At 62.8% G+C, this 55,451-nt stretch carries 55 protein-coding genes and 2 tRNA genes (1 of these 57 running past the window's edge); 26 read left to right on the forward strand and 31 right to left on the reverse strand.

Features of this window, described 5'->3' with window-relative positions:
- The 6 genes from AC2FNY_RS00005 to AC2FNY_RS00030 form a co-directional block, all read right to left on the reverse strand.
- Positions 1 to 851: alcohol dehydrogenase catalytic domain-containing protein (locus AC2FNY_RS00005; RefSeq protein WP_496801260.1), on the reverse strand; the 851-nt coding region annotated here is incomplete at its 3' end.
- Positions 852 to 881: 30 nt separating this feature from the next.
- On the reverse strand, positions 882 to 2,096 hold the full coding sequence (locus AC2FNY_RS00010; protein ID WP_496801261.1) for a cytochrome-c peroxidase: 1,215 nt from the start codon (positions 2,094 to 2,096) through the stop codon (positions 882 to 884).
- Positions 2,093 to 2,806, reverse strand: a complete 714-nt coding sequence (locus AC2FNY_RS00015; protein ID WP_234166746.1) for an SCO family protein — start codon at positions 2,804 to 2,806, stop codon at positions 2,093 to 2,095. Before AC2FNY_RS00015 ends, AC2FNY_RS00010 begins: the two co-directional genes overlap by 4 nt.
- Positions 2,807 to 2,875: 69 nt before the next feature.
- Positions 2,876 to 4,186: a methanethiol oxidase gene (mtoX, locus tag AC2FNY_RS00020; RefSeq protein ID WP_234171587.1), complete on the reverse strand. Its 1,311-nt coding sequence runs from the start codon at positions 4,184 to 4,186 to the stop codon at positions 2,876 to 2,878.
- A 22-nt stretch (positions 4,187 to 4,208) separates the two neighbouring features.
- On the reverse strand, positions 4,209 to 5,021 hold the full coding sequence (locus AC2FNY_RS00025) for an IclR family transcriptional regulator (protein WP_238906178.1): 813 nt from the start codon (positions 5,019 to 5,021) through the stop codon (positions 4,209 to 4,211).
- A 176-nt stretch (positions 5,022 to 5,197) separates the two neighbouring features.
- Positions 5,198 to 6,022 (reverse strand): LytTR family DNA-binding domain-containing protein, encoded by an 825-nt coding sequence (locus AC2FNY_RS00030; RefSeq protein WP_234237919.1) that lies wholly within the window; start codon positions 6,020 to 6,022, stop codon positions 5,198 to 5,200.
- Positions 6,023 to 6,535: 513 nt separating this feature from the next.
- Between AC2FNY_RS00030 and AC2FNY_RS00035 the strand changes: the two genes are divergently transcribed.
- Entirely contained in the window at positions 6,536 to 9,097 is a 2,562-nt protein-coding gene (locus AC2FNY_RS00035) for a Hint domain-containing protein (RefSeq protein WP_496801262.1), read from the forward strand.
- A gap of 935 nt (positions 9,098 to 10,032) precedes the next feature.
- Here AC2FNY_RS00035 and AC2FNY_RS00040 read toward each other — a convergent pair.
- Positions 10,033 to 10,107 (reverse strand) — tRNA-Glu (locus AC2FNY_RS00040).
- Positions 10,108 to 10,616: 509 nt separating this feature from the next.
- Positions 10,617 to 13,307 carry an aconitate hydratase AcnA gene (acnA, locus tag AC2FNY_RS00045; RefSeq protein ID WP_234217511.1) on the reverse strand — a complete coding sequence of 897 codons (2,691 nt, stop codon included), beginning with the start codon at positions 13,305 to 13,307 and terminating at the stop codon, positions 10,617 to 10,619.
- A 251-nt stretch (positions 13,308 to 13,558) separates the two neighbouring features.
- Between acnA and AC2FNY_RS00050 the strand changes: the two genes are divergently transcribed.
- The gene (locus AC2FNY_RS00050) at positions 13,559 to 14,257 is read left to right on the forward strand and encodes a DUF1223 domain-containing protein (RefSeq protein ID WP_496801263.1); all 699 of its coding nucleotides are present in this window, start codon (positions 13,559 to 13,561) and stop codon (positions 14,255 to 14,257) included.
- On the opposite strand, the gene AC2FNY_RS00055 is transcribed toward AC2FNY_RS00050, so the two are convergent.
- The 6 genes from AC2FNY_RS00055 to purB all read right to left on the reverse strand — a co-directional run bounded on the left by AC2FNY_RS00055 (position 14,258) and on the right by purB (position 19,634).
- Complete coding sequence (locus AC2FNY_RS00055; RefSeq protein ID WP_234143860.1) at positions 14,258 to 15,184, reverse strand: lysophospholipid acyltransferase family protein; 927 nt, start codon at positions 15,182 to 15,184, stop codon at positions 14,258 to 14,260.
- A gap of 9 nt (positions 15,185 to 15,193) precedes the next feature.
- Positions 15,194 to 16,015 (reverse strand): DMT family transporter, encoded by an 822-nt coding sequence (locus AC2FNY_RS00060; protein WP_234140673.1) that lies wholly within the window; start codon positions 16,013 to 16,015, stop codon positions 15,194 to 15,196.
- 204 nt (positions 16,016 to 16,219) lie between these two features.
- Entirely contained in the window at positions 16,220 to 17,269 is a 1,050-nt protein-coding gene (locus AC2FNY_RS00065; RefSeq protein ID WP_496801691.1) for a flagellar motor switch protein FliG, read from the reverse strand.
- Between the two features lie 142 nt (positions 17,270 to 17,411).
- A complete protein-coding gene (locus AC2FNY_RS00070) occupies positions 17,412 to 17,966 on the reverse strand; it encodes a tetratricopeptide repeat protein (protein WP_234183319.1) in 555 nt (184 codons plus the stop codon).
- A 94-nt stretch (positions 17,967 to 18,060) separates the two neighbouring features.
- Positions 18,061 to 18,225: a hypothetical protein gene (locus AC2FNY_RS00075; RefSeq protein ID WP_234140676.1), complete on the reverse strand. Its 165-nt coding sequence runs from the start codon at positions 18,223 to 18,225 to the stop codon at positions 18,061 to 18,063.
- 104 nt (positions 18,226 to 18,329) lie between these two features.
- On the reverse strand, positions 18,330 to 19,634 hold the full coding sequence (gene purB, locus AC2FNY_RS00080) for an adenylosuccinate lyase (RefSeq protein WP_496801264.1): 1,305 nt from the start codon (positions 19,632 to 19,634) through the stop codon (positions 18,330 to 18,332).
- An 88-nt stretch (positions 19,635 to 19,722) separates the two neighbouring features.
- On the opposite strand from purB, the gene AC2FNY_RS00085 reads away from it, so the two are divergent.
- The 5 genes from AC2FNY_RS00085 (at position 19,723) to AC2FNY_RS00105 (ending at position 22,113) form a co-directional block, all read left to right on the forward strand.
- Complete coding sequence (locus AC2FNY_RS00085; RefSeq protein ID WP_496801265.1) at positions 19,723 to 20,055, forward strand: hypothetical protein; 333 nt, start codon at positions 19,723 to 19,725, stop codon at positions 20,053 to 20,055.
- Positions 20,052 to 20,474 (forward strand): DUF6314 family protein, encoded by a 423-nt coding sequence (locus AC2FNY_RS00090; RefSeq protein ID WP_496801266.1) that lies wholly within the window; start codon positions 20,052 to 20,054, stop codon positions 20,472 to 20,474. The genes AC2FNY_RS00085 and AC2FNY_RS00090 overlap by 4 nt, the downstream gene beginning before the upstream one ends.
- Positions 20,475 to 20,550: 76 nt before the next feature.
- Entirely contained in the window at positions 20,551 to 21,138 is a 588-nt protein-coding gene (locus tag AC2FNY_RS00095; protein ID WP_496801267.1) for a biotin transporter BioY, read from the forward strand.
- Positions 21,139 to 21,251: 113 nt separating this feature from the next.
- Positions 21,252 to 21,815: a hypothetical protein gene (locus tag AC2FNY_RS00100; protein ID WP_496801268.1), complete on the forward strand. Its 564-nt coding sequence runs from the start codon at positions 21,252 to 21,254 to the stop codon at positions 21,813 to 21,815.
- Positions 21,816 to 21,825: 10 nt separating this feature from the next.
- Positions 21,826 to 22,113 carry a hypothetical protein gene (locus tag AC2FNY_RS00105; RefSeq protein WP_234183321.1) on the forward strand — a complete coding sequence of 96 codons (288 nt, stop codon included), beginning with the start codon at positions 21,826 to 21,828 and terminating at the stop codon, positions 22,111 to 22,113.
- A 9-nt stretch (positions 22,114 to 22,122) separates the two neighbouring features.
- Here the strand turns inward: AC2FNY_RS00105 and AC2FNY_RS00110 are convergent, their stop codons facing one another.
- Together AC2FNY_RS00110 and dddP are read right to left on the reverse strand one after the other, a co-directional pair.
- Entirely contained in the window at positions 22,123 to 23,343 is a 1,221-nt protein-coding gene (locus AC2FNY_RS00110) for a bifunctional alpha/beta hydrolase/OsmC family protein (protein WP_234140688.1), read from the reverse strand.
- Positions 23,344 to 23,532: 189 nt separating this feature from the next.
- Positions 23,533 to 24,876, reverse strand: coding sequence for a dimethylsulfonioproprionate lyase DddP (gene dddP, locus AC2FNY_RS00115; protein ID WP_496801269.1), 1,344 nt, complete (start codon positions 24,874 to 24,876; stop codon positions 23,533 to 23,535).
- A gap of 129 nt (positions 24,877 to 25,005) precedes the next feature.
- On the opposite strand from dddP, the gene AC2FNY_RS00120 reads away from it, so the two are divergent.
- Positions 25,006 to 25,740 (forward strand): heme-dependent oxidative N-demethylase family protein, encoded by a 735-nt coding sequence (locus AC2FNY_RS00120; protein ID WP_496801270.1) that lies wholly within the window; start codon positions 25,006 to 25,008, stop codon positions 25,738 to 25,740.
- A 55-nt stretch (positions 25,741 to 25,795) separates the two neighbouring features.
- Here the strand turns inward: AC2FNY_RS00120 and AC2FNY_RS00125 are convergent, their stop codons facing one another.
- From AC2FNY_RS00125 to AC2FNY_RS00145, 5 genes are all read right to left on the reverse strand, one after another.
- The gene (locus AC2FNY_RS00125; RefSeq protein ID WP_234166387.1) at positions 25,796 to 26,707 is read right to left on the reverse strand and encodes a hypothetical protein; all 912 of its coding nucleotides are present in this window, start codon (positions 26,705 to 26,707) and stop codon (positions 25,796 to 25,798) included.
- Between the two features lie 207 nt (positions 26,708 to 26,914).
- Positions 26,915 to 27,718: a lytic murein transglycosylase gene (locus AC2FNY_RS00130; RefSeq protein WP_439653303.1), complete on the reverse strand. Its 804-nt coding sequence runs from the start codon at positions 27,716 to 27,718 to the stop codon at positions 26,915 to 26,917.
- 19 nt (positions 27,719 to 27,737) lie between these two features.
- Positions 27,738 to 28,574, reverse strand: a complete 837-nt coding sequence (locus AC2FNY_RS00135) for an amino acid ABC transporter substrate-binding protein (RefSeq protein ID WP_234166388.1) — start codon at positions 28,572 to 28,574, stop codon at positions 27,738 to 27,740.
- Between the two features lie 177 nt (positions 28,575 to 28,751).
- On the reverse strand, positions 28,752 to 30,158 hold the full coding sequence (gene glnA, locus AC2FNY_RS00140) for a type I glutamate--ammonia ligase (protein ID WP_234140698.1): 1,407 nt from the start codon (positions 30,156 to 30,158) through the stop codon (positions 28,752 to 28,754).
- A gap of 32 nt (positions 30,159 to 30,190) precedes the next feature.
- Positions 30,191 to 30,529: a P-II family nitrogen regulator gene (locus AC2FNY_RS00145; RefSeq protein WP_234140699.1), complete on the reverse strand. Its 339-nt coding sequence runs from the start codon at positions 30,527 to 30,529 to the stop codon at positions 30,191 to 30,193.
- A gap of 170 nt (positions 30,530 to 30,699) precedes the next feature.
- Here AC2FNY_RS00145 and AC2FNY_RS00150 point away from each other — a divergent pair, with 170 nt between their 5' ends.
- Positions 30,700 to 32,343: an NAD(P)H-hydrate dehydratase gene (locus AC2FNY_RS00150; protein WP_496801271.1), complete on the forward strand. Its 1,644-nt coding sequence runs from the start codon at positions 30,700 to 30,702 to the stop codon at positions 32,341 to 32,343.
- Here AC2FNY_RS00150 and AC2FNY_RS00155 read toward each other — a convergent pair.
- Positions 32,340 to 32,849, reverse strand: a complete 510-nt coding sequence (locus AC2FNY_RS00155) for a Hint domain-containing protein (protein WP_234166390.1) — start codon at positions 32,847 to 32,849, stop codon at positions 32,340 to 32,342. The two genes, AC2FNY_RS00150 and AC2FNY_RS00155, sit on opposite strands and share 4 nt — an antisense overlap.
- A 209-nt stretch (positions 32,850 to 33,058) precedes the next feature.
- Here AC2FNY_RS00155 and AC2FNY_RS00160 point away from each other — a divergent pair.
- The 4 genes from AC2FNY_RS00160 (at position 33,059) to tig (ending at position 37,549) form a co-directional block, all read left to right on the forward strand.
- Positions 33,059 to 33,143, forward strand: a tRNA-Leu gene (locus AC2FNY_RS00160).
- 328 nt (positions 33,144 to 33,471) lie between these two features.
- On the forward strand, positions 33,472 to 34,578 hold the full coding sequence (locus AC2FNY_RS00165) for a porin (RefSeq protein WP_496801272.1): 1,107 nt from the start codon (positions 33,472 to 33,474) through the stop codon (positions 34,576 to 34,578).
- Positions 34,579 to 34,905: 327 nt separating this feature from the next.
- Positions 34,906 to 36,027, forward strand: coding sequence for a porin (locus tag AC2FNY_RS00170; RefSeq protein ID WP_496801273.1), 1,122 nt, complete (start codon positions 34,906 to 34,908; stop codon positions 36,025 to 36,027).
- Between the two features lie 190 nt (positions 36,028 to 36,217).
- Entirely contained in the window at positions 36,218 to 37,549 is a 1,332-nt protein-coding gene (tig, locus tag AC2FNY_RS00175) for a trigger factor (RefSeq protein WP_496801274.1), read from the forward strand.
- A gap of 94 nt (positions 37,550 to 37,643) precedes the next feature.
- Here tig and AC2FNY_RS00180 read toward each other — a convergent pair whose 3' ends face one another.
- The 7 genes from AC2FNY_RS00180 to rpsF form a co-directional block, all read right to left on the reverse strand.
- On the reverse strand, positions 37,644 to 38,501 hold the full coding sequence (locus tag AC2FNY_RS00180) for an acyl-homoserine-lactone synthase (RefSeq protein WP_496801275.1): 858 nt from the start codon (positions 38,499 to 38,501) through the stop codon (positions 37,644 to 37,646).
- A gap of 106 nt (positions 38,502 to 38,607) precedes the next feature.
- The gene (locus AC2FNY_RS00185; protein ID WP_234140721.1) at positions 38,608 to 39,309 is read right to left on the reverse strand and encodes a LuxR family transcriptional regulator; all 702 of its coding nucleotides are present in this window, start codon (positions 39,307 to 39,309) and stop codon (positions 38,608 to 38,610) included.
- Between the two features lie 39 nt (positions 39,310 to 39,348).
- A complete protein-coding gene (locus AC2FNY_RS00190; RefSeq protein ID WP_496801276.1) occupies positions 39,349 to 39,753 on the reverse strand; it encodes a helix-turn-helix domain-containing protein in 405 nt (134 codons plus the stop codon).
- Between the two features lie 401 nt (positions 39,754 to 40,154).
- On the reverse strand, positions 40,155 to 40,628 hold the full coding sequence (locus tag AC2FNY_RS00195) for a lytic transglycosylase domain-containing protein (RefSeq protein WP_234140723.1): 474 nt from the start codon (positions 40,626 to 40,628) through the stop codon (positions 40,155 to 40,157).
- Positions 40,629 to 40,808: 180 nt separating this feature from the next.
- Positions 40,809 to 41,414: a 50S ribosomal protein L9 gene (rplI, locus tag AC2FNY_RS00200; protein WP_234140725.1), complete on the reverse strand. Its 606-nt coding sequence runs from the start codon at positions 41,412 to 41,414 to the stop codon at positions 40,809 to 40,811.
- Between the two features lie 12 nt (positions 41,415 to 41,426).
- Positions 41,427 to 41,654: a 30S ribosomal protein S18 gene (rpsR, locus tag AC2FNY_RS00205; RefSeq protein WP_008328567.1), complete on the reverse strand. Its 228-nt coding sequence runs from the start codon at positions 41,652 to 41,654 to the stop codon at positions 41,427 to 41,429.
- A gap of 27 nt (positions 41,655 to 41,681) precedes the next feature.
- Positions 41,682 to 42,035 (reverse strand): 30S ribosomal protein S6, encoded by a 354-nt coding sequence (rpsF, locus tag AC2FNY_RS00210; protein WP_011048000.1) that lies wholly within the window; start codon positions 42,033 to 42,035, stop codon positions 41,682 to 41,684.
- A gap of 290 nt (positions 42,036 to 42,325) precedes the next feature.
- Between rpsF and AC2FNY_RS00215 the strand changes: the two genes are divergently transcribed.
- From AC2FNY_RS00215 to AC2FNY_RS00225, 3 genes are all read left to right on the forward strand, one after another.
- On the forward strand, positions 42,326 to 42,844 hold the full coding sequence (locus tag AC2FNY_RS00215; protein WP_234140726.1) for a hypothetical protein: 519 nt from the start codon (positions 42,326 to 42,328) through the stop codon (positions 42,842 to 42,844).
- Between the two features lie 137 nt (positions 42,845 to 42,981).
- The gene (locus tag AC2FNY_RS00220; RefSeq protein ID WP_234166393.1) at positions 42,982 to 43,560 is read left to right on the forward strand and encodes a YceI family protein; all 579 of its coding nucleotides are present in this window, start codon (positions 42,982 to 42,984) and stop codon (positions 43,558 to 43,560) included.
- A gap of 154 nt (positions 43,561 to 43,714) precedes the next feature.
- Positions 43,715 to 44,518 carry an AAC(3) family N-acetyltransferase gene (locus AC2FNY_RS00225; protein ID WP_496801277.1) on the forward strand — a complete coding sequence of 268 codons (804 nt, stop codon included), beginning with the start codon at positions 43,715 to 43,717 and terminating at the stop codon, positions 44,516 to 44,518.
- A gap of 186 nt (positions 44,519 to 44,704) precedes the next feature.
- Here the strand turns inward: AC2FNY_RS00225 and AC2FNY_RS00230 are convergent, their stop codons facing one another.
- Positions 44,705 to 45,922, reverse strand: coding sequence for a cytochrome b/b6 domain-containing protein (locus AC2FNY_RS00230; RefSeq protein ID WP_496801278.1), 1,218 nt, complete (start codon positions 45,920 to 45,922; stop codon positions 44,705 to 44,707).
- 161 nt (positions 45,923 to 46,083) lie between these two features.
- On the opposite strand from AC2FNY_RS00230, the gene fabD reads away from it, so the two are divergent.
- The 7 genes from fabD (at position 46,084) to mltG (ending at position 52,349) form a co-directional block, all read left to right on the forward strand.
- Complete coding sequence (gene fabD, locus AC2FNY_RS00235; protein ID WP_496801279.1) at positions 46,084 to 47,022, forward strand: ACP S-malonyltransferase; 939 nt, start codon at positions 46,084 to 46,086, stop codon at positions 47,020 to 47,022.
- 57 nt (positions 47,023 to 47,079) lie between these two features.
- Positions 47,080 to 47,817 carry a 3-oxoacyl-ACP reductase FabG gene (fabG, locus tag AC2FNY_RS00240; protein ID WP_234137000.1) on the forward strand — a complete coding sequence of 246 codons (738 nt, stop codon included), beginning with the start codon at positions 47,080 to 47,082 and terminating at the stop codon, positions 47,815 to 47,817.
- 210 nt (positions 47,818 to 48,027) lie between these two features.
- Entirely contained in the window at positions 48,028 to 48,261 is a 234-nt protein-coding gene (locus tag AC2FNY_RS00245) for an acyl carrier protein (protein ID WP_005982462.1), read from the forward strand.
- Between the two features lie 141 nt (positions 48,262 to 48,402).
- Positions 48,403 to 48,942, forward strand: coding sequence for a GNAT family N-acetyltransferase (locus AC2FNY_RS00250; protein ID WP_234136999.1), 540 nt, complete (start codon positions 48,403 to 48,405; stop codon positions 48,940 to 48,942).
- A gap of 94 nt (positions 48,943 to 49,036) precedes the next feature.
- Positions 49,037 to 49,780 (forward strand): 1-(5-phosphoribosyl)-5-[(5-phosphoribosylamino)methylideneamino] imidazole-4-carboxamide isomerase, encoded by a 744-nt coding sequence (locus AC2FNY_RS00255; RefSeq protein WP_496801280.1) that lies wholly within the window; start codon positions 49,037 to 49,039, stop codon positions 49,778 to 49,780.
- A 149-nt stretch (positions 49,781 to 49,929) separates the two neighbouring features.
- The gene (fabF, locus tag AC2FNY_RS00260) at positions 49,930 to 51,195 is read left to right on the forward strand and encodes a beta-ketoacyl-ACP synthase II (RefSeq protein WP_234183336.1); all 1,266 of its coding nucleotides are present in this window, start codon (positions 49,930 to 49,932) and stop codon (positions 51,193 to 51,195) included.
- Positions 51,195 to 52,349: an endolytic transglycosylase MltG gene (mltG, locus tag AC2FNY_RS00265; RefSeq protein WP_496801281.1), complete on the forward strand. Its 1,155-nt coding sequence runs from the start codon at positions 51,195 to 51,197 to the stop codon at positions 52,347 to 52,349. Before fabF ends, mltG begins: the two co-directional genes overlap by 1 nt.
- 64 nt (positions 52,350 to 52,413) lie before the next feature.
- Here mltG and AC2FNY_RS00270 read toward each other — a convergent pair whose 3' ends face one another.
- A complete protein-coding gene (locus AC2FNY_RS00270; protein ID WP_496801282.1) occupies positions 52,414 to 52,800 on the reverse strand; it encodes a metallopeptidase family protein in 387 nt (128 codons plus the stop codon).
- Between the two features lie 256 nt (positions 52,801 to 53,056).
- Between AC2FNY_RS00270 and AC2FNY_RS00275 the strand changes: the two genes are divergently transcribed.
- From AC2FNY_RS00275 to AC2FNY_RS00285, 3 genes are all read left to right on the forward strand, one after another.
- Positions 53,057 to 53,401 carry a hypothetical protein gene (locus AC2FNY_RS00275; RefSeq protein ID WP_044028337.1) on the forward strand — a complete coding sequence of 115 codons (345 nt, stop codon included), beginning with the start codon at positions 53,057 to 53,059 and terminating at the stop codon, positions 53,399 to 53,401.
- Entirely contained in the window at positions 53,310 to 54,680 is a 1,371-nt protein-coding gene (locus tag AC2FNY_RS00280; protein ID WP_496801283.1) for a DNA-packaging protein, read from the forward strand. The genes AC2FNY_RS00275 and AC2FNY_RS00280 overlap by 92 nt, the downstream gene beginning before the upstream one ends.
- A 125-nt stretch (positions 54,681 to 54,805) precedes the next feature.
- On the forward strand, positions 54,806 to 55,451 hold the 5' portion of the coding sequence (locus tag AC2FNY_RS00285; protein ID WP_234143914.1) for a phage portal protein. Its footprint extends 527 nt past the window's final position; only the first 646 of its 1,173 coding nucleotides appear in the window; its start codon is at positions 54,806 to 54,808; its stop codon lies beyond the right edge, outside the window.

Below are 55,451 nucleotides of genomic sequence, written 5' to 3' on the forward strand. Positions count from 1 at the left end.
TCGCCCCAGCCCTTGTGCGCGCATTCCAGCGCCGTGCGCATCACGCCCACATTGCCGGTCGCATCGAACGAATAATCGGCGCCGCCCTTGGTCAGCTCGACCAGATGCGCCACCATGTCGCCCTCGACCTCGGCCGGATTGACGAAATCGGTCATCCCGAAACGGGTGGCCATTTCCACCTTGTCGGGGTTCAGGTCGACGCCCACGATCTGGTCGGCGCCCGCCAGCCGCAGGCCCTGGATCACGTTCAGACCGATGCCGCCCAGGCCGAACACCACCGCGCGGCAGCCGATCTCGGCCTTGGCGGTGTTGATCACCGCGCCGATGCCGGTGGTGACGCCGCAGCCGATATAGCAGATCTTGTCGAACGGCGCGTCCGGGCGCACCTTGGCCAGCGCGATCTCGGGCAGGACGGTGTGGTTCGAGAATGTCGAACAGCCCATGTAATGCAGGATCGGCGTGCCATCGAGCATGGAGAACCGCGTGGTGCCGTCGGGCATCAGGCCCTGACCTTGCGTGCTGCGGATCGCCTGGCAGAGGTTGGTCTTGCCGCTCAGGCAATACTCGCACTGGCGGCATTCCGGCGTGTAGAGCGGGATCACGTGGTCGCCGGGTTTCAGGCTGGTGACGCCCGGGCCCACCTCCAGCACGACGCCCGCGCCCTCGTGACCCAGAATGGCCGGGAACAGCCCCTCGGGATCGGCGCCCGAGAGGGTGAATTCGTCGGTATGACAGATGCCGGTGGCCTTGATCTCCACCAGAACCTCGCCGGCCTTCGGCCCTTCGAGGTTCACCTCCATCACTTCCAGAGGCTTGCCCGCCTCAACCGCTACCGCCGCGCGTGTCCGCATGTGTTCCGTCTCCTTGGTTCAATAGTAGTGTCAGAAATTGTCAGGGGGATGGCTGCGTGCCTCGGCCACGAGGCAATCGAGCCCCTCCGAGGTGAGCGCCAACAGAAAGGCCTCGATATCGGCCAGCTCTTCGGGGCTGAGGCCCAGCGGGCGGATGCGCGCATCCTGATCGGGGTGTCCGGCGCCGCCCGTGTTGTAGAACTCCAGCACCTCCCCCAGCGTGGTCAGCGCGCCGTCATGCATATAGGGCGCACTCACCGCCAGATTGCGCAGGCCCGGGGTACGGAATTTCCACCGATCCGCAGGTTCCTCGGTCACCTCGTAGCGGCCCAGATCGGCCTCGCGCGGGGCGCTGACCGAACGGATGCGAGAGAAATCGAGCTGATGCACCACGCCGGGCGCCACCTGGACCGGGTGGCTGGCGGGCGGGTTCTGGCGCCGTTCTTCGCGCATCCGGCCATAGCCGGTGTCGTGAAAGGCCTGATCGGTGAACAGCGCATGATCCGCGTCGATCAGATGGCACGAGGCGCAATCGGCCTTGCCGGTGAACAGCGCAAACCCGCGCTGCGCCGCCGCGCCCATCGCGCCCTCGTTGCCGCCGTAATACCAACGGTCAAAGGCGCTGTTGCCCAGCGTCAGGCTGCGCTGATAGGCGCCAAGCGCCTGGCCGATCCGGTCAAGCGAGGCGGGCGCGGCAAAGGCCGCGTCAAAGAGGGGCCGGTAATCGGGCAGGCGATTCAGCTCGGCCACCACATGGCCGATCGAGGGGTTGGCCATCTCGTTGCGCGCCACCAGGGGCGCGACGAACTGGGTTTCCAGCGCCGGATCGCGCCCATCGTGAAAGAGCGGGGTCAGAAAGCCCACATTGATCACGCTGGGCGCGTTGCGCTTGACGCTGCGCCCCTCGACCCCGATGGCGGTGGCCAGTTCCCAATTGGCAAACCCCTGTTCGGGCACATGGCACATGGCGCAGGACATGGTGCGGTTGATAGACAGGCGCCGGTCGAAGAACAGTTTGCGCCCCAGTGCGATCTTGGCCTCGGTCGGCGGATTGTCCGCCGGATGCGGCACCAAGGGCAGGCCCAGTTGTGGTGACAGGCTGCGCTCCAGCGCCGCTTTGGTCCAGCTTTCGGGGTCTGCCGGACAGGTCTCGGCACTGATCGGCACGGGCAGGGCGGTGCCATGCTCCCCGGCCAATGCGGCGGGGGCAAGCAAGGTCAGCGCGGTCGCGACGGCTCGGATCACGCGCCTGCCTCTTCCATCAGCAGGGTTTCGATATCGGTCAACAGCAGGCGCGGGTCGAGAAAGCCCAGCCCATAGACGTTGCGGATGTCGCCCTGCCGGTCGACCAGATAGAGACGCAACAGGTGGCTGATCGTCTCTTGATCCTCGGACCGGTCCACGACCTGGCCATAGCCGTCCAGAATAGGGGCCAGCGCCTGTGAACCGGACGTGGTCAGCACATGCCAGTCCAGCTTGTCACCCGCTTGTTCGTCCGAGGTGATGGGATAGGCAAAGGCCTCGATCGCCTCGACCGTGTCGCGGTCGGGGTCGAAGCTGATCGTCAACAGCTGCACATCCTCGTTCAACCCGGGCAGATCGCGGCTGGCATCGTGCACGTCGAAAAAGACAGACATCGCCAGCGGGCAGCCATTCACGTCGCCGCAGGTCAGATAGACGAAGCTGACCAGCGAGATCTTGCCCCGCGTCAGGTCGTGCAGGCCGTGTTCGCGTCCGTTGATATCCAGCACCCGCCCATCAGGCGCGGATTTGATGCGGTTCAGGCGGTAGCTGCCCGGGGCGGGCGGGTCGAACTGGTAAGCATCGCTCGCCTCGAAAACCGAGGCCATCGGGCTGGGCCGGGCCGCGGGCTGGGGCTGCCAGACCTGCCACCCGAGGGCTGCCGCCGCCAGCGCCGCGACTGCCAGCCCGGAAAGGAGGTATCTCTTGCGCATCCGCCGCCACCGTCCATGTCAAAGGAAAAGCCGGGGCAGCGATGGGCCGCCCCGGAAGTCTGGGAGGTATCAGGACGAATAAAGCGCGGAGCTGCCAAAGCGCATGATATGCGCGCGGCCCAGACCCAGTTCATAGAAGTCGACGGCGAAATCCTCGACCAGTTCCTTGCCGTCCCAATTATAGGCCTTCAGGTACTGGACATCGTCGTCGCCCTTCTTGTCCCAGTTGGCGAGCAGCGAGGACGAGAAATAGACGCGCTTGCCGTCCCAGCTCTGGCTGACCATGTTGACCTGGCGGTCGATGACCTTTTCGTAGATCTGGAACGGTTTGTGCGGATCCGAAATGTCGAACAGCCGGGTCTTGCCATCCATGAAGCTGTTGATCCACAGCGTCTGGTCGTCGGCGGCGATCGAGATATCGACCGGCAGAGGGATGTCCGCCGGGTTGCCGATATCTGCCACCGCCTTGGCCTGCCACTCGCCCGCCTCATCCTCGTAGATCAGCCAGAGCTGCGAGGTGAGCGCCGTGGTCGAGAAGGCGTAATTGGCGTTCGGCCCCCAGGGGAATCGGATTTCCAGCGGCGCGCCGGGGACGTTGAACACTTTTTTGGGCTGACGGGTGTGCAGATCCCATTGCACGATTGTATTGCCGAAGCGCTTCATCGCTTCGCCGTCCTGCAACATCTGGCCGAAATCCATCATGTAGTTGGACCAGCCGGTAAAGGACGAGGTCAGCATGACGTTCTTGCGGATCAGCGCCCGGATGTCATAGCCGTAACCATCGGCCACCGCGTCACCCACGGCAACCGCGCCCTGCATGTCGGCGGTGGTGGGCATCCAATAAGTCGCCACGTAATCGCCGTCATCGTTGTATTCGACCAAAGCGGTGCGCCCGCCATGGTCGTCATCGTTGCTGAGACCGGTGATCATCATGCTGCCGGGCAGGGCAAAGAAGGTGTGCGGCCCCACGACCCCGCCGCTGTCCTTGACGAAAGTGTCGATGGTCTTGTGCAGTTTCGGGTTCGACGGGTCGGAATGCACGTCGAAGATGAAGATGCGGTTGGTGTCCAGCCCGCCGGTCCAGAAATAGCGCCGGTCGGCCGAGAACCCGCCATGATGCGCCTCGTTCCGGCCGCCGACCGAAACCGAGTTGATCACCTGCCCACGGGTAGCCGAACCAGGGCGCAGGTCGATGGTGACCAGCTTGTCCTGCTCGTCGCCCATGCCCTCGACCCCCAGGGTCCAGACATAGACAAATTCCTCTTGCCCGGTGATCTTGGGCATATAGGGCGATTGACAAGTTTCATCGGCAAATGCGCGAAACGGCAGCCCCATTGCCAAGGCACCGGCGGCCAGGGCCCCAAATTCTCTTCTTTTCATGACTTTCCTCCCGTTTGGATCGTTAATGCGTATTGTTCAGACCTTCTCTTGCGTCGGCCATGGCCTCGGCATTGGTGGTTTCGGCATCGACTACCGAACAATGCTGGATCGCCGCCGCAGCGCGCACCGCCTCGGCGGTCAGCACCGGCAGGATGCGGTTCTGAACCATCGGCTTGATCCGGTTCGACGGGCCAACGACGCCCATGGAAAAGATCGCGCCCAGCCGGTCCACATTGATCGGCACCGCGACGCTGCTGACCCCTTCGTCGATCTCACCGTCGCAGATCGCATAGCCATAGCGGCGCACCTGGTTCAGCTCGCGCTGGATCTGGTCAGGGTCGGTGATGGTTTTCTGGTTATAGCGCATCGGCTGGATGTCCAGCAGTTCCTCTCGCAGTTCGGGCGCCACAAAGGCGGCGATCGCCTTGGCCGAGGAACAGGCGTGCGCAGGCCGGGGCCCGAGCCCGGGATAGATGTAGGACAGCGACGGATCGGCCGGCGTCTCGATGTGGATCAGGTCGACCCGTCCGCCGCGGTAACGGGCCAGAAACCCGGTCTCGCCCGAGGTTTTCACCACCTGCTGCATCATCGCTGTGACCGCGTTGATCACATGCACGTCTGACTTGCCGGTCAGCGCGATTTTGACAAAGCGCATCCCCAGAATATAGCGGCTGCCACAGTCAGTATTCTCGACAAAGCCGCAGTCGATCAGCGACGAGATGTTGCGATAGATGGTTGCCCGTGGCACGCCGGTCAGCCGCGCCAATTCAGTGGCGTTTAGCGGGCTGGCGGCGCCTGCGATGGCTTCGAGAAGGCGGATCAGTCGTTCTTGCATCGGTTTCTCAAAATGCGGACATTGTTAGCATAATGTGAGAACTCGATTCTGTGCAACCGCTATCTGCCGCAAACACAAAGCATGTTTCGCGTCCTTGGTGGTTTGCGCGCGTCAGTCGCCCTGACGAGCATTGTCCGAAGGATACTCTGATGCCGTTCCTGTCTTCTATGCCAGTTCTAGAATCCGCCTTTGCCCGCATCCTCGAGTACAGCCGCACCTCGTCCACCTCCCCGTTGCGTCCGGCTGCGAAACGCTTCACGGAAGGCGCGCGCCCGGCTGCGCGCGCCCGGAATGGCGGTCTTGTCCTTGAGGATCAGTTTCAGGCCGCCGTCTCGTTTTGATTGCACCTGTTGGATATGGTCGAAGGCCACCCAATAGGATTTGTGAACCTGCATTCCGGCAGCATCGTCCAGCGCTTTGACCAGTGCCCCGAAACTTTGACGCACATGCGACTTACGGTCTCCATGATGGACAAAGACATAGTGCTCGTCCGCCTGAACCAGCGTAATGTCCTTCGCGGCGATGGTCTCTCCGGCCAGCATCAGTTTGGGGTCAGAGGCGGGGCGCGGGGTGCCGGCAGGGGCCATTTGCGGGCTGTCTGCGCGTGCGAGCAGCGGCAGCATCACCGCGGCGAACAGCAGTTCGAACCCAAGATGGACTGCAAAGGCCAGCAGGACGATCATTGCCGCCGCCATCGGCGTCCAGATGTCCAGGTCAAAGATCCGAGCATAGAGCCACAGCAACGGGATATCGTGGCACAAAACGCCCGACAACCCGATCAGAGGTACGGGCAGGTTGACACCGTGGCGGGTCGTTTGGCCGAGCCGGACCAAGAGCAGGCAAAGCAATAACAGAAAGACCCAGAGAACGACCCCTAGCCCCAGGCCCAGCCCAACCGTCGCTAACCAGCCGACCGGCACATCCAACATGAAGATGGAAAGGATACGTACGATAGTGGCCGAGAACACAATCATGAACATGGCTATAGGGGCGGTCATCATTGTCAACGCCGCGCGGCGGTCGAGTGAGACGGTATCGCCATTCAGAAAGCGGAGCGTCAGCGGTCTGGTGGAGGTCATCTTTGTGGCACAGATATCTTGTCCGGGACGCAGTGGCGCCCTGGCGGGTTCGGGTTTCAGCGCCTCGTCGAAGATTGCTCTTTAGGTCACTGTAATTCCTATATAATCACGCCAAGTTGACATGCCAGTCACGTTCGTTTGAGGGCAGGGCATGTCGCTGCTTCTGACTTGCCATGGCGCACCGCCGGTCATGATCGTGACCGGTGGAGCGATGTCCTTTCACGACTTGCTGAGGTGCTGAAACCACCGCTCACGACGGATGGGCTGTTGCGCTGCGGCGGAGCGCCTAAGCCTCTGTAGGGCGCACTGGGTGGGGGCTCAGATCGCGCCAGCGATGTCAGTGCCGATGTTTCCGATTGGCCAACGACCTCAAGCAGGTGGTGTTGTGTTTCGATCGGCACTGACCCGCTGGAAGCAAGTAGGGATGACTAATCCATGGATACTTCCATTTGGCTTTTCCTCGGCGCAACTGCGCCCGATGGGGAAATGCAGACAGTGCCAGGCCGGTTGAGCGGCATTCTATTCGAGCCCGAGGGCTATGTAGCCATATCGGGAAACTGGGCAATCGCGGACACGGACGCGTCTTTGACGCTGCGCTATTCAGTGCGCAATGGCGCCCAGGTATCGACCGAGGTCGCCGGGGTCGTCTCGTCATCCGTGCAGGTTACCTTTGCCGACGGTCGCCTTCAAACCGTTGCAGGTGGCTCTCTGATGTCCATGTCGAACGGTGATTTGTTCTATGTGGTAGGGGCGGGGGATCCTGCGGCAACGTTCAAGACGATCGAGGGCGATGTCAGGCCGATATCCACCCTGCGGGTGACCGGCCTGCAGCAAGAAACAGACACCGACCTGACCGATCTGAGCTTTCCACAGGAATTCGCCGTTACAACCGATGGCAGTGAACCTGTGATCGGTGAAGCGCCAGACCCTAGTGGGCTACTGTCGGACGGAACGATCAGCGGCACCGGCTTGGCGGACCGGATCAACGTCAGGTATTTGGGTGATCGGGATGGCGACGTGGTCGACAATCTCGACGCCATGGGCCTCAACGGAGAACTGGCAGAAAGCGATGATGACCTGATCGACGCCTTGGGCGGGAATGACACGGTCGAGGCCGGGCGTGGCCACGACACGGTGCTGGGCGGCGATGGAGACGACTCGATTGATGGCGGCGTCGGCGCCGACAGCCTGTTGGGCGGTCTGGGCGCGGATACGCTGGACGGCGGCATCGGTGCCGACCCTCTGTCGCCGGTCTATCAACAGGTCACCTCAGTCAACCAGGTCCTGAATGGTGTGAACAGCAGGCCGGATTTCGGGGTGACCACGGTGTCCGATACCGGAAATGTCGCCTTTGCCTCGGTCGGGACCATCGCCGACGGGTTCTTTGTCGGCGATAACTTCAACACGTCAGGCCTGTTTGCAGAGGAAACTCATACGCATGTCGCGTCGACACAGGCGGCAGGTGCCCGGATCGTGATGAACCGGCTCGAAATCTCCGAGACATTGACGATTTCAGTCGATGGAAACGTGCTTGATCTGAACGCGGCAATCGCTGCGGGGACGGTCACGTTCGACGGCGCGGGCGTCTATGTGATCGACGCCTCGGGCAAGATCGTCAGCACCTCGAACGATGTTGCCGTCACCGCCAACACCGAACTGACGCTGACATTCAAGGTACCGCTCAGCCGGATCGACGTGACACTGGTAAAAAGCGCCTTCAGCGCCGAAGGCGCCGTCTATGCACTGTCATTCGACACCAATCCGATTGTGGCGCCGCGCCTGTCCACCGCGAATGACACGCTGGAGGGCGGCGACGGCAACGACCTTCTTGATGGCAATGACGGCGACGATTCCCTGCGCGGCGGCACGGGCGACGACACCCTGTTCGGCGATGACGGAAACGACACGCTGCTTGGCGATGCCGGTCGAGATTCGGTTCTGGGCGGCGCCGGGGACGACACGCTGGCGGGTGGCGGAGAGGCCGATACCCTGGTTGGCGGCGCCGGCAATGACAGCATCTTCGATGGCGGCGGGGACGATCTTGTGTTCGGCTCCGAGGGCAACGATCTCTTCTTCATCGGGCGGGGTCACAACACGATCGGGGATTTCGGCTTTGGCAACGGTCCGGTCGACGATGGCGACCAGACCAACAACGATTTCGCCAATCTGAGCGCATTCTACAATCGCGCCACATATGACGCCGCCGTTCTGAGCGGCCGGATCGACCCGAGCGTGATCCGCAACCCGCTGGAATGGCTGCGCGCAGATCACGCAGACGACGGTGTGCTCAACGACACCGCCGCGGGATGGACCGCGAGTGACAGTCTGACGCTGCGCAATGGCGGCGCGCCGGTCGATCCCGGCCAGCTGACTTTCGATACCACCAACGTGACCTGTTTCTGCCGGGGCACGCTGATCGCCACCGCCGAGGGTGAGATCCCGGTCGAGGATCTGTGCGCTGGTGACCGAGTCATTACCCGAGACCGGGGTTATCAGCGCATCCGCTGGATCGGGAGCACCGTGCGCGATGCGCATCCCGGCATCGCGCCTATCCGAATCCGCGCGGGCGTTCTGAAAAACAACCGTGATCTGAGGGTTTCACCCAATCATCGGGTTCTGATGGTCGGGCCAATGGTGGAGTTCTTTCTGGGGCATGCCGAAGTTTTGGTGCCGGCCAAATTCCTGGTCGACGGTGAGGGGATAGTTCAGGAGCAGTTCGGGCAAGTCGACTATTTCCATATACTGTTCGACCAGCACGAGCTGGTGCTTTCGGAACGCGCCTGGACCGAGAGCTTTCATCCTGGTCAGGCGGGCTGGTCAGCTCTTTGCGATGAGACGCGCGCGGAAATTCTCGACCTATTCCCCGAGTTGGAGAGTGATTGCGCCACAATGGGCAGCTCGACCGCCCGCTATGTTGTCGATCGGCGCGAAGCGCTGGTCCTGCTGCAATCGCTGGGTGGGCACAGTATTCAAACAATGGAGATGCTGCCATGTTGAGGCGACGAGATGTCCGGCCCCGCCACCGGCAGGAGAGCGGATTCGAGCTTCGCGTTGTCTCGAACTGCAAGGAGCCTCACATTGATCGTGAGAGCGGTCCTTGTCGGTCAGAGGTCAACGCCCGCCCAAGGGTACGACTCTTCGCCAGCGCGGCGATCGTTCTTGTCCTTTGCTGCGTCAGCGGCGCGGCGGTAGCCGGTCTCGCTTTGGCGCTCGGCAGGGGGCTGCTTTTTGCGGCGATATTATACCTCACGCTCCCCAGTATCCTGTACGCCACGTTCCAGGCGGCGGTGCTGCTGCGGGAAAGGCCGCGGAAAAAGCTGGTGAAATCGGCGGTTGACGGGATCGATAGCGATGTAACGGGTCTTGCGAGTTGCGCTTTCGAGAGGGGGCGGCGTATCCGTATAAGGATTGGCGTTGCCGCCTGCGCGGTTATCACAACTCTCTTCTTGACGGATGACCGGCACATCCTGACCGGAGTCGCGTTGATGGGCTCGGCAGCCATTCTTCTGGCGGTGCTTGCCCGCCGGCGGGTCCTTGCGACCTATGCTACTACAAAGCGCCCCCGCAAAGGGCGCGGGTAGCACGGTCTTTCGCCTAGCGAGTAGGCAGGCGTGAAACGAAGGCGGGCTCTGATCCAAGTTTCTTTCGGGCCAGCACTGCCTACGTCCCGGTCGACTTGATCTGCTCCTTGAACCTAGGGGTGCGGGCGGGAAACTCGTTCTCATCGGAATGACCAGAGAGTTGTGCCTAACGGACTGCACTTTGTACCGACATGAGCATCAAACAGGGGGCACTTCGGGTGATCGTGGTCACGTTGAAGTCACCTTGGCTGAATGCGATTCTTGGTTTATTCTTCAATATGATGTGAAGGTTATTTTATCTGGAGATAGGAGTGCCGCCACAGCCTCAAATCTACATGCTGTTCGGGAAAGTGGCAGCCCGTAGGGGAATCGAACCCCTCTTTCCAGGTTGAAAACCTGGCGTCCTAACCGATAGACGAACGGGCCACTGTTGGCGTGACGCGGCTTTTAAGGAGAATCGTGGGACGGCGCAAGAGGGGAAATCGCAATTTCTTGACGGGTAATAGAGGAGGGTTCAGGCCGACCGCGCCCTGTCAACTTTCACCCCATAGTGGCACGGAAACTGGTGCGCTCGGTTGAAACCGCACGCCCATCGATCCGCCGATCCGCCACGATAACGGTCCAGTCGTTGTCGAACCAGATCAAGCGGGGACGTATTTCCTTCGATCCAGAAACTGGAGGTCATGCTCTGCCTTCAATGCTGCCGTTGACGACTGGTCCTGCTTCGACCGGGATCAACGCCGCGCGTTCCGATTGTTCCATGCTTTTCAGGGCGAGTCCCATCATTGCACGGTCGCTGGAACTGCCCGTTTCCGATCCTCAGGGTGGGGGTCCGTAACTTCATTCCGCCCAAAATACTCCGGAGCGCGAGGCAGCGCCTCGCAAAAGAAAAAGGGCGCCGCAAGGCGCCCTCTTGTTAATCTGTTCAGCCCGGATCAGCTGGCTTTTGCCAGGTTGCGCAGCACATAATGCAGCACGCCGCCGTTCTCGATATATTCGATCTCGGGTGCGGTATCGATCCGGCACTTCAGCGTGATGGTCTTTTCGGACCCGTCGCCATAGGTGATGGTGCAGGGCACCTCTTGCAGGGGCTGGATGGTGTCCAGGCCGCTGATCGCCACGGTTTCATCGCCCTTCAGGCCCAGCGACTTGCGATTGTCGCCGCCGGTGAACTCGAACGGGATGACGCCCATGCCGACCAGGTTCGAGCGGTGGATACGCTCGAAGCTTTCGGCGATGACCGCCTTGACACCCAGCAGAGCGGTACCCTTGGCCGCCCAGTCACGGCTGGAACCGGCGCCATATTGTTCGCCGCCGAACACCACCAGCGGAGTGCCCTGTTCCTGATAGGCCATCGAGGCCTCGTAGATCGAGGTCTGCTGCCCATCGGGGCCTTTGGTATAGCCGCCTTCGACGCCATCCAGCATCTCGTTCTTGATGCGGATATTGGCGAAGGTGCCGCGCATCATGATCTCGTGGTTGCCACGGCGAGAGCCATAGGAGTTGAACTCGCGCGGGGCCACTTGACGCTCGGTCAGATACTTGCCGGCTGGCGTGGTGGTGGCAAACGAGCCCGCAGGCGAGATGTGGTCGGTGGTGACCATGTCACCCAGGATCGCCAGCACCTTGGCGCCCGAGATGTTCGAGATGGTGCCCGGCTCGGTCCCCATGCCCTGGAAATAGGGCGGGTTCTGGATATAGGTCGAGGTCGCGGGCCAATCATAGGTTTCCGCATCGGTGGTTTCCACCGCCTGCCATTTCTCGTCCCCCTTGAACACGTCGGCGTATTTCGACTGGAACGCCTCGCGCGTCACGGTCTGCTCGACCAGTTCGGCGACTTCCTGGGTGCTGGGCCAGATGTCTTTCATATAGACATCGTTGCCGTCCTTGTCGGTGCCGATCGGCTCGGAGGTCAGGTCGATATCCAGCGTGCCGGCCAGCGCATAGACCACCACCAGCGGCGGCGAGGCCAGATAGTTGGCGCGCACGTCGGGCGAGATGCGCCCTTCGAAGTTGCGGTTGCCCGACAGCACCGAGGTGGCGACCAGATCGCCCTCGGCAATCGCCTCGCTGATTTCCTTCTGGATCGGGCCCGAGTTGCCGATACAGGTGGTGCAGCCATAGCCGACGAGGTTGAAGCCGATCTTGTCCAGATCCTCCTGCAGGCCGGCGGCCTCCAGATAGGCGCTGACCACCTGCGAACCCGGTGCCAGCGAGGTCTTGACCCAGGGCTTGCGGTTCAGGCCCAGTGCTGCTGCCTTGCGGGCCACCAGACCGGCGCCGATCATCACATAGGGGTTCGAGGTATTGGTGCAGGACGTGATCGAGGCGATCACGACCTTGCCCGATTCCATGGTATAGTCTTCGCCTTTGACCGCGACTTCCTTGCCCATCGGGCGCTTGAAGGTCTCGGCCATCTCGCGGGTGAATGCGGTCTTGGCATCGGTCAGCGCCACATAGTCCTGCGGACGTTTGGGGCCCGAGATGGCGGGCACGATGGTGCCCATGTCCAGGCTCAGCGTGTCGGTATAGACCGGGGCATAATCCGCATCGCGCCAGAAGCCGTTTTCCTTGGCATAGGCTTCGACCAGCGCGATCCGGTCCTCGTCGCGGCCGGTATTGCGCAGATAGCGCAGGGTCTCGCCGTCGATCGGGAAGAAGCCGCAGGTGGCGCCGTATTCGGGGGCCATGTTGGCGATGGTTGCGCGGTCGGCCAGCGGCAGACGGTCCAGACCTTCGCCGTAGAATTCGACGAATTTGCCCACCACGCCCTTGGCACGCAGCATCTCGACGACCTTCAGAACCAGGTCGGTGCCGGTGGTGCCTTCGACCATCTGGCCGGTCAGTTCGAAACCGATCACCTCGGGGATCAGCATCGAGATCGGCTGGCCCAGCATCGCGGCCTCGGCCTCGATCCCGCCAACGCCCCAGCCCAGAACGGCCATGCCGTTGACCATGGTGGTGTGGCTGTCGGTGCCGACCAGCGTGTCGGGATAGGCGACCTCGGCCCCGTCCTGATCGGTGTCGGTCCAGACGGTCTGGGCCAGATATTCCAGGTTCACCTGGTGGCAGATGCCGGTTCCGGGGGGCACCACGCGGAAGTTGTTGAACGCGCCCTGGCCCCATTTGAGGAACTGGTACCGCTCCATGTTGCGCTCGTATTCGCGGTCGACGTTCATCTGGAACGCGCGCGGATTACCGAATTCGTCGATCATGACCGAGTGGTCGATGACCAGGTCAACCGGGTTGAGCGGGTTGATCTTTTGCGCGTCGCCACCCAGCGCCTTGATGCCGTCGCGCATCGCGGCCAGGTCGACCACGGCGGGCACGCCGGTGAAATCCTGCATCAGCACGCGGGCCGGGCGGTAGGCGATCTCGCGCGGGTTCTGGCCACCCTTGGCGCCCCATTCCGCAAAGGCCTTGATGTCGTCTACCGACACGGAAAAGCCGCCATCCTCGAACCGCAGCATGTTTTCCAGCACCACTTTCAGCGCGGCGGGCAGTTTCGAGAAATCCCCCAGACCGGCCTCGGTGGCGGCGGGGATCGAGTAATAGGAAATGGATTTGCCATTGACGCTGAGCGTGCGGCGCGTCTTGGCGGTGTCCTGTCCAACCTTGATGGGCATCGTGGCCTCCCTCTCTTGGAGCGTGGAAATGGGATTCGCTGCGGGTTATCTGCATCACGCCCGCCTTGGGTTCAAGCACCAAGACGGGGGGTGCGTCAATTTTTGTATACCATTGCACACATGGGTGCGCAAGATGCGGTATGCAATGGTATACATATGTTTCCGCAGGTTCAAGAAACCTTGATTGGCGCTGTGATCGGCGGGGCGGTAAAGCTGGATCATCCCCTTGCCCAGCGACGGACCCGACCCGGATGAAAGCCCTGACGCTCTGCCTTGCCCTTGCCGCATCGGCGCTGCCCATCGCCGCCCGGGCCGAGGGTCCGGTGGTGGTGGAGCTCTATACTTCGCAGGGGTGCTCGTCCTGCCCGCCGGCGGATGCGATCATGCACCGGCTGGCGCGCCGGGACGATGTGATCGGACTGGCGCTGCATGTGGATTACTGGGACTATATCGGCTGGGCCGACGAATATGCCGACCCCGCCCATACCCTGCGCCAGCAGGCCTATGCCCGTGTCGGGGGACGGTCGATGATCTATACCCCGCAGATGATCGTGCAGGGGGTCGAGGATGTGGTGGGTGCCCGCGAGGACGAGGTGCTCGCACTGATCGAGGCGCACAAGGCGCGTCCCGCACCGATGGGGCTTGCCGCGTCCCGTGTGGGCGATGACATCACCATTACCCTGACACCCGGCGCGGGCGCGCAGGCGGAGTTCTATGCGGTGCAACTGGTGCGTTACACGCCGCTGCGCCATGCCTCGATCAAGCGTGGCGAGCTTGCCGGTCATGAACTGGATTATGCCAATGTGGTCGACAGCTGGCAGGTGGTCGGGCAGTGGGATGGACAGAGCGAGAAACGCCTGAGTGTCACCACCGAGGGCGAGCTGCCGGCGGTTGTGCTGGTCCAGCAGGCCGGGCCGGGGCCGATCCTGGCGGCGGCCCGCGTCGAGTGATCAGCCCGGCGTGTCCTCGGGCTGCTCACCGAGGTCGAGCCAGGGTTTCCAGCGCCGGTGGATCCAGAACCATTGCCCCATATGCTGGCGCACCATCTTTTCCAGATCGTCGTTCAGGAACTGGGTCATGGTGATCGGATCAGTATGGGCGACCGGATCGTGCATCACGATCTCGAAATCCAGCCCGTTATCCTGCCTTACCGAATAGCAGGGGATCATCACCGCATCATATTTCAGCGCCAGTTCCGCGTTCAGCACCGAGGTCACCGCAGGCTTGCCGAAGAAACTCAGCTCGGCACCGCCATGGGCGTGCAGGTCCGAGACGATGGCGATGATGCCCCCCTGTTTCAGGCTGCGGACCATCTCCATCATGCCGCGCCGGCCTTGTTCGAACATCGGTTTGCCGGTGCGCAGAAAGGCGTCGACATAGATCTCGTTGAAATAGGGGTTGGCCATACGGCGGTAGAGACAGCCGATCGGCTTGCCGCCTCGGGCCTGCAATGCGGCGCGGGTGGCCAGGTAATGGCCGAAATGGGCGGTGATCAGCATCACCGGCTTGCCCTCGGCAATAGCCGCGTCAAAGGCAGCCGCGCCCGGCCCGCTGACCCGTGCCCCCTGTTGCCGACGGGTGAATTCGTCGGGCGAGAAATGTTCCATGATGGCGCGGCCTGCATTGTCAGGCACCGCGCGGCACAGGCGCGCGATCTCGGCCTCGGGCAGGTCGGGGCAGGTCAAGGCCAGATTGGCGCGAATGCGCTTGCTGAACCCCACCAGCGGGCCAATCGCGCTCATCACCCGGCCCATCGCCGCGATCCGGCGATCATAAGGCAGAAGCCGCATCCCTCCGATTAGCCCGCGCAGCAGCAGATATTGCGCATAATATGAGGCGCGTGCGCCTCGGCCGAGTTCGGATTTTTCAACGGGCATCGGGGTCTCTTAGCGGCTGTGCATCTCGCGATGCCACACATACAGACCCGCCCCCGCGATCACAAGCGCGCCCAGAATGGTCCAGCCATCCGGGAATTCGCCAAAGAAGACCGCGCTCCAGATCGCGGCAAAGCCAAGGCCGCAATAGGCATAGGGCGCCAGCATCGCCGCCTCTCCTTGTGAAAAGGCGCGGATCAGGCAAAGCTGGCCCAGTGTGCCGAAAAGGACGACCAGCGCGATCATCCCCCAGCCTGCCGGGCCGGGCGGCTGCCAGTGGCCGGGGACGATCAGGCTCAGCAACAGAGTGCCGACAAGGCCGGTGTAAAAGAGCGAGGTCCAGACATCCTCGTCCGGTCCGACGCGGCGGGTCAGCAGGGCATAAGTCGAATAGCAGGCGGCGGCACCGAGCGGGAAGAGCGCGGCGGGCTGGAAAAGGTCCGAGCCCGGACGCAGCACGATCAGCGCGCCGGTCAGGGCGAGCGCGATGCCCAGCAGGCGACGGGGCCCCAGACGCTCGCCCAGGAACAAGGCAGCGCCCAGGGTAATGAAGACCGGATTGACAGACATCAGCGCGGTGGCATCTGTCAAAGGGATGCGGCTGATGCCGAGAAAGAAGAAGCCGGTCGCGCACATCAGCATCAGCGAACGCAAGAGTTGCAGGCGCGGATAGGCGGTTCGGATGACCCTGTGCAGGCGCGGCAGCACAAGAAGCAGGACCAGCAGCATCTGTCCCGCATAGCGCGCCCAGAGCGCGGGGATCACGCCGATGCGCGGGGCCAGTCCCTTGACCGTCGCGTCCATCAGCGAAAAACACAGGATTGCGAGAACCATGAATCCGATGGCCCGACGCGCCGTTGAGGCCATTACGCTCGGGCCCGCGACTGGAGTAGGATGTTGAACATGTGAAGCTGATAGCGCCCGGGTTCGGTTCTGTCCATCACCCAGCGGCCTGGTGCCGGAATTTTGAAAAAATTCGGGCCCGGAAAGCGTTCGCTTTCCGACCCGTTTTCCGTGCCGGAAAACGGCCTGCCGAGATCAGGCGTCACGATCCTCCTCGGGATCGATGAGCTGAAGGGCGCCTTCGTCCTCAAGGCTACGGATAACGCCCACGACGGTTGTCATTGCCGCTTCGCCTTCGCTGCGCTTGACCTTGCCCTTGTCGCGGATCTCGTCGCGCAGGTTGTCGGCCATCCGCGAGGACATGTTGCCAAGCATGAACTCGGCCACCTTGGCCTCGTCCCCCTCGGTGGCGGCGGCCAGGGCCAGGATCAGCTGGTCCTGATCGGCCACGCGCACCACGGCGGGCACGTCGCGCGGTGACAGGCGGGCAGGGATGTCGGTAAAGGTGAACAGGACCTTGCGCACTGAGGAGGCAAAGGTCGCATCCTCTTCGTCCAGCGCCGACATCATCTGGTCGCGCGTGGCGGGCGCGGACTGGTTCAGGATATTGCCCACCCGTTTCTCGGGCCGGTCGGCAAAGGCCAGGATCGGCCGCGCATCCAGCTGCGCGGCCAGCGACCAGCCGATCCGGTCCACTGCCTCGGGCGTCACCCGGCCGGTCTGCGAGATGGCATAGGTGATGCGCCGCGCCACCGGACCCGGCAATTGCCCAAGCAGCGCCGCCGCCTTGGATGTGTCGAGTTTCGACAGCAGCACGGCGGCCACCTCGGTGCTTTCGGCCTGGGCGATCTCGGCCAGTTCCTCGGGCGGCAGGGCGCGCAGCCGCTGCCATGGATCGCCCATCTGGCGAACACCGGCCTCACGCCGCAGACGCGCGGCGGTGGTGGCGGCGATCTTGCCGTCCATGGCGCTGAGCGCCCCGGCCAGCCCGTGCGGAAAGCTGAGCCCGATCCCGTCCAGCGCCTCGGCGAATTCCTCGGCCACGGCATCCAGCGTGATCCGGTCGACCAGCCCCATCTGCCCCATCTGCTTGGTCAGGCGGGCCTGCAACTCCTCGGGCAGTTCCTCGAGCGGGATTTCCGCCCCCGCATTCAGCAGCAGCCGCACCACCACGGCGGCCTTTTCCAGATTGCTCAATTGCCGGGGCACGCGCCGGGGCGCGTCGGCCACCGGCGGGCCACCCATCCTTGTCACCGCCGGAGTGTCGTCGAAATCGAACATCTCGGCGTCAAGGGGCATCAGCGCATTGTCGTCCTGCATCTGCCTGCGTCATCCGTCATCAGAGTCGCAGGCAGAATAGGGGGCGGGCGGTAAAGAAAGGCTGAACTCAGTAGCTGTAGGTCAAGCCCGTGCGGATGGCCTCGCGCAGCGACACCTCGGCCCAGCTGCCTTCGCCGCCGCGCGCGGTGATCTCGCGCCACTGGGCGATCGCCAGATCGGTCTTGCCCGCCTCGACAAACCCTTGCCCCATATAGCTGCGCGCCAGGATATTGTCGGGATTGGCCGCGATTGCCGCCTGATAATAGAAGGCCGCACGATCCAGATCGCCCAGCTTGCGGTGGGTGAACCCCCAATAGGTCAGCACGCGGTCGTCGCTCTGGTCGGGCATGGCCGCCAGCACGCCCTGCGCATCGGCGGGACGCCCGGCATAGGCCAGCTCGCGCACCGCTTGGTAAAGCGTATCGGCATCCAGGCCGGAATTCTTGGGCGCCACGCAGCGTTTTTTCTTGTCGTCCCAGACCTTGACCCCTTTGCATTCCTTGGTGGTCTGGGTCTCCTTGGGCGGGTTGGTCCAGGTGCTGCCACCGGTACTGTCGCCGCCAGCGGCAAAGGCGCCAAGCGGCAGGGTCAGACCCAGGACAAGAAAAGACGGCAATCGCATGAGGGAAACTCCGGTATCAGGTAAATCGGAAGGTCGCAAAATCGTCTCGGGCGCCGCCATCGACACCCGGAAAACCGGCCGAATGGGCGCGGCCTCAGCTGTTGATCACCTCGACACAGGTTTGCGAGGCGGCGTCCCATTGCATGCCCGGGGCGCAGGATTGGGTCTGTTCATGGCCACGGCTGGAACAGCCCATCGCCAGCGAAGCCACCGGTACCAGGGCCAGCGCGACCGCGCAGCACATCGTCCTGAGGGTCATGATCTCTCCTCCCGTTCAGACTGAACAGGAGTGTAGCGCAGAGACCCCCTTGGGCAAAGGGGGCTCACGCCGTTGTGTCAGGTTTGTTGTGTCAGAACGGGCGGTCAGTCGCCAAAGACACGGGCAAAGATCGTGTCCACATGCTTGGTGTGATAGCCCATGTCGAACTTCTCGTTGATGGCGTCCTCGCCCAGCGCGGCGACAACATCGGCATCGGCGAGCAATTGCTCGCGGAAATCGACCCGCTCTTCCCAGACCTTGAGCGCATTGCGCTGCACCATCGTATAGGCGTCCTCGCGGCTGACACCGGCCTGGGTGAGGGCCAGCAGCACCCGCTGGGACATTACCAGACCGGGGAACTTGTTCATGTTTTCCAGCATGTTGTCGGGAAAGATCAGCATCTTGTCGACCACACCGGCCAGACGGTGCAGGGCGAAATCCAGCGTCACGGTGGCGTCGGGGCCGATGCCGCGTTCGACCGAGGAATGCGAGATGTCGCGTTCATGCCAGAGCGCCACGTTTTCCATCGCCGGGATCACCGCCATGCGGACCAGACGCGCCAGACCGGTCAGGTTCTCAGTCAGCACCGGGTTCTTCTTGTGCGGCATCGCCGACGAGCCTTTCTGACCCATCGAGAAGAATTCGGCGCCTTCCAGCACCTCGGTGCGCTGCATGTGGCGGATCTCGATGGCGATATTCTCGATCGAGGACGCAATAACGCCCAGCGTGGCAAAGAACATCGCGTGGCGGTCGCGCGGGATGACCTGGGTGCTGATCGGCTCGGGTCGCAGGTCCAGCTTGGCGCAGACATGCTCTTCGACCGCCGGGTCGATATTGGCGAATGTCCCAACCGCGCCCGAGATGGCCCCGGTGGCGACCTCCCAGCGGGCCTTTTCCAGCCGGTTCTTGTTGCGATCCATCTCGGCATAGAAGCGGGCGAAGGTCAGGCCCATGGTGGTGGGTTCGGCATGGATGCCGTGGCTGCGGCCCACCCGCACGGTATCCTTGTGCTCATATGCGCGTTTCTTGAGCGCGGCGAGCACCTTGTCCATCCCCACCAGCAGCAGGTCGGCGGCCCGGACCAGCTGCACGTTCAGGCAGGTATCCAGCACGTCCGAGCTGGTCATGCCCTGATGCACGAAGCGCGCCTCTTCGCTGCCGACATGTTCGGCCAGATGGGTGAGAAAGGCGATGACGTCATGCTTGGTGACCGCCTCGATCTCGTCGATGCGGGCGACGTCGAATTCCACATCCTTGGCTTTCCACACGGCCTCGGCGTTTTCCCGCGGGATCACGCCCAGATCGGCCATCGCGTCACAGGCATGCGCCTCGATCTCGTACCAGATCTTGAACTTGGTCTCGGGCGACCAGATTGCAACCATCTCGGGGCGGGAGTAGCGGGGGATCATTGGCAGCGACACCTTTTTGTGATTGGCAGGACCTGTTGGCGCGGGTCATAGACCCAGCCGCATCGCGGGACAAGGCAGGAGCGGAAAGATGAGACGGTTTGCCCTGATTTTGGCGGCTGTGCCCACCTGGGCGATGGCGGATGGGTTCATGCCGCTGGCCGGAGACGAGATCCGCGCCGCGCTGGCAGGCAGGGAGCTGGTCTATGAAGGCGGCGCGCGGCAGAGCTTTGACGCCTTGGGCGGGACGGTCTATGTGACCGACCGGCCGAGCCAGGGCCGGTGGAGTCTGCGCGGCGATCTTTTCTGCTCGCTCTGGCCGCCCTCGGATCTCTGGGCCTGTTACACGGTGGCCAGCGACGGCGAGAGGGTCCGCTTTGTCGGGCAGGGGGGCGATATCACCGACGGGACCTATGCCCAATGACCCTGCCGCGGGATATTGCAGAATTCGAGGGCGACTGGCTGCTGGATCGCGTCATCGACGACCGTTTGACGGGGCAGAAACTGCGCGCCGAAGGGGGCGCGACGCTGCGCCGCAGCGAGGACGGGCTGACCTATGACGAGCAGGTGACACTGTTCATGCCCGGCCAACCGCCGTTTCACGGCACCCGCCGCTATCTGTGGCGTCCCGGTCCGGGTGGCATCGCCATCCACTTCGAAGACGGCAGGTTTTTCCACCACTTAACCTTGGGTCAAGTGGCGCCGGGAGATCACCATGACTGCCCGCCCGACAGTTATGACGCGGGCTATGACTTTGCGCGCTGGCCGCTGTGGCGGGTGCGCTGGACGGTCAAGGGGCCGCGCAAGGATTACGAGATGGTCACCGATTTTCGGCGGCGATAGCGTAAACGTCTTGCGGCGCGCGCGCGGACAGGGCATTTCTGTGTGCCAATACCTGTCTGAACTGGGAGACAACCGAATGAGCATGACTGTTCTGGCCGACGCAATCGGCCCGCGCGAAGGCGCCGCGCGTCTGGCAAAGCAAGCGGTTCTGGTGGTGCTGGGCATCGCCGCGCTGGGCATCGCCGCCAAGATCAAGGTGCCGATGTGGCCGGTGCCGATCACCATGGGCACCTTTGCCGTGCTGACGCTGGGCACCGCCTATGGCGCGCGGCTGGGTCTGGTGACCATGCTGGGTTATCTGCTGGTGGGCGCGCTGGGCTTTGACGTCTTTGCCACCTCCTCGGCCGAGAAATTCGGGCTGACCTACATGATGGGCGGCACCGGCGGCTATCTGTTGGGCTACCTGATGGCCACGGTGATGCTGGGCGCGCTGGCCGCGCGCGGCTGGGATCGGTCGTTCGGCAAGATGGCGCTGGCGCTGGTGCTGGCCAACGTGCTGATCTATGTGCCGGGCCTGTTGTGGCTGGGCCAGCTTTACGGCTGGGACAAACCGATCCTTCAGTGGGGCCTGACCCCGTTCCTGGTGGGCGACGCGCTGAAACTGGTGCTGGCCGCCGTGCTGATCCCCGGCCTGTGGAAACTGGTGGGCAACGCCCGCGGCTGATCCCGCCCGATACCTTTTGCAAAGGCCCGGACACATTGTCCGGGCCTTTTTCGTTGCCTTTGCGGGATATGGTATGGACACTGGAACCATCGCGATCAGGAAAGATGTTTGCCATGCCAAAGAGTTTCGCCCCCTTGCGCGCGCTGGCGTTGGCGCTGGCAGCAAACCTGCTGCCCTTGCCAGCCACAGCTGACATGCCGCTCACCTATGTTTCTGACGGCAGGGCGCTGTTTCACCTCAGCGCGCCGGATTTCTGGCAGGTCCGCAGCGGTGGTCCGCGGGCGCTGACCCCGCCGGGGTCGGACGAGGCGCGGCTGATCAACCGCGTGATCGGGTTCGAGCCCGAAGCCGAGCCGGGCGTCTGGGTCGGTTTCATGTCGCCCAACGGGGTTTCGACCTTTGCCCAGGCCGAAGACTACCTGCGCAACATCGGCAAATCGGTGGTCAGCGACCCCGAGTTGCGGGAACAAAGCCGCATCCGCATCGGCGGGTTGCCGGCGGCGCGTTATGTCGGCACCGGGCGACGCGATGGAAATGCGGTCGCGTTCACCGCGGTTCTGGTCGATCTGCCCGGCAGCCGCGTGGCGATTTCCCTGGCCGTGGTCGAGACGGGCGCCCGGCCCGAACTGGTCGAGGATATCAATTCAATCTACGCCTCGTTCCGGGCGGCAAACTAGGAGGATGGCCATGCGCTTTGCAAAACTCACCCTCTCGGCCGGTCTCGTTGTCGCGGTTCTGGGCCTTGCGGGGTGTGATCCGACCGCGACCGGCAGCAACTCGGTCTATTACGACTCGATGCTGTGGAACGACTACTATTACGGCTATCCGCGTCCGCCCCGGCCGGACCGTCCGCGCCCCGAACACCCGATCGCGCGCCCACCGGCAAAACCGGTTCCGCCGATCGCCCGGCCGCCGGTGGCACGACCGCCGATCCACCGGCCGCCCGTGGCCCGCCCGATGCCCGCCCGCCTTTAGTGAGGCGCGTCAGGACCCGGAGGTCAGGCGTGTGACGATGCGTGCCGCGCCTTCGAGGGTGCGGTGAACCGGGCATTTGTCGGCGATCTCCAGCAGCTTGGCCCGTTGCGTTTCACTCAATGGGCCTTCAAGCGTGATAACCCGGGTGAACGCGTCGATCTTGCCGCTGGCACCGGTATCGGCGTCCTGGGCATGCACCTTGTCATGGCAGACATCGACATTGATCCCCGTCAGGGGCCATTCCTTGCGCTGCGCATACATGCGGATGGTCATCGAGGTACAGGCGCCAAGGCCCGCCGAGACGAAACCATAGGGCGACATGCCCCGGTTGGTGCCGCCATAGGACAGCGGTTCGTCCGCCTGGGTGTGGTGATCGGGACCGGACTGTACATCCTGCAGGAACCCGCTCGCCGAGACTTCGGTGACGCGCACCACGCCCTCGGGTGCGCCAGGCGGCGGCGCAGGCGGCGACAGGCTCACATAGCGGCCGACCCAGGCGGCGATCACATCGGCGGCATACTCGGCATCCTGCGCTCGGCTGATCAGGTGATCGGCATCGTCCAGCGTGACAAAGCTCTTGGGATGTTTCGCGGCCATGAAGATCCGGGCGGCATTGTCTATGCTCACCGTCTCGTCACGCGGCGCGTGCAGCACCAGCAGCGCGGCGTGCAGCCCGGCAATGGCCGGTTGCAGCGCGCTCTCGGCGATATCCTCGACAAACTGCCGCCCGATGCGGAACGGCCGCCCGCCCAGACAGACTTCGGCCGCGCCCTCGGCCCGGATGCGGGGCAGGGCGGCTTCGAAATGATGCGTCACATGGCCCGGATCGGCGGGGGCGCCAATGGTCACCACGGCGCGCACAGTGGCTATCCGCGCCCGTGCGCGCAGTACAGCAGCCCCGCCCAGCGAATGCCCGATCAACAGCGCCGGCGCCATGTCGCGCCCGGCCAGATAGGTGGCGGCAGCCACCAGATCATCGACATTCGAGGTGAATGTCGTGTTGGCAAACTCGCCCTCGGAATGGCCCAGACCGGTAAAGTCGAAGCGCAGCACCGCGATCCCCATCGCCGCCAGCCGCGCCGCGATCCGGCGGGCGGCGGGAATGTCCTTGGAACAGGTAAAGCAATGGGCAAACAGCGCCGTGGCCAGCACCGGCCCCTCCGGCAGGTCCAGCCGGGCGGCCAGTTGACTGCCATCATGACCGGCAAAGGTGATCCGTTCTGTGGGCATGGGGTCACTCCTGATGGGTTTCTCCCCAGAGTGGGCAGGACCGCCCCCCGCCACAACCCTCATGTCAAACGCCTCACGCGGAGGTGACGCGCAGCCAGCTTCTTCTTCTGTTCAGAAATACCTCGGGGAGCGCGAGGGGCAGCGCCCCTCGCATCGGTCGCCGTGCCGCAGGCGCGGCGAAATCCCTTGTCAGTCCGCGCCCATCAGCGCCGGATCGAACGGATAGGTGGTCAGGTTCTCATACCCGTCCTCGGTGATCAGAACCTGATCTTCCAGCTTGATCGAGAAGTCGCTGCCCACCTCGCCGACACAGGCCTCGACACACAGGACCATGCCCGGCTCCAGCGGATAGTCATAGGCCCCCGCCACAGCCTTGTCGGGATAGGCGACCAGCGGCCACTCGTCACACAGGCCCACCCCATGCATCAGACAGCCGTATTTCTGTGCCTGATACCTGTCGTCCAGCCGGTGGCAATTGGCGGTCAGTTCCGGGATCATGACGCCGGGTTTCAGCATCTCCATATTGGTCATGATATGCTCATGCGCATGCTGCATGGCATAGATCATGTCCGGGCGCGGCGCGCGATCGCCGATCCACCAGGTGCGGCTGATGTCGATGCAGATGCCGTAGGACCCGATCAGATCGGTATCAAAGGCGATGATCTCGTTTTTCTGCGTGATGCGCGGCCCGCATTCCTGGAACCAGGGATTGGTGCGCTGCCCCGAGGCCAGCAGCCGGGTCTCGATCCATTCGCCACCGCGCCGGATGTTCTCGGCATGCAGCACCGCCCAGATGTCGTCCTCGCTGGTCCTGCCGTCGCCGACATTGGCGCGCGCGAACCGCTCCATCTCGGCGATGGCGCTTTCACAGGCGTGATGGGCGCAGCGCATGGCAAGGATCTCGTCAGGCCCCTTGATGGCGCGGGTCTTTTCGGTGACCTCCTCGCCCTCCATGATCTCGAACCCCTGCGCCTCGAGCGCGCGCAGCCCGTGCAGCATGATCTTGTCCACTGCCAGCCGCCTGTTGCCGTCCGAATGCTCCTCGATCAGCACCCGCACCTCGTTCGAGAACACGTCCGCTGCCACATCCACCTTGTCGCCCCGGTCGAAATAGAACAGGTCCGCGCCCGAGCGCTGTTCGCGCACCAGCGGGTTGAAGGTGCTGAGGAAGGGCGAATTCTTGTAGTCCCAGATCACCATGTAGCCATCGGCACAGAGCAGCACCGCGCGGAACGGGTTGTGGGTGTTCCACAGCTGCATGTTGGTCGAGTCGGTCGCATAGCGGATGTTGAGCGGGTCGAACATCAACAGGCCACCATAGCCCCGCTCGACAATGGCGCGGGTCAGCCGTTTCCAGCGATGCTCGCGCATCCGGGTCAGGTCGGGCAGTTCCAGCCCTGCCTGCGCCCATTCGGCAAAGGCCAGCTGGGTCGGCCCGATCTCGATCCGGTCGTTGTCATTGGGACTGCCGTCACCCAGCGTGGCGCCCCGACTGGGGTCGATCTTGCGGGTATCGCGGTAATGCTGGGTCATCGGGGCCTCCCTTGTCATGCTGATCCCAACTGTGGCCGGGGCCAAGGGGCTGAGTCGCATCCTTTCGCGACGGGTGTTCGTGTCGTTTTTGGCCTGTTTCCGTCGCCAAGGCGATGCTAGGCCGGGCACATGACCGAGATCCTGCAAACCCGCCTGCCATATGATATCCACAGCCCCCGGCCATTGCCGGGTATCGCACCGCTGCAAATGAAGGACTGGTTGCACCGGGACGAGGCCTTTGCCGGGCAGATGGCCCGGCGCGCGGCATTGCTGGCCGAGAGGCCGGACGCGGTGCTGGCGCTGGACGAGGGGGCGCGACCGGCGGCGGTCGAATTGCTCGACTTGGTGCAGGGGCTGGCCTATCCCGGCACGGGCAATCGGCTCACCCGGCCCGATGGCGCAACTGTCCCGGTTGATCGTGCCGATCCTCTGCGCAGCCTGGGACAGCTGGTGCAGGAGGATTTCTGCATCCTCGAAAAGCGCGGCGACGAACATGTGCTGACAGGGGCTGTCCTGTGCTTTCCGGCCAGCTGGACGCTGGCCGAGAAATTCATGCACCCCTTGATCGCCATTCACGAGCCTGTGGACAGCTATGATGCGGGGATCGCGCGGCGGGTGCAGCGGCTGTTTGACGGGGTGCAGGTGGGGCGGCCCCTGTGGCGGTTCAACGCGCTCTGGTATGCCGATGCCGAACTGCACCAGCCTCGCAGCATCCATGACCGCCGCAGCGCGCCGGTACCGGCGGATGCGGGGTATCTGCGCAGCGAGCGGCAATGCATCCTGCGCCTGCCCGAAACCCGCGCGGTGGTATTCTCGATACATACCTATGTTTTGGCGCGCCGTTCCGTGCCGGTACCGGGCTGATGCGACATCGCTCCGCCGGTATCGGGCGGGGCGTATCGCGGCGATGCTGTTTGGTTCAGACCGGCAGCAATGCGAGAACGCCGGACATGGCGCCCGAGCTTTGCATGAAAACAAGCGCCGCAGTTAGAGAAAGGACCTGCGTATTGAGGCGGAAATCCTCGCCCTTGATCAGGTTCACCGCGGCAAGCGATGCGGCGACCGGGGCCGAGACAAAGGCCAAGCAACCCGTCATGCCCCAACTGGCAAGCCGGCGAATATCGGTCTGCGCCCGCTCTTCCGGGCTGAGAGCATCCATCTGGTCTGGGCGCGGCTCACTGCGAAAGGCGAGGGCTAGCGCCTCCTGATCGGTCAGTTCGACAAGACCCGTTTCGCCCTGATGGGCGTATTGTCCCATGATCCGGTCATAGCGGTTTGCCAGATCCGGGGCGGTATCGTCGATAGGGGCAAAACGCGCGCCATCAGGGTTCAGGATCTGCTGGCGGCCGCGCACCCTGCGGGGCGATACATTGGCGAACGCGCCGAGGAATTGTTCGATCGTCAGGCGGACATCGGGGTCCAGCCACTCGATCAGTTCGCTGGTATAGAGATCCACCATCCGGTAGAGCATCACCACCAGCATCAGTTCGGTCACGTCGCGGTCGTCGGTCAGGTGTGAAACCGGTGTGATCGAAATGACCAGCCGGTTGCGGGCTCGCTCCTTGCTATCGTGCAGGCGCTGGTTCAACCCTGCTGCAGCATCCATGCGACGAACGCGCGACGTGTCCATGCCTTCGGATTCAAGGGCTAGCCTGACCAGGTACTGGCTGGACATAATCCGTGCTTCGTGGTCGTTCAGCAGCGTTTGCCGTTCGACGGCGTGACCATAGTCCTCAAGTGTTGCCGTTACGATCCGGCTGAACCGGTCCATTACGCCATCTTCGTTACCCAGGAATACTAGTCCACCGTGATACGTGCCTGTCTGTGCCACAGCGACATCCTCCAATCAAAGTTGTGCTGAGGATCAAACTAGCGACAATTGGTGCAAAAATTTGGGCCAAAACCAAGTTATCACGAGGCAATTCGTCTAGTTTTGCAAGATTGACTATGGTCTGGAAACTGCAAATACCTCGAAAAACCCCTTAAAAGTGGCTGCAACCTGTCAGGTCTGTGTCATGGTTATGGCGCAATGCAACTTTTAGCTGTCGATTCGTTTGGCCATGATGGCGATGGCCTGCTGATAGACAGATGCTGAATTCCACGCTTTTATGACTGCAAAATTTGGTTCTCCCGGCTGATAGCCGCGGCCGGGTCGCCAGCCTTTCTGGCGTAAGAAATTCGCCGTAGAGGCGAGTGCGTCGGTCATGTCGTAGAAATCCACCCGCCCGTCGCCGGTTGCATCCACGCCATAGGCCAGCGCGTTTCCGGGCAGGAATTGGGTGTGACCCAGCTCGCCATGCTTGGCGCCTTTGGTGGCGCCGGAAATGGCGTTGCGGTCCACCAGTTCCAGGGCTGCCAGCGCATGGGGAACAAAGAAATCAGAGCGGCGGCAGTCATAGGCCAGCGTTGTGATCGCTGAAACCACCGCGCTGTCACCCATGAAAGAGCCAAAGGCGGTCTCCATCCCGTGCAGCGCGATCAGGATGCCGGCGGGCACGCCATATTGCCGTTCCAGCGCGGCATAGAATTCGGGATTGCGCGCCTTGCGCTTGCGGCCCTGGGCGACGATCGTATCCGCGCCGCGCACCTGCATGAACTTTTCGAGCGAGTATTTGAAGCTTTTCTGATTTCGGTCGGCGGCGATGGTGCGGGTGGCATAGCGGGCCTGCGCCAGCGCCTCGAGCCCGCGCTTGCCAACGCCCTGTCGGCGGGCCACTTGGGCGAACTCGGCCTTCCAGGCCTCGAACCCGGCACCGGTATTGCCGCAGGTCAGGGCAGCGCCCGCCGAGGGGAGCTGCGAGAGCATCAACGTCAGAAGGATCGGGCGGAAATAGGGAACCATGATATCGCTCTGCAAAGGGTCAAGGCACAGTTGGTGCGAGAAGGAACATCGCTTTCAGCGCGGCACCCGGTTCGACACCGGGCAGGGTTTCACGGAAAACGCGGTCGATGGTGCCGTCGGCATACATCTCTGACAGCAGCGTATCGACCAGAAGCCGGAAATCGCTGTCGCCGCGGGGCAGGGCCAGCGCCTGTTTCTCGATCGTCAGGATCTCGTCCAGAAGCTGGAACTTCTCGCCCATATTGCCGGAGACATAGTTGTAGATCAGGATGGATTGATCGGCGAAATAGGCGTCAAGCGCACCGTCGTTCAGCGCCTTGAAGCCGGCATTGTGATCGGCGAAGCGCTCGAACCGGGCCTCTAGCCCGGCGGCCTCGAACGAGTTCAGCACGGCTTGTTCGGTCGTTGTGTCGGCGCGAAAGCCTATGGTCTTGCCCGCCAGATCGGACAGGTGAGCACCTTCACCGCGGCGGGTTATGACAGACGTCCCGTCAACATAGATCGGGATCGAGAAATCGACCGTCTTCTGGCGTTCCAGCGTCACCGTGGCCGCGCCGCAGAGCATGTCGATGTCGCCCTTGGCAAGCCGTTCAAAACGGTCCGAGGCAGAGACCGGGACAAAACCGGCCTTCAGTTCACCCAGATCAAGCCGGTTGGCCATGGCCTGTGCCAGCCGGCCGCACAACTGGGGCGTATAGCCCGCCGGCCGCCCTTCGGCATCCGCAAAGGAGAGCGGCGCCGCGTCGACGCGGAAACCGATATTGATCTGTCCGGTGTCGCGAATGCGTTCGATCGTCTGGGCCGCAACGGCGCCGGTAGTCAGGACGAGCGCCAGTGTCAAAGCTAGAAGCCGCATGAATAGTCCTTTGTCAGCAATGTGAAGCCAGACTAGCCGGGCAGGGGCGCACCTCAAAGGGGAATATCGGACCGGTCAGGGTCAAAAGACGCGATCGTGCTCGGCAAAGGCGGTCGATCCTCCAAAAAAGGAAGGGGCGCCCGAAAGGCGCCCCCCCGATTTGCGTACAGACCGCGATCAGCAGCTGTAATACATGCCGAATTCCACCGGGTGCGGGGTGTGTTCGTACTTGTGGACCTCTTCCATCTTCAGCTCGATATAGCCTTCGATCTGGTCCTTGGTGAACACGTCGCCCTGCAGCAGGAAGTCGTGATCGGCAGCCAGGCATTCCAGCGCCTCGCGCAGCGAACCGCAGACGGTGGGGATGTCGGCCAGCTCCTCGGCGGGCAGGTCGTAGAGGTTCTTGTCCATCGCCTCGCCCGGATCGATCTTGTTCTTGATGCCGTCAAGACCGGCCATCAGCAGCGCGGCAAAGCACAGGTAGGGGTTTGCCGACGGATCGGGGAAGCGGGCCTCGACGCGCTTGGCCTTGGGGCTTTCGGTCCACGGAATACGCACGCAGCCCGAGCGGTTGCGGGCCGAATAGGCGCGCAGAACGGGGGCCTCGAAACCGGGGATCAGGCGCTTGTAGCTGTTGGTGCCCGGGTTGGTGAACGCGTTCAGCGTCTTGGCGTGCTTGAGGATGCCACCGATGAAATACAGCGCTTCCTGGCTCAGATCGGCATATTTGTCACCGGCAAACAGCGGCTTGCCGTCTTTCCAGATCGACATGTTCACGTGCATGCCCGAGCCGTTGTCGCCATAGATCGGCTTCGGCATGAAGGTCGCCGACTTGCCATAGGCGTGGGCCACGTTGTGGATCACGTATTTGTATTTCTGGATCTCGTCGGCCTGCTTGGTCAGCGTGCCGAAGATCAGGCCCAGTTCGTGCTGGCACGAGGCCACTTCGTGGTGGTGCTTGTCCACCTTCATGCCCATGCGCTTCATGGTCGAGAGCATCTCAGACCGCAGGTCCTGCGCCTCGTCGGTCGGGTTGACCGGGAAATAGCCGCCCTTCAGACCGGGGCGGTGACCCATGTTGCCGGTCTCGAACTCGGCATCGGTGTTCCACGAGGCGTCGGTTGCGTCGACCTCGTAGGAGACCTTGTTGATGGTGTTCGAATAGCGCACGTCGTCGAACAGGAAGAATTCGGCCTCGGGACCCATATAGGCAACATCGCCGATGCCCGATGCCTTCAGATAGGCCTCGGCCTTGACGGCGGTGCCGCGCGGGTCGCGGTCATAGGCCTCGCCGGTGTCGGGCTCGACCACAGAGCAATGAATGCAGATGGTCTTTTCCGCGTAGAACGGATCGACATAGGCGCTTTCGGTGTCGGGCATCAGTTTCATGTCCGAGGCTTCGATCGACTTCCAGCCGGCAATCGACGAGCCGTCGAACATGAAGCCTTCTTCCAGGAAGTCCTCGTCGACCAGATCGGCGATGATCGTCACGTGCTGCAGCTTGCCGCGCGGGTCGGTGAAGCGGATGTCGACATATTCGGCACCCTCGTCCTTGATCAGCTGAAGAACTGCGTCCTTGCTCATACTCTCTTGTCCTCTGCTAGAGTGTGTTCGGGTCAAAGCGCGTCCGAACCGGTCTCGCCGGTACGGATGCGGATGGCTTGTTCGATGGTCGAGACAAAGATCTTGCCGTCGCCGATCTTGTCAGTCTTGGCGGCGCCCACGATGGCCTCGATGGCGGCGTCGACCTGGTCGTCGTCCAGCACCACTTCGAGTTTCACCTTGGGCAGGAAATCGACCACATATTCAGCACCGCGATAGAGCTCGGTATGGCCTTTCTGACGGCCAAAACCCTTGACCTCGACCACGCTGAGGCCCTGGACGCCGATATCCTGCAGCGCCTCTTTGACCTCGTCCAGCTTGAACGGTTTGATGATCGCTTCGATCTTCTTCATCGCGGTGCTCCTTGCAAGCTTGTCAGCCCGCCTCAGATCACGTCTAAGCTGGAGGCTCAACGCGAATGCGAAACCGGCCAGGCCGCACTGCGGCAATTTTGGGCGACAGGTGAAAATTTGTGCAGAATGCACAAGGATTGTGCAGAAGTGAATCGGCAAAGGGGCAGGGCATGACCGAACTGCTGACCGCGGCGCAGATGCGGGCCATCGAACAGGCGGCAATCGCCTCGGGCGAGGTGACCGGGCTGGAGTTGATGGAGCGCGCCGGGCGCGGCGTGGTCGAAGCGATTTTCGAGGAATGGCCGGAACTGGCGAAAGAGCGGGGGCCAGCCCCCGCACCCCCGGGATATTTGCAGCAAGAGGAAGGGGCGAGGCGCGCGGTGGTCCTGTGCGGGCCTGGCAACAATGGCGGCGACGGGTTCGTGGTGGCGCGGCTGCTGCACGAGCGCGGCTGGGCGGTGGAGGTGTTTCTATATGGCGATCCCGGGAAGCTGCCGCCGGATGCGCGAGCGAATTATGAGCGGTGGCGGGTGTTGGGGGAGGTTCAGGCTTATGCGAAGTTTGAGCCAGAGAACTGGAATTGGCAAATCGGAGAGGTTGGAGGGGTCGATCTCATAGTAGATGCGGTTTTTGGCACTGGGTTGGTTCGACCGCTCGGCAGCGAGATGTGCCTGCATGAGCAGATCGGTGTGCTCACAACTGAGGTGGTCAACGCGCGTCGCGTGGCGATTGATCTTCCTTCTGGATTATGTGCCGACAGCGGAAAGCCTCTCATTGATACCCAGGAACAGATAGGGCGTGGGAAGCTGGAATTTGAACTGTCTGTGAGTTTTCATCGCGAGAAAGTCGGGCATCGAATTTCAGATGGGCCGGCTTTTTGCGGAAAAACAGTGGTGAAAAGCATCGGCTTGGATGACTTGCCATCCAGTCGCGCTGCCACAAGAGAGCTTGCCAGCGAAATTGTGCGCCTTGCGCAACCAAGGCTATCGGACAAGGCGGCGGAGTCGCACAAGTACACGCACGGCCATGCCCTGATCCTCTCCGGCGGCTCGGGCAAGACCGGCGCGGCGCGGTTGGCGGCGCGCGGCGCGCTTCGCATCGGGGCAGGGCTGGTGACGCTGGGGGTGCCACCCAGCGCGCAGCAGGAGGTTGCCTGTCAAATCACGGCGTTGATGTTGGCACGGATCGACGGTGCCGATGGGTTAGCGACAGTGCTGGGGGATACCCGCCTTAGTGCGCTCTGCCTGGGGCCTGGCATGGGTGTCGAACGGGCGCGCGATCTGGTGCCGGTGGCGCTGGCCGCAAAGCGCGCCACGGTGCTGGATGCCGATGCGCTGAGTGCCTATGCCAACGACCCGGCCGCGTTGTTTGCCCAACTGCATGAAGCTTGCGTTCTGACCCCGCATGGCGGCGAGTTTGCGCGGCTATTCCCCGATATCGCGAAGAGGCTCCGCGAGGAGCCGAAGAGCGGCCCGGCCTATTCCAAGGTCGATGCCACCCGTGAGGCCGCCAAGCGCGCGGGCTGTGTGGTGCTGTTCAAGGGGCCCGATACGGTGATCGCGGCGCCGGATGGGCGTTGTTCAGTGAACTCGGCCCATTACGAGCGCTCGGCACCCTGGCTGGCGACCGCCGGGTCGGGCGACGTATTGGCAGGCTTCATCACCGGGCTTTTGGCGCGCGGCCTTGCGCCGATGCAGGCGGCAGAAACCGCCGCCTGGCTGCATGTGGAATGCGCGCTTGAATTCGGCCCCGGCCTGATCGCCGAGGACCTGCCGGAGCAATTGCCGGCAGTGTTTCGCAAACTGGGGCTTTAGGCGGCGAGCCGGCCGGAGGCGGGCAGGCATTGGCCCGCCACTTCCAGACCACCGGCATAGAGTACATGGGCGGCATCGAAATGCAGCTGGAACAACGGCATGTCGCGCGGACCCAGATCGCAGACGAACTCTCCATCCACCAGCGCATCGGCCCGTACCATGGCTTGCGCTGTGCCAAACAGCGCCCGCGCCCGCCAGTCGCGGATCAGCACGGGTTGTCCAGCGGGCAGGATCAGGTCGCAATCGGGCCGGGTGTCGCCCAGCGATCCGGCGGCAAAGCGGATCGCGCGCACGGTCTGACATGCGCGGGTGAGATGACGCAGCGGAACAAACCCGCGGTCGCGGGTAATGATCCGGTCACCGGGGGACAGGAATTCCACCGGCATCTCGCCATCCTGTGTCAGCAGGACGGTGCCGGCCAGGAATCCGGCCTCGGGAACCGGCGTGATGTCGGGACTGGGATGCGAGCCTCTGCCCGCAGCACGGACTGCCGCTTTTGCGTTCATGATGGATCACCTTGGTCTGCTCGTTATTTTTGCTGGTCAGAATGTGGCAAAACCGTGAACTTGTCGCGGCGATTTGTTGCCGTTTTTAGATAAATCCCGGAAAGCGTGCCTTTGCGGCATCGTGACGGAAGCATTCAGATTGCCTCTCGCGCTCGGCTGAAAGCTTTGCTATTCAGCGCGTCACGGTACCGCTGCGGCGGGCCGTGATTGCGGGTGTGGCGGAATTGGTAGACGCACCAGATTTAGGTTCTGGCGCCGCAAGGCGTGGGGGTTCAAGTCCCTTCACCCGCACCACCTTGCCCTTCCCCGAAATGAGGCCCGATCCCTTCTGCCCGGGGACTGCGCCCCTGACGATTGCGATCGGCCAAGCACTGCACCAGGTGGGAGTGTGCCATGCAAGAGGTGCAGGGGTGTGAGGTGGTTTTTCACTTTGCGCATGATTTCGCCAGTGCCCAGCAGAGCGGTAAGCGCTTGTGGTTGCAACGGATCATCACGGGGCATCACGATTCCGTGTGGCGAAAATATCAACCTTGGCGCGCGTTTCGGCGGGTTCTCTGGAAGTGAGCGGCGTTATTCCCAATTGAAGGAGGGTAATCAGCAACCTCCTCGACGGAGACACGATATGACGAGACAGATCAAAACAGCGACAAGCGCTGCGCTGCTGGCCGCGATGGCTGCGGTTCCGGCTGCGGCGGAACTGAAGTGGGAAAACGCCTCGGGTGGATATGTCCAGATCTACGGGCAGGTCTCTCCGGCCTGGCAGTCGGTCGATGACGGGGTGCAGAGCAAGGATACCTTTGTCGATAACGCCCATTCCAACACCCGCGTCGGCCTGTGGGTCGTGCAGCCCATGTACCAGGGCACGTTCAAGTTCAATCTGGAATCCGCGCTTGGCCTGCGTTCGTCGGGTGGGGTGAGCCAGACCAACACGCCCAAGGGGGCCGATTGGGATCGGACCGACCTGCGCAAGATCGACTTTTCCTATGCCAGCGAGAGCTGGGGCACGATCTATGTGGGGCAGGGGTCGATGGCCAGCGACGGCGTCGCGGACATCACGCTGAACAACAATGGCATGACCACGTATAACGGCATCGGCGATTTTGCCGGTAGTTTCCAGTTCCGCACCGCTGCCGGGGCGCTGTCGGGCGTCACCATCGGCTCGGTCAATCCTAGCCTGGATGGCGGGCGCCAGGGGCGCGTGCGTTATGACACGCCCAGTTTCAATGGGTTCACCGTTTCGGTTGCGGCCGGTACCGACGTGCTGACCCCGGGCAACAGCGACAAGTATTACGACATCGCACTGAAATATGCGGGCGAGTTCGATGGGACCAAGGTCAAGGGCGGTATCGGCTTTTCCCGCCGTGACAGCGGTGGCGTCGACCGCGACGACACGTTCGGCTCGGTCGCGGTCAAGTTCCGCTCGGGGCTGAACTTTGCCGTGGCTGGCGGCAGCCGCGAGAACAGCGGTGATTACACCTATGTTCTGGCCGGATACGAGACGCAGTTCCTGTCGGTGGGCATGACCTCGTTTGCCGTCGATTACTACAACGGCAATGATTTCGGGCTGGCCGGTCGCGAGTCGAAATCCCTTGGGCTGGGCATCAACCAGAATTTCGACAGCATCAATACCCAGGTCTATCTGGGCTACCGCAATCATGAACTGTCCGATCCCGGTACGGCCTATCAGGATGTGGACGCATTCCTGTTCGGCGCGCGCTGGAAATTCTGATCCGGTGTTGATGGGTTTGCGCCCGCCCGCCCCCGTCAAGGGGCGGGCGGGCGTCACTCTTGCGTGAGATGGGTGCAAAAACGCACATCGCATTTGCAGAAAGCTGGCATGTTGCAGGGCGCTTTTTTGAATTTCACGTGCTGCTCGCATTCGCGTTACTTCATTATCTATCTGTAACAAAAGCATTTTTATTTTTTCTCGAGTCGTGCCGCGTAGCAGCGATGCAACGCGCGGGCCACGGGCCGGGGCGCGCATATGGAACCAAGACCCATCCCCGCCACATCAGAGGGCACGCAACCGCGTTTCATCCATCTGATGGGAAAGAAGATGATCACCACACTCAGAACCACTTCGGCTCTGGCCCTGGCGGCGGCGGCACTGGCCGCGCCCGCATCGGCCCAGCTGCTTTATGAAAACCAGTCCGGCGGTTCGGTCCGGCTGTATGGCCAGTTCAACCCGGCCCTGATTTCGGTCGATGACGGCCAGCAGACCGAGACCCAGATCCGCGACAATGACCTGTCGCGCAGCCGCATCGGCCTGCGTCTGGCGCAGCCTTTTGGCGATAACACCTTCCGGTTCCGGTTCGAAGCCGGGCTGGGCCTACCCAACTCGACCGAGACCAACCAGCTGGGCGACAATTTCAGCGGCTGGACCCGCGACGACCTGCGCCATATCGACTTCTCGCTCGAAGGCGACTGGGGCAAGGTCTCGCTGGGGCAGGGCAGCATGGCGGCCGATGGCATCGCCGAATCCGACCTGTCCTATGTGGGCGTGGCGCTGTATTCCTACCTTGCCGATGCCAACGCGGCCTTCCTGTTCCGCGACACGGCCGGAGTTCTGTCCGGTCCGGCGGTGGGCGATACGCTCGACACGTTCGACGGCTCGCGCCGCGGCCGCATCCGCTATGACAGCCCCGAGATCGCCGGGTTCACCTTCTCGGCCGCATACGGCGAAAACATCCTGAACACCGCCGACCAGTCGGATTACTACGATGCGGCGGTGCGCTATTCGGGCGAGTTCGCGGGGGGCGTGCAGCTGGACGCGGGCCTGGCCTATCAGGTGCGCGACAACAATGGCGTTGATCGTTCGGATGTGGTGGGTTCGGCCTCGGTCCTGCTTCAGAACGGGCTCAGCTTCACCTTTGCGGGGGGCACCCGTGACAACGACGCCGCAGGCGCCAGCGATCCTGATTACCTGTATTTCAAGGTCGCCTATGACGCCGACTGGTTCTCGTTCGGCAAGACCGGCGTCGGTGTGCACTATTATGACGGGTCGGACTTCAACGTCGCGGGCTCCGAGACCAAGGGCTGGGGCGTGGGTATCGCGCAGCGGGTCGAGGCCTATAACACCGACGTCTATTTCACCTATCAGGACTATGAATATGACGACGCGGCCAACAGCTATCAGGACCTCAGCACCATCGTGCTGGGCGCGCGCTGGCGCTTCTGATCGGTTCGTGACCGTTTGACATCGACACGCCCCGGCCGGTCCGGGGCGTGTTTTTTGTCTCATACCCCCAATTGCGGGGCCAGTGCGGCACTACCCCCTTGCACCGGCCTCGCGGGACAAATAGAAGGCCACAAATTGTGCATGGCGCGCGCCTCGGTGCGTGCGCCCCGAATCCTATGGGGACTACCATATGCAGGTTACCGAGACGCTGAACGAAGGTCTGAAACGCGGCTACAACATCGTTGTAAGCGCGGCTGAGCTGGACGCCAAGGTCAACGAAAAGCTGGTCGAGGCGCAGCCCGAGATCGAGATGAAGGGCTTTCGCAAGGGCAAGGTGCCCATGGCGCTGCTGAAAAAGCAGTTCGGCCAGCGTCTGCTGGGCGAGGCGATGCAGGAAACCATCGACGGCGCCATGAACAAGCATTTCGAGGACAGCGGTGACCGTCCCGCGCTCCAGCCCGAGGTCAAGATGACCAACGAGGACTGGAAAGAGGGCGACGACGTGCATGTCGAGATGTCCTATGAGGCGCTGCCCGCGATCCCCGAGGTCGACATGAGCGACATCGCGCTGGAGAAGCTGGTGGTCAAGGCTGACGACGCAGCCATCGACGAGGCGCTGGGCAACCTGGCCGAGACCGCGCAGGACTTCAAGGCGCGCCGCAAGGGCTCCAAGGCCAAGGACGGCGATCAGGTCGTGATGGATTTCGTGGGCAAGGTCGACGGCGAGGCGTTTGAAGGCGGTTCGGCCGAGGATTACCCGCTGGTGCTGGGTTCCAACAGCTTCATCCCCGGTTTCGAAGAGCAGCTGGTGGGCGTCAAGGCCGAAGAGGAAAAGGACGTCACCGTCACCTTCCCCGAGGAATACGGTGCCGAGCATCTGGCCGGCAAGGAAGCCGTGTTCACCTGCACCATCAAAGAGGTGAAGGAACCGGTTGCCGCCGAGATCGACGACGAACTGGCCAAGAAATTCGGCGCCGAGGACCTGGCCGCGCTGAAGGCCCAGATCGCCGAGCGTCTGGAAGCCGAATATGCCGGCGCTTCGCGCGCGGTGATGAAGCGTGGCCTGCTGGACGCGCTGGACGTCAAGGTCTCGTTCGACCTGCCGCCCAGCCTGGTTGACGCCGAGGCCAAACAGATCGCGCATCAGCTGTGGCACGAGGACAACCCCGAGGTTCACGATCACAACCATGGTGAGATCGAAGCGACCGAAGAGCACACCAAACTGGCCGAGCGTCGCGTGCGTCTGGGCCTGCTGCTGGCCGAACTGGGCCAGAAGGCCGAGGTCGAGGTCACCGATGCCGAGATGACCCAGGCGATCCTGGCACAAGCGCGCCAGTATCCGGGGCAGGAGCGCCAGTTCTTTGAATTCGTGCAGAAGAACCCGCAGATGCAGCAGCAGCTGCGCGCACCGATCTTCGAGGACAAGGTGGTCGACCACATCGTGGCACAGGCCAAGGTGACCGAGAAAGAAATCAGCAAGGAAGACCTGCAAAAAGCGCTTGAGTCGCTCGACGCAGAATAATCCGCGCTCCCCGGAACAGGATACAAAAGGAGCCGCCCGAGATTTCGGGCGGCTCCTCTTTTTTGTCGCGCGTCTGGCTTTGTTCGTGAGTGGCTTAGGCTTCGCGCGCGACCATTTTGTGGGTGTCCAGAAGGTTCTGTCTCTTGCTTGGGGTCAGGGAACCGGCCAAGGCGTCGATCAGGGAGTGGACGGCTTTCAGTTCCTCTACGGTTGTTGCGGACTGAATCTGTTCAGCCAGATAGCGTTCCAACGGCGTGGCCGGGACGTCGTCGGCGTTGGCTGCGAGCGGCTTTGCCCTGGCCCGTGCGCGACTGAAGAGCGCCAGCGCATCGTCGTCGCTCAGGAACACGTCATGGGGGATTCCGGCAAACCGGCGAACCCGTTCGACGCGTTCCTCACCAGTATCGAGCAGGGCGGCCAGCGCCGGCACCTTACCCATTGGCACGGTCTCGCCCACATAGTCGTAAGGGGCGTTGTCGGACCGCTTTAGCACCCGGTCCATCACCGGGTCGATCACGGTGACGATGTCACTGATCCCGGCACGACGGGCATATTCCAGCGAGCCGATCATCAGTTCGCAAGTGGCATAAGACACCGAGTTGCGGTCCTTGCCCCGTTTGAGCCGCTGCGTGTCCACACAGAACCGTGTGGATTCCCACATCGTGGAGCTGCGGAGCGGTGGTTCGCCACACAGGATGTCAGAAAACACATCCGCCAGCATATGTGGACCGGTGGTCTGAAGCGCCCTGACGGCCGCCACCACATTCCCTTCGTCGTCAAGCCCGACAACATAGACAGGATCCAGGTGATCGAACTTGTCAATCTCCTTGCCGTCCTCGATTGTCACATCCCATCCCAGACGATCACCAAAAACACGGGCACGCAACCGAAACATTTCATCCAGAACTCCATCGAATAGATGCTTGTTCAAAGCGTCGATCACGATGATCATTTGTTTCCCCCTACGAGTGGATTTCGGTGAACCAATCGTTACCCAAGTTGGGGCTGAGGACTATTGGGGGTTTCCCGTAGAGGCGGAAAAAAGTGTACTGGTTGGTTCAGCCGGGGTAGATCAGCCCGAGGCCCACGGCCCGCCCGACAGCCTGAGCAGTGGTTAAGGCGCAGAGTTTCTCGCGGGACGAGCGCAGATGCACCTCGACGGTACGGTGCGAGATCGACAGGATGTCACCGATGTCCTGTTGCGATTTGCCAGCAGCCACCCATTGCAGGATCTCGGCCTCGCGTGTCGAGAGCGACGGGTGATACAGAACCCGGCCCAGCATGTCCGAACTCATCACCGTGTCGTGGATATGCACAGCCAGCGATTGCAGGTCACCGAGTGTATGACGTACAAGCTTGTGCCACTCGTCGGTCGAGCATTCGCGGGTGACGCTGAGCAGCCCGACATCGCCATAGGGACCGCGTACCGGGATGGTCAGGCCCTGATCGCCGATGCCAAAGTCATGAGCATCGCGAAAGACACGACGGAAATCACTGCTGCGTTCGAGGCGGCTCCAGTCGACCGGGGCGATGCTGCGCTGGCTCATGTGCAGCGTCGGGTCGATCATGTGAAAGCCCTGCTCCTGATAATGGAGCTTCCACTCGTCACTATAGGTGACATAGCCGTGAATGGCACCGGCGGCCGGGTTCAGCCCGGCATAAGCGGCGTGGTCCATCTCGAGCTTTTCGCGCACTTGTAGGAGGAAGTCCGAATAGACGGCTTCCGACTTGGGCAGAGTTCCGAGATCGACAATATCCATCTGCTGCACCTGTTCGATCAGAGCAAGGCAGTGGGCGCGTTATCCCGGTACTTTTTCGCCGGTTAACTGTCTATCGACCGCCATTGTTCTGACAAAGGCTAGAACAGCACGCTTTTGTGCCGGAGGCAAGCTGCTATAGATCTCTACCATTTCGACTGAATCCCGATCCTTAAGGAACATAAGACGGTCGATCGGCGCATCGCTGCCGTCGATCATCCCGGATTCCGGGGCCTGAATGCCTTCGAAGAAATGGCTTATATGCACATCGAGCACCTCGGCAATTGCCCAGAGGCGCGACGCGCTCACCCGGTTTGCACCGGACTCATACTTTTGAACCTGTTGAAACCGCACTCCGATCGCACGGCCTAGCTCGGCTTGGCTGAGGCCCAGCGCAGAGCGTCTGGCGCGGATCCGGCGCCCGACCACGGAATCGACTGTATCCATACCTTCACCTGTTACATTCGTACATTCAACGAGTACCAGCATTCGAAAACCGGCATGCGACTAACGCTAACGGCACTTGGTCGCGTGCACGCACTCGCTAATCACGCCGACAGATTGCCCCATTGCAGGCATCGAAGCAACGGTTTTCCTGTTATGGTTGCGGAAAGGTAACGGCTGATTGCCGACAAGTACCTGTCTACTAATAATTTGCTATCAACGGTTTGCTGGGCACAGACCAAGATCATCCTCTGCCGCTAGCGCTCCGGTCGGAGTTAGGGGAACCGTTTGGAAGTACAAGGATTTGTGCCGGGTGAACGTTTCATCGACGGGGCTTTGGAGCAGAGCGACAGCCCCTTTCCAGGGCGCCCGGATTGCAATTTTTGAAAACTGATGACGTTGGGTCAAGCAGCGGGACGCAATCCTGTTTCGACAAGCATCCCGCGTCGTTTCGCCTCATAATAGTATCCCGAGGCGTAGAGCTGGATCGCCCTATCCTGGTCTCCATCCGACAAAAGCCAGGCGCCGCGAAGGTATTTCCCCGCAAACTGCAGGTTAGTGTCTGCATCCAGAAGATCTTCGGGCGCACCGCGGAACCCCATTGTTCGGGCGGTTGCGGGCAATATCTGTAGCAGACCGTAATAGGGCCTGTTAACCGCCCAGGGGCGATGGCTGCTTTCGCGGATTGCCAGCTTGTGCACCAGATTCCGCGGTAGTTCATAGTGATCTGACCAATGGTTGATCGCGGCGCGCAGCTCAGGCGTTTCATTGGGGTGAAGCGGTGGGTTGACAGGAGGGGAAGCTTCCGGTGTGCGCCCGCAGGCAGCAACGGGCAGCGCGAAGCCGGTCAACAACAGGGCGCGGCGGGTCAATTGCATTAAGGGTTCCTTGGTCGCGTCAGTTGCCTAACGCAATTACCCCGACATTTGCAGCGTGCGAAGAGGCTTTTCAAAGAACGTGGCAAGATGGGCGGATTACGGCCAGTGGACCGGAAGTCTAAAAGAAGAAAGGCCGCACATCGGCGCGGCCTTTCAATCTTGTATCCTGTGGGAAACCGGTCAGGCGGTTTCGTCGCTGGCGGCAGGGGCCTGATCGTCGTCGTCCGAGGCGGCGCTGCCGATATCGTCGAACAGTTCGGCGATCTCGAATTCAGCGGCGGCCTCTTCCTCGGCGGCCAGTTCCTGGATCGACTTGCCAGATGCCTGCAGTTCGGCCTCTTCGGGCGAGCGGGCAACGTTCAGGTTGATCGCGACTTCGACCTCGGGGTGCAGGCGGACAGTGACGCTGTGCAGACCCAGTTCCTTGATCGGAGCGATCAGGGCAATCTGTTTCTTGTCGACCGAGAAGCCTGCCTCGGTGGCGGCGTCTGCGGCGTCACGCGGAGTGACCGAGCCATAGAGCGCGCCGGCATCCGATGCCGAGCGAATCACGATGAACTGCTGACCGTCGAGCTTTTCGGCCAGGGCCTCGGCTTCCTGCTTGGTCTCCAGGTTGCGCGCTTCGAGCTGGGCTTTCTGCGCTTCGAACTGGGCGATATTTGCATCCGATGCGACCAGCGCCTTGCTCTGCGGCAGCAGGAAGTTGCGAGCGTAGCCCGGCTTGACGTCGACGACGTCGCCCATCTGGCCCAGCTTCGCCACGCGTTCGAGAAGGATAACTTGCATGTGCCTATCTCCTTACTTCACGGCGTAGGGCAGCAGGGCGAGGAAGCGCGCGCGCTTGATGGCACGGGCCAGTTCGCGCTGCTTCTTGGCCGAGACGGCGGTGATGCGCGAGGGCACGATCTTGCCGCGTTCGCTGATATAGCGCTGCAGCAGCTTGGTGTCCTTGTAGTCGATCTTGGGTGCGTTGTCGCCCGAGAAGGGGCACACCTTGCGACGGCGGAAAAACGGTTTAGCGGCCATAACTTGATGTCCTTTCCTAATGCGGGCTTAGCGGCGTTCGCGGCGGCTGTCGCGCTCGTCGCGCTTCTGCATCTGGACCGAGGGTCCTTCGGCGTGCTCGTCGACCTTGATGGTCAGAACGCGCATCACGTCGTCATGCAGGCGCATCAGGCGTTCCATTTCCTGCACGGCGGACGCGGGCGCGTCGGTGCGCAGAAAGGCATAGTGGCCCTTGCGGTTCTTGTTGATCTTGTAGGCCATCGTCTTGACGCCCCAGTACTCGTGGTCGACCAGGCTGCCGCCATTGTCGCTGAGTACGGCACCGAAATGTTCGATGAGGCCTTCGGCTTGCGTGTTGGACAGGTCCTGACGCGCAATCATGACATGCTCGTAGAGAGGCATGCGATCTCCTGTTTTCTATCTAGGCGCATTTCATAGGCGGGGCCCTTGATCCTTTCACGGCCCTGCCACGAGAGACTGCGCGGTTCACGAATTCTGTGAAAGGATGGCCCCATATACACGCCTGCGCGCCGGGGGCAAGGGGTTTGGCGGCGCCGCACTTCTGGGTTGTGTCTGGGGTCATGCCGCTCAATTACCCAGAGACTGCCGCATTCCCGTCGCAATGTTTATCAATCGTTAACCCTGCCGGACACAACCCGGCGATAAACTTGGCGCAGGGAGCGCGACCTGACATGCATGTGGCACAGCAACAGACGCTTCGCAACCGGATGCCGCTTCCGTCTTTCGAAGAGACGGTGCCGTTGATGATCACTTTCGCCCCGAACTGGCCGCTGCGCACCGTGATCTTTCGGGTGGTTGGTACCGCGCTGGTGATCGGGGCCGCCGCCATGTGGCTGCTGCCAGGATCGGGCGTTGACGCGGATGCGGCGCTGATGAAGCTGGGCGTGTCGCTGTTCTTCTTCCTGTGCGGTCTGGCGCTTTTGATGATCCATCACCAGGACAACCAGCCCGACGCCTATTTCGATCCGATCCGGCGCGAGGTTCGGGTGCTGCAAAAGAACAATCGCGGCCGTCCCCAGACCATCCTGCGCCGCAGCTATGACAGCCTGGGCGCGGCCCGGTTCAACGAGCACTACCTGGAGATCTGCGACGTGGACGGGTCGATCCTGATGCGCCTGCCGATCCCTTCGGCCGATATCCGCCAGGCCCTGCGCAGCCAGCTGAGCGGATTCGTGACCATTTCGGCCTGACATCCGCCACTGTTCATTCCTCCACAGACTCTGTGGAGTTCTGTCAGATTGCCCGCACAACCCGCTTGCCCCATGTCTGGGCCAAGGCAAGGACAACCGTCCGCCTGAACCCACAAGACAAGACATGGAGCGACAGAATGAAGACCACCCGCCTTGCCGCAGCGCTGATCCTGGCCGGCCTCGCCGGCGCCGCCACCGCCGCGCCCGAGACATACCTGCTGGATGCCAGCCACAGCCAGGTCGTATTCAGCTACAACCACCTGGGCTATTCCACCACCACCGGCATGTTCTCGGGCTTCGAGGGCGAGATCCTGTTCGACAAGGAAGACCCGGCCGCCTCTTCGGTGACCGTTTCGATGCCGGTCCTGTCGATGTTCTCTGGCTGGGAAGCACGCGAAGATCACTTCTTCTCGGGTGATTTCTTTGGTGCCAAGGAAGGGGACATGATCACCTTTGTCTCGACCGGCATCGAAGTGACCGGAGACAACACCGCCAAGATCACCGGCGACCTGACCATGAACGGCGTGACCAAGTCGGTGGTGCTGGACGCGGTGCTGAACCAGATGGGCGATCACCCGATGGCAAACAAGCCCTGGGCCGGGTTCGATGCCACCACCACCGTGGTGCGCTCCGATTTCAACCTGGGCATGTTTGCACCTTATGTCAGCGACGAAGTCGAGGTTCGCATTTCGATCGAGGCCATGAAGGCCGAGTAAGGCCTCTGTCACCGAGACACGGAAAGGCCGGGCCCGTCGGCCAGCCCTTTGCAAAAAGTGCGCATGTGAAAAGTGTGAGGGCTCGAAGCGCACTGGCAGCTTCGAGCCCACTTTACCGGATGTTGCATCCGCAGAAATGGTGATAGTCAGGCGTATGGTTGCCGTATTTCATACTCAGACAAGCCTTCACCATGATCTTTTCTCGCTCGGTGTTCACGCGGGAGATGGGCTTTTTGTACATGGCTCGATGACTGCCGTAGGCGTTACCGTGGGCGGTGCCCGGACAATTGTTGAAAGCCTTCTGAGAGCGGTAGGTGGAACAGGTCTTGTAGGAATGCCGGGGTTCTCTTCCGACGCCTACTTTCCTGCTGAAATTGATAAGTCCCGCTTAACCCAAGACCAGATTTCTGAAATAGAAGATGCCGTTCCCGGTTTCGATGTCGCGAAATCCCCAACGTCTGGCATGGGTATCATTGCGGAGACTTTCAGAACCAGGCCGGGAACTCAGCGCAGCGAGCACCCGGCTGTATCGATCTGCCTCAATGGCGAGAAAGCAAATGACTTTCTCAAAGAGCACAGCCTCGCGTGGGCAACGGGAGAGAAAACGCCCCTTGGGAAGCTCCGTGATCGCCATGCCATGAAGATCTTGCTGATCGGGGTCGGCTGGAACCGATGCTCAGCCCTTCACACAGCCGAGAGCTTTGCACAACACAAGCGGACCAAGACGCGGCGCTTCAAGAATGGTGGCCCCAACGGAACATGGATCGAAACACCCGACGTAGCAGATGATATGAACCGGCTGTTTCCGGCAATTGGTGAGGCGTTCGAAAAGACCGGCGCTGTTTCTTTCGGAAAATTCGGAGGTGCCGAATGCAAGGTATGCGATTTTCGATCTCTAGTTGACTTCGCCTCTGACTGGATCGACTGCGCCAACAAACGAAGCGGTGATCTCAGCTAAAGGAACTGTGCTGCCCAATGGCAGGTTTGTGCTGCATTGCCGCCATCCTTCACAGACAAGGCCCGAAGATATCTTCGAGCGTCACTTTTGGATATCGCGCTTCGCCGATAATGCGTTCGGCCCGGTGTTGCACCGTTTATTGCAAAAGGCCGGGCCCCTCGGGACCCGGCCTTTTGCATGTGCGGCTCAGCGTGAGGCGGTCAGGGAGACATCGACCGTGACCGGAAATTTCAGCGAGCTTTCATCCGGCATGTTGGCGCCGATCCCGAAATCGCGGCGGTCAAGGGTGACGGTACCGCGCATCCGGGCGGTATCGCCGTCAAGTTCCAGGTCAAAGGGCAGGGTGACCGGGACGCTGGCACCGCGCAGGTTCAGCATGCCCCGCGCCTCGTGGCCGGTTTCGGTACGGTGCAGTGTGGCGGTGAAATCGGCTGTGGGAAACTGTGCGGCGTCGAAGAAATCGGCCCCCATCGCCTGTGCGGTGACCGATCCCAGCGCCAGCGAGGGGATGGCGATGGTGACGGTGACCTCGCCTGCCGGGCCGGGTGTCTCGCGCGGATCATACTGGATGGCGGCGGTCCAGTCGGCAAAGCTGCCGCTGACCGCGCTGCCCAGCTGGGTGACGGAGATCGCCAGCGTGCCTTCGCTCACCTGCCAGTCGGACGCAACCGCCTGTAAGGCCGCGCTTTGCAACCCTGATGGTGCGTGCGGGGTTGATTGACTGTTCACCCATGTACCCGCGCCAAGCGCGCCCAGCCAAACCATCAGCGCCAGCAGCAGCGGCGTGGCGCTGTGGGCCTGTTTGGGCGGCGTGGGCAGGTCGATCCGGCCCGGCAGCATCCGCCGCAGGGTTGCATCGCGGTCGATCAGGTGGTGTTTCAGTGCCCCCGCCACATGCAGTCCCAACGCGCCCAGCAGCACCAGCAGAAAGGCGCGGTGCAGCACTGCGGTGAGCTCCGCCAGGGCGGCGCTTTTGGGCACCATCGGCAGGGACTGGCCAAAAGGCCACCAGATCGGGGCAAAGCCTTCGGTCGCGGCATGGTGGATCCAGCCGCTGAGCGGCACCAGCACCAGCGCGCCATAGAGCAGCCAGTGCACGGTTTCGGCTGCCAGCGCCTCGGCCCGGTGGTCGGCGTTCAGCAGGCCGGGGCGTTTCTGGGTCAGTGCCCAGAGGATGCGCAGCAAGGCGACCCCGAACAGCGCGATCCCCAATGTCTTGTGCGCCGAGAACAGCCAGGCGGCGCGCGCGATCTCTTCGGCGCCGGCGCCCCCGGCTGTGGCCCGTTCTGCCGCCTGATCGGCGATCCAGCCCAGTGGCAGCAGGGTCAGGATCAAAAGCGCGGTCAGCCAGTGGAGGCTTTTGGCCACGCCACCATAGCTTGTTAGGGTGTTGGTCAGGGTCATCGCGCTCTCCGAATGGTCTTGGATGTCCGCAACCTGCTGTCTGTGTCGCCGGTGTACAATATGCGCCTTCGCACAGCTCCCGTGTCGGGATGCAGAGCTTGTGTGGCGCGGGCGGGGCGGCTACACCCGGCGTTAACGTTGCAGAAAGCGAAGGGACAGAGATGACGACCGCATTCGTGTTTCCCGGGCAGGGCGCCCAGACCATCGGCATGGGCAAGGCACTGGCCGAGGCCTATCCGGCCGCGCAGGCCGTGTTCGACGAGGTCGACGCCGCACTGGGCGAGCAGCTGAGCGCGCTGATCTGGGAAGGCGATATCGAGACCCTGACGCTGACGCAGAATGCGCAACCGGCGCTGATGGCGACCTCGATGGCGGCGATGCGCGCGCTCGAGGCCGAGGGTGTAGCCATAACCCAGGCGGCCTTTGTCGCCGGCCACTCGCTGGGCGAGTATTCGGCTCTGGCCGCTGCCGGGGCGCTGAGCGTCGGCGATACCGCCCGGTTGCTGCGCACCCGAGGGCAAGCGATGCAGAGCGCGGTTCCGGTCGGGCAGGGCGCGATGGCGGCGATTCTGGGGCTCGATCTGGCCGCGGTGCGCGAGGTTGCCGCTGAGGCGGCACAGGGCGAGGTCTGCCAGGCCGCCAATGACAACGATCCCACCCAGGTGGTGGTCTCGGGCGCCAAGGCGGCGGTGGAACGCGCCGCCGAGATCGCCAAGGCGAAAGGTGCCAAACGCGCCGTCATGCTGCCGGTCAGCGCTCCGTTCCACTGTGCCCTGATGCAGCCCGCCGCCGATGCCATGGCCGAGGCGCTGGCCGGGGTCGCGATCCAGGCCCCCGCGGTGCCGCTGGTGGCCAATGTGCGCGCCGAGGCTGTGAGCGATCCCGACCTGATCCGGCAACTGCTGGTCGAGCAGGTCACGGGGTCTGTTCGCTGGCGGGAAAGCGTCGAATACATGGCCGCGCAGGGCGTGACCGAGATCTGGGAGATCGGTGCGGGCAAGGCGCTGTCAGGCATGGTGCGCAAGATCAACCGCGACATCGCCTGCAAACCCGCGGGCACACCGGAAGATGTGCAAAAAATCCTTGCTGGCGACGCCTGAACCCACCTAAATTTGCAAGGCCCGATCTGTCAGGTCGGGGATAAGAGGAATATGACCATGTTTGATCTGACCGGAAAGAATGCCCTGATTACCGGCGCTTCGGGTGGTATCGGCGGCGCGATCGCGCGTGCGCTGCATGCAGCCGGTGCCTCGGTCGTGCTGTCGGGCACCCGGATCGAGCCGCTCCAGGCGCTGGCCGATGAGTTGGGCGAGCGCGCCCATGTGCTGACCTGCAATCTGAGCGACATGGCCGCGGTCGAGGCATTGCCGAAACAGGCCGCCGAAGTGCTGGGTTCGGTCGATATCCTGGTGAACAATGCAGGGATCACCCGCGATAACCTGTTCATGCGTATGTCGGATGACGAATGGCAGAGCGTGATCGACGTGAACCTCACCGCCACCATGAAACTGTGCAAGGGCGTGCTGCGCGGCATGATGAAGGCGCGCTGGGGCCGGATCGTGAACATCTCGTCGGTGGTGGGCGCCATCGGCAACCCCGGACAGGGCAACTATGCCGCCTCCAAGGCCGGGGTCATCGGCATGTCCAAATCGCTGGCCTATGAGGTTGCCAGCCGGGGAATCACCGTCAACGCCGTGGCGCCGGGCTTTATCACCACGGCGATGACCGACAAGCTGACGGACGATCAGAAATCCGGCCTGTTGGCGCAGGTTCCCGCCGGGCGCATGGGCTCGCCCGAGGAAATCGCGGCGGCGGTCCTGTATCTTGCCAGTCCCGAGGCCGCTTATGTGACCGGCTCCACCTTGCATGTGAATGGCGGTATGGCCATGTTGTGAGCGGCGCGGTGGCCAAATGCGAAAGCGTTTGCCAACGCGCGCGTCTGTGTTATAGGCGGCGCATCCTGAGGAAGGCCAGACGATGGGGTCGGCCTTCTGCTTTACCGGGACACCCCGGAACCTGAACCGCCCGGACCGGGCAAAACCAAGCCACCCCGAGCGGGCAAGGGCAGAAATGGGCCAGCGGCCCCGTAGGAATGAGGAACTGACATGAGCGACGTCGCAGATCGCGTTAAGAAGATCGTTGTGGAGCACCTGGGTGTCGAAGAAGACAAAGTGACCGAGAATGCCTCGTTCATTGACGACCTGGGCGCCGACAGCCTCGACACCGTCGAGCTGGTCATGGCCTTCGAAGAAGAGTTCGGCATCGAAATCCCGGACGACGCGGCCGAGACCATCCAGACCTTCGGCGACGCCGTCAAGTTCATCAGCGAAGCTTCCTGAGCTTCGACTGAGACCTGAAAGGTCAATAAGGCGCCTTCCCGCCGGGGGGGCGCCTTTTTTCTTGCGCGCGTCCGATTCCAGTTGCCAAATGTCTCTTTGCTTTGCACCTTGGGGTTGAGGCAGAGACAGGACGGGCGCGAAATGATCCGATCCATACCGATTTTGAATACCGGACGTCTGCGGCTGGCTGGGATGCGATCCGAGGATTTCGACCGCTATGCCGAGATTTGGGCGGACGAACAAGTGGTGCGCCATATCGGCGGCAAGCCCCGCAGCCGGGGCGAGTGCTGGGACGCTTTCCTGCGTAACGAAGGCCATTGGCACATGACCGGCTTTGGCCAATGGGGCGTGGTGATGCAGAAGACCCGCCGCCTGGTGGGCCAGGCCGGGTTCTTCTACAGCGGCCGCGACATGGGTCCCGATTTCGACGCTTATCCCGAGGCGGGCTGGGTACTGGCCCCCGAGGCGCAGGGCCAGGGTCTGGGGCGCGAGGCCGCGACGGCGGCGCATGACTGGTTCGACCGGGTGATTCCTGGCCGCCTGGTGGCGATGATCGCGCCGGACAACACGCCCTCGCTTGGGTTGGCGCAATCGCTGGGATATCGGCCCATGCGCGATGCCGAGTTCGGCGGCCGCACAGTGACGCTGATGCGGCGCGACGGGCCGCCCGGACAACGGTGACGCAATCGAGATCCGACACTCCGCTTTCAGCTAAGAGCGCCCCGCCTTATGCTGCAATAGATGCGCCTTGACATGTTTCAGCGGAGGAGCGGCCATGATCATCTACCCGACGATGGAATTGCAGAACGGACGGTGCGTGACCCTGGAAAGGGGGCGGCTGGATGCGCCCATGCTGTGGCATGTGGACCCGTTTGAAACGGTTTCCGGCTGGGCATCCACCGGTGCCGAATGGATGCACTTGACCGATCTGGACGCGGTCGAGGGCGGTGACGGCAATGCGGAACTGGTCGAGCAGATCATCCGCAAGGCCGAGATCCCGGTGCAACTGGCGGGCGGCATGCGCACCCGCGAGCGGATCGAGCATTGGATCGACAAGGGCGCCGGGCGCATTGTCGTGGGCACACTTGCGGCGCGCGACCCCGCGCTGGTCAAGGAACTGGCCAAGCGGCACCCTGACCAGATCGTGCTGAGCGTCGATGTCTGGCAGGGCTATGTGATGACCGATGGCTGGCGCAGCCAGAGCGCCTATACGCCCGAGGCGTTTATCGACGCGTTCAGCGACACGCCGTTTGCCGCAATCGTGGTCACCGATATCGACAGCGATGTTGAAGAGGTCGAGGCCAAGCTGGGTCTGATCTCGGGCCTGGCCGCCCATGCGCGTACCCCGATCATCGCCAGCGGCGTCGTGCGGGCCGCCGACGATATCTCGCGGCTGGCCTATATGCCCAATATCGCAGGCGCGCTGGTGGGACGGGCGTTGTTCCGCAAGACCCTGTCTTTGGACGAGGCGCTGAAACTGGCTGCCGGCGCGCACGAGCGGGTCGCGCAGTTCCAGTAAGGCGGTTTCAAGAGGTCCGGGCGGCCCATCGGGATATCGAGAGCGGCAGGCAAGGCTCCGCCGGCCTTGCCTGCACCCTTGCTCTTGCCCATATGGGGCCGGGCAGGGTAAGAGCGGTTCTCGAACACCAAGAAGGCAAGAGGCAATTCATGCGCAGAGTCGTTGTAACCGGACTGGGACTGATCACTCCTTTGGCCAGCGGGGTCGAGGAAACATGGTCCCGCCTGCTCGAGGGGCATTCGGGTGCCGGGCCCATTACGCGGTTCGATGCGGTGGCATCGGGCGTCACCACGACCTATGCCTGCGAGGTCCCGCGCGGCGATGGCAGCAATGGCACCTTCAACCCCGATGACTGGATGCCGCCGAAAGAGCAGCGCAAGATCGAGGATTTCATCCTTTATTCCATCGCTGCCGCCGAAATGGCCTGTAAAGACGCCAATTGGCTGCCCGAGGACGAAGAGGACCGGCTGCGCACCGGCGTTCTGATCGGGTCGGGCATCGGCGGTCTGGGCTCGATCGCCGATACCGCCAACCTGATCAAGGAGAAGGGCCCCCGCCGGGTGTCGCCCTTCTTTATCCCCGGCGCGCTGATCAACCTGGCCTCGGGTCAGGTGTCGATCCGCCACGGGTTCAAGGGGCCGAACCACTCGGTGGTGACTGCCTGTTCGACCGGCGCGCATGCCATTGGCGATGCCAGCCGGATCATCCGGGCCGGTGACGCGGATGTGATGATCGCCGGCGGTGGCGAGGCCTGTATCTGTGAGATCGGTATTGCCGGGTTCAACGCCTGCAAGGCGCTGTCGACCAAATATGCCGACAACCCCAAGGCCGCCAGCCGCCCCTATGACATTGATCGCGACGGGTTCGTGATGGGTGAGGGCGCCGGCATCGTGGTGCTGGAGGATTACGAGCACGCCAAGGCGCGCGGTGCGAAGATCTATGCCGAGGTGCTGGGTTATGGCATGTCGGGCGATGCCTATCACATCACTGCGCCGTCCGAGACGGGCGATGGGGCGGAACGCTCGATGCGCGCCGCGCTGCGCAGTGCCGGGCTGGAGCCGTCGGATCTGGATTACATCAACGCCCATGGCACCTCGACCATGGCGGACACGATCGAGCTGGGCGCGGTCGAGCGGTTGTTGGGCAACCATGCGGCCAATGTCACCATGTCCTCGACCAAGTCGGCCACCGGGCACCTCTTGGGCGCCGCTGGTGCGATCGAGGCGATCTTTTCGATCCTGGCGATCCGCGATCAGGTGGCGCCGCCCACCATCAACCTGGACAATCCCGCGGTGGACACCCCGGTTGATCTGGCGCCCAATGCCAAGCGGGCGCGCAAGATCGACGTGGCGCTGTCGAATTCCTTTGGCTTTGGCGGCACCAATGCAAGCGTGATCTTCGGAAAGGCCGACTGATGTGGCGGGCTCTTGCCTCGAACATGCTGACCGTTCTGGCGGTTGGCCTGTTCCTGCTGGCCGGTGTGATCCTGTGGGGCAAGTCGCAATATACCGCGCAGGGCCCGCTGGAAGAGGCGATCTGTCTTCAGGTCAAGAGTGGGTCGAACATGACCCGCGTCAGCCGCGATCTTGAGGCCTCGGGCGCGGTCAGCAGTGGCGCCATGTTCCGTATCAGTGCGCGCTACTCCGAAAAGGCGACACAGCTGAAGGCGGGCAGCTATCTGGTCAAGGAAGGTGCCTCGATGGAGGAGATCATCGACCAGATCACCCGTGGCGGCGCCAGCAGCTGTGGCACCGAGATCGTCTATCGCATCGGCGTCAACCGCTTGCTGCTGGAAGTGCGCGAACTGGACCCGGCGACAGAGCAATTCGTGGAACTGGTAGAATTCGACCCCAGCGAGGGCGAGGCGCCCGCGGTCTATGCCGAGAAACGCGCCGAGCGCGACACCCGGTACCGGCTGGCCATGGCCGAGGGTGTGACCAGCTGGCAGGTGGTCGAGGGGCTGAAGGCCTGGGACGTGCTGGCGGGTGAGGTGGACGAGCTGCCGCGCGAGGGGCTGCTGGCCCCAGACAGCTATGACGTGACGGTGGGGATGGAGCGCGCCGCGCTGTTGGCCCAGATGCAGGAGAAGCAGGATCTGCGGATCAATGCCGCCTGGGAGGCGCGCGTCGAGGGCCTGCCGCTGCAAAGCCGCGAGGAGATGCTGATCCTGGCCTCGATCATCGAGAAGGAAACCGGCGTGCCTGAAGAGCGCCGCCAGGTGGCCAGCGTGTTTGTCAACCGCCTGGACCGGGGCATGCGCCTACAGACGGACCCGACCGTGATCTATGGCATCACCAAGGGTAGAGGGGTGCTGGGCCGGGGGTTGCGTCAAAGCGAGCTTCGCGGCGTAACGCCTTGGAATACTTATGTGATCGAAGGATTGCCGCCGACACCGATTGCCAATCCCGGACTGGCCAGCCTGGAGGCTGCGGTCAATCCCGACACCACCGATTATGTCTTTTTCGTTGCCGATGGCAGTGGTGGACACGCCTTTGCCGAGACGTTGGAAGAGCATAACCGCAACGTCGCCAAATGGCGCGAGATCGAGGCCCAGCAACAGGGCAATTGACCACCGCGCCTGGGCCCACAGGTCCGGGCGTTTGGTTCTTGTCTTTGGTCGAAGAGTAGGGCGCTCAGAGCCACCAGGAGTCGATGGTGGCGATATCCTCGTCTGACCACCCGAAATGATGCGCGAATTCATGCACCACCACATGGGCAATCAGCATGTCCAGTGCGATATCGCCGCGTGCGCGCCACTCGTCCAGGATCGGTTCCCGGAACAGCCAGACCGTATCGGGAGGAGCAGCGAAATCGCCAACCGATTTCTCGGTCATGGGAATACCCTCGTAGAGGCCGGTCAATTCAAGCGGATCGTCCATGCCAAGCGCATCGAGCATGTCGGCATCCGGCCAGTCCGCCACCCGTAGCAGCACCGCCTGCGCATGGCTGCGAAAGGCCGGTGGCATCGTGTCGACTGTCTGGCGGGCGACGGTTTCGAAATGGTCAAGATCGGTGCGCATATCCGTGATATGGCGGTGGTTGTGGTGGGTGAAAACCCCATTTCGGGTCCGGTCTCGGCCCGGATAAGGTTTTGTTAACGATTCCCGTGCGTTGCCTGTTGCGCTGTTGCGCGAACACCTTGACTCAGCGCACGGTTTCGTGTATAGGTTGTGTCATGCTAGAAGAGATGCGCGAACGGCCCCGGGGGTGACCCCGGTGGCCGTTTTTTCGTCTCTCTCGTGCGGAGATCACTCTCGCATGAGGTCACGAGCACACATGACTTTGATTACCCCGGAGGAGCGGATTTCCCGGACGGCTGAACTGCTTCAGTCGTTGGAAAATTCCATTCGCGATCTGCGCAATGCGGCGGAAGACCTGCAGAAACGGATCCGAGCCGGGGAGGATGGTGATCTTGCCGGATATGGCAAGCAGATGGGTCAGGCGGCCAGCCTGATCCGCGAATGTCAGAAAGTGGAGGCCAGTTTTGCCGAACAAGTCCGACGAGAAGCAGGCATTGCCCAGGGCGGATATGCCCTGGACCTTGACCGCGCCCGATCTGAGATCGGGTGCCGCCTTGCTCGCCTGCGCAAGTGTTGCCGAGAGGGAGCGGTTTCTGAGTGAAATCGGGGAGGGAGGGCTATGCGCCCTCCCTTTTCTGTTCGAGTTCTGGGCATTGCCGCATCAATTGCCGCCCGAGGGCGATTGGCGGGCCTGGGTGATCCTGGGCGGGCGCGGCGCGGGTAAGACCCGTGCAGGCGCCGAATGGGTGCGTGCCCGGGTCGAGGGATCGCGGCCGCTGGATGGGGGGCGCGCGCGGCGGGTGGCACTGGTGGGCGAGACCTATGACCAGGTGCGCGATGTGATGGTGTTTGGCGACAGCGGTATCCTGGCCTGTTCGCCGCCCGACCGCCGCCCCAGTTGGAAGGCCAGCGAACGCAAGCTGATCTGGCCCAATGGCGCCGAGGCGCAGGCCTTTTCGGCGCAGGATCCCGAGGGGCTGCGCGGGCCGCAATTCGACGCGGCCTGGGTGGATGAGCTGGCCAAGTGGAAAAAGGCGGGCGAGACCTGGGACATGCTGCAATTCGCGCTGCGGTTGGGGGAACGGCCACAGGTTTGCGTGACCACAACGCCGCGCAATGTGAAGCCGCTGAAGGATCTGCTGGCCGCGCCCAGCACGGTGCAGACCCATGCGCCGACCGAGGCGAACCGGGCCAATCTGGCCGAGAGCTTTCTGGAGGAGGTGCGGGCGCGCTATGCGGGCACGCGGCTGGGGCGTCAGGAGCTGGATGGGGTGTTGCTGGCCGATGCCGAGGGGGCGCTGTGGACGGCCGAGATGCTGGACCGGGCGCGCTCCTCGACTGTGCCCGAACTCGATCGGGTGGTGGTGGCGCTGGACCCGTCGGTCAGCGGAGGGGCCAGTGGTGATGCCTGCGGTATCGTGGTTGTGGGTGCACAGATGCAGGGGCCGCCACAGGATTGGCGCGCCTGGGTATTGGCGGATCGCACGGTGCAGGGCGCCGGGCCGACCACCTGGGCCAAGGCGGCAATTGCCGCGATGGATGCATTCGGCGCCGAGCGGCTGGTGGCCGAGGTCAATCAGGGCGGCCAGCTGGTCGAGGAGGTGCTGCGCCAGGTGGATCCGCTGGTGCCCTTCAAGGCGGTGCACGCGGCACGGGGCAAGGTGGCGCGGGCCGAGCCGGTGGCCGCGCTTTATGAACAGGGGCGGGTGCGCCATGTGCCAGGGCTGACCGCGCTGGAAGAGCAGATGGGCCAGATGACTGCGCGCGGCTACGAGGGGCAGGGATCGCCCGACCGGGTGGACGCGCTGGTCTGGGCGCTGCACGAGCTGATGATCGCGCCTGCGGCGGCCTATAGGCGCCCGCGGGTGCGGGTGCTGTGAGCCGCGCGGGCCGTTGCACTAGCTGCGAACGGTCTGTTTCCGGGTCCTGAACAATCTTCGACGATAACTCTCATCAACAAGGCCGCAGCGCATCCGGCGCCGGGCGAGAAGATAGGAGCATTGCCATGATCTTTGATTTCCTGCGTCGTGGGGCCGGAGCGGAAGCGCCCGAGGCCAAGGCCAGCGCGGCGGGGCCGGTGGTGGCCTGGCACAATGCGGGCCGGGTCGCCTGGAGCCCGCGCGACACCGCCTCGCTGACGCGGACGGGGTTTGCGGGCAATCCGGTGGGGTTCCGCTCGGTCAAGCTGATTTCCGAGGCGGCGGCGGCATTGCCGCTGGTGTTGCAGGACCGGATGCAGCGCTATGAGACGCACCCGATGCTGAGCCTGATCCGCCGCCCCAATGGCGCGCAGGGCCGGGCCGAGCTGATGGAGGCGCTGTTCGGGCAGCTGCTGTTGTCGGGGGATGCCTATGTCGAGGCGGTGCGCGGCGCCGATGACCTGCCGGTCGAGCTGCATGTGCTGCGCTCGGACCGGATGCGGGTGGTGCCCGGCGCCGATGGCTGGCCGGTAGCCTATGAATACACGGTGGGCGGCAAGTCGCATCGTTTCGATGCCGCCGGTATCTGTCATATCAAGTCTTTTCACCCGCAGGACGATCACTACGGCTTTTCGCCGATGCAGGCTGCGGCGATGGCGGTGGATGTGCATAACGCGGCCTCGCGTTGGTCGAAATCGCTGCTCGACAACGCCGCGCGGCCCTCGGGCGCGC

The organism is Ruegeria sp. BHSC223, from assembly GCF_059613025.1.

Bases quoted from the DNA above. Each gene is read 5' to 3' on its own strand.
- AC2FNY_RS00015 (WP_234166746.1), bottom strand. From the start codon at position 2,806: ATGCGCAAGAGATACCTCCTTTCCGGGCTGGCAGTCGCGGCGCTGGCG.
- mtoX (WP_234171587.1), bottom strand. From the start codon at position 4,186: ATGAAAAGAAGAGAATTTGGGGCCCTGGCCGCCGGTGCCTTGGCAATG.
- AC2FNY_RS00025 (WP_238906178.1), bottom strand. From the start codon at position 5,021: ATGCAAGAACGACTGATCCGCCTTCTCGAAGCCATCGCAGGCGCCGCC.
- AC2FNY_RS00030 (WP_234237919.1), bottom strand. From the start codon at position 6,022: ATGATGACCGCCCCTATAGCCATGTTCATGATTGTGTTCTCGGCCACT.
- AC2FNY_RS00035 (WP_496801262.1), top strand. From the start codon at position 6,536: ATGGATACTTCCATTTGGCTTTTCCTCGGCGCAACTGCGCCCGATGGG.
- acnA (WP_234217511.1), bottom strand. From the start codon at position 13,307: ATGCCCATCAAGGTTGGACAGGACACCGCCAAGACGCGCCGCACGCTC.
- AC2FNY_RS00050 (WP_496801263.1), top strand. From the start codon at position 13,559: ATGAAAGCCCTGACGCTCTGCCTTGCCCTTGCCGCATCGGCGCTGCCC.
- AC2FNY_RS00055 (WP_234143860.1), bottom strand. From the start codon at position 15,184: ATGCCCGTTGAAAAATCCGAACTCGGCCGAGGCGCACGCGCCTCATAT.
- AC2FNY_RS00060 (WP_234140673.1), bottom strand. From the start codon at position 16,015: ATGGTTCTCGCAATCCTGTGTTTTTCGCTGATGGACGCGACGGTCAAG.
- AC2FNY_RS00065 (WP_496801691.1), bottom strand. From the start codon at position 17,269: ATGGGTGGCCCGCCGGTGGCCGACGCGCCCCGGCGCGTGCCCCGGCAA.
- AC2FNY_RS00070 (WP_234183319.1), bottom strand. From the start codon at position 17,966: ATGCGATTGCCGTCTTTTCTTGTCCTGGGTCTGACCCTGCCGCTTGGC.
- AC2FNY_RS00075 (WP_234140676.1), bottom strand. From the start codon at position 18,225: ATGACCCTCAGGACGATGTGCTGCGCGGTCGCGCTGGCCCTGGTACCG.
- purB (WP_496801264.1), bottom strand. From the start codon at position 19,634: ATGATCCCCCGCTACTCCCGCCCCGAGATGGTTGCAATCTGGTCGCCC.
- AC2FNY_RS00085 (WP_496801265.1), top strand. From the start codon at position 19,723: ATGAGACGGTTTGCCCTGATTTTGGCGGCTGTGCCCACCTGGGCGATG.
- AC2FNY_RS00090 (WP_496801266.1), top strand. From the start codon at position 20,052: ATGACCCTGCCGCGGGATATTGCAGAATTCGAGGGCGACTGGCTGCTG.
- AC2FNY_RS00095 (WP_496801267.1), top strand. From the start codon at position 20,551: ATGAGCATGACTGTTCTGGCCGACGCAATCGGCCCGCGCGAAGGCGCC.
- AC2FNY_RS00100 (WP_496801268.1), top strand. From the start codon at position 21,252: ATGCCAAAGAGTTTCGCCCCCTTGCGCGCGCTGGCGTTGGCGCTGGCA.
- AC2FNY_RS00105 (WP_234183321.1), top strand. From the start codon at position 21,826: ATGCGCTTTGCAAAACTCACCCTCTCGGCCGGTCTCGTTGTCGCGGTT.
- AC2FNY_RS00110 (WP_234140688.1), bottom strand. From the start codon at position 23,343: ATGCCCACAGAACGGATCACCTTTGCCGGTCATGATGGCAGTCAACTG.
- dddP (WP_496801269.1), bottom strand. From the start codon at position 24,876: ATGACCCAGCATTACCGCGATACCCGCAAGATCGACCCCAGTCGGGGC.
- AC2FNY_RS00120 (WP_496801270.1), top strand. From the start codon at position 25,006: ATGACCGAGATCCTGCAAACCCGCCTGCCATATGATATCCACAGCCCC.
- AC2FNY_RS00130 (WP_439653303.1), bottom strand. From the start codon at position 27,718: ATGGTTCCCTATTTCCGCCCGATCCTTCTGACGTTGATGCTCTCGCAG.
- AC2FNY_RS00135 (WP_234166388.1), bottom strand. From the start codon at position 28,574: ATGCGGCTTCTAGCTTTGACACTGGCGCTCGTCCTGACTACCGGCGCC.
- glnA (WP_234140698.1), bottom strand. From the start codon at position 30,158: ATGAGCAAGGACGCAGTTCTTCAGCTGATCAAGGACGAGGGTGCCGAA.
- AC2FNY_RS00145 (WP_234140699.1), bottom strand. From the start codon at position 30,529: ATGAAGAAGATCGAAGCGATCATCAAACCGTTCAAGCTGGACGAGGTC.
- AC2FNY_RS00150 (WP_496801271.1), top strand. From the start codon at position 30,700: ATGACCGAACTGCTGACCGCGGCGCAGATGCGGGCCATCGAACAGGCG.
- AC2FNY_RS00155 (WP_234166390.1), bottom strand. From the start codon at position 32,849: ATGAACGCAAAAGCGGCAGTCCGTGCTGCGGGCAGAGGCTCGCATCCC.
- AC2FNY_RS00165 (WP_496801272.1), top strand. From the start codon at position 33,472: ATGACGAGACAGATCAAAACAGCGACAAGCGCTGCGCTGCTGGCCGCG.
- AC2FNY_RS00170 (WP_496801273.1), top strand. From the start codon at position 34,906: ATGATCACCACACTCAGAACCACTTCGGCTCTGGCCCTGGCGGCGGCG.
- tig (WP_496801274.1), top strand. From the start codon at position 36,218: ATGCAGGTTACCGAGACGCTGAACGAAGGTCTGAAACGCGGCTACAAC.
- AC2FNY_RS00180 (WP_496801275.1), bottom strand. From the start codon at position 38,501: ATGATCATCGTGATCGACGCTTTGAACAAGCATCTATTCGATGGAGTT.
- AC2FNY_RS00185 (WP_234140721.1), bottom strand. From the start codon at position 39,309: ATGGATATTGTCGATCTCGGAACTCTGCCCAAGTCGGAAGCCGTCTAT.
- AC2FNY_RS00190 (WP_496801276.1), bottom strand. From the start codon at position 39,753: ATGGATACAGTCGATTCCGTGGTCGGGCGCCGGATCCGCGCCAGACGC.
- AC2FNY_RS00195 (WP_234140723.1), bottom strand. From the start codon at position 40,628: ATGCAATTGACCCGCCGCGCCCTGTTGTTGACCGGCTTCGCGCTGCCC.
- rplI (WP_234140725.1), bottom strand. From the start codon at position 41,414: ATGCAAGTTATCCTTCTCGAACGCGTGGCGAAGCTGGGCCAGATGGGC.
- rpsR (WP_008328567.1), bottom strand. From the start codon at position 41,654: ATGGCCGCTAAACCGTTTTTCCGCCGTCGCAAGGTGTGCCCCTTCTCG.
- rpsF (WP_011048000.1), bottom strand. From the start codon at position 42,035: ATGCCTCTCTACGAGCATGTCATGATTGCGCGTCAGGACCTGTCCAAC.
- AC2FNY_RS00215 (WP_234140726.1), top strand. From the start codon at position 42,326: ATGCATGTGGCACAGCAACAGACGCTTCGCAACCGGATGCCGCTTCCG.
- AC2FNY_RS00220 (WP_234166393.1), top strand. From the start codon at position 42,982: ATGAAGACCACCCGCCTTGCCGCAGCGCTGATCCTGGCCGGCCTCGCC.
- AC2FNY_RS00225 (WP_496801277.1), top strand. From the start codon at position 43,715: ATGGTTGCCGTATTTCATACTCAGACAAGCCTTCACCATGATCTTTTC.
- AC2FNY_RS00230 (WP_496801278.1), bottom strand. From the start codon at position 45,922: ATGACCCTGACCAACACCCTAACAAGCTATGGTGGCGTGGCCAAAAGC.
- fabD (WP_496801279.1), top strand. From the start codon at position 46,084: ATGACGACCGCATTCGTGTTTCCCGGGCAGGGCGCCCAGACCATCGGC.
- fabG (WP_234137000.1), top strand. From the start codon at position 47,080: ATGTTTGATCTGACCGGAAAGAATGCCCTGATTACCGGCGCTTCGGGT.
- AC2FNY_RS00245 (WP_005982462.1), top strand. From the start codon at position 48,028: ATGAGCGACGTCGCAGATCGCGTTAAGAAGATCGTTGTGGAGCACCTG.
- AC2FNY_RS00250 (WP_234136999.1), top strand. From the start codon at position 48,403: ATGATCCGATCCATACCGATTTTGAATACCGGACGTCTGCGGCTGGCT.
- AC2FNY_RS00255 (WP_496801280.1), top strand. From the start codon at position 49,037: ATGATCATCTACCCGACGATGGAATTGCAGAACGGACGGTGCGTGACC.
- fabF (WP_234183336.1), top strand. From the start codon at position 49,930: ATGCGCAGAGTCGTTGTAACCGGACTGGGACTGATCACTCCTTTGGCC.
- mltG (WP_496801281.1), top strand. From the start codon at position 51,195: ATGTGGCGGGCTCTTGCCTCGAACATGCTGACCGTTCTGGCGGTTGGC.
- AC2FNY_RS00270 (WP_496801282.1), bottom strand. From the start codon at position 52,800: ATGCGCACCGATCTTGACCATTTCGAAACCGTCGCCCGCCAGACAGTC.
- AC2FNY_RS00275 (WP_044028337.1), top strand. From the start codon at position 53,057: ATGACTTTGATTACCCCGGAGGAGCGGATTTCCCGGACGGCTGAACTG.
- AC2FNY_RS00280 (WP_496801283.1), top strand. From the start codon at position 53,310: ATGCCCTGGACCTTGACCGCGCCCGATCTGAGATCGGGTGCCGCCTTG.